This window comes from Candidatus Buchananbacteria bacterium (genome assembly GCA_013359225.1).
Classification (GTDB): domain Bacteria; phylum Patescibacteriota; class Patescibacteriia; order Buchananbacterales; family UBA6539; genus JABWCG01.
Map to the genome: position 1 here is coordinate 1 of JABWCG010000003.1, position 56,363 is coordinate 56,363.

62 protein-coding genes and 6 tRNA genes (1 of these 68 running past the window's edge) are annotated in these 56,363 nt (G+C 44.4%); 50 read left to right on the plus strand and 18 right to left on the minus strand.

Going from position 1 to position 56,363, the window contains the following annotated elements; translation table 11 throughout:
- The 7 genes from HUU49_04020 to HUU49_04050 all read right to left on the minus strand — a co-directional run.
- On the minus strand, positions 1-965 hold a 965-nt coding region (locus HUU49_04020), incomplete at its 3' end, for a M23 family metallopeptidase (GenBank protein ID NUM25757.1).
- A 353-nt stretch (positions 966-1,318) separates the two neighbouring features.
- On the minus strand, positions 1,319-1,903 hold the full coding sequence (locus HUU49_04025; GenBank protein NUM25758.1) for a hypothetical protein: 585 nt from the start codon (positions 1,901-1,903) through the stop codon (positions 1,319-1,321).
- 80 nt (positions 1,904-1,983) lie between these two features.
- The gene (locus tag HUU49_04030; GenBank protein ID NUM25759.1) at positions 1,984-2,223 is read right to left on the minus strand and encodes a GreA/GreB family elongation factor; all 240 of its coding nucleotides are present in this window, start codon (positions 2,221-2,223) and stop codon (positions 1,984-1,986) included.
- Positions 2,224-2,241: 18 nt separating this feature from the next.
- Positions 2,242-2,496: a GIY-YIG nuclease family protein gene (locus HUU49_04035; protein ID NUM25760.1), complete on the minus strand. Its 255-nt coding sequence runs from the start codon at positions 2,494-2,496 to the stop codon at positions 2,242-2,244.
- Between the two features lie 293 nt (positions 2,497-2,789).
- A complete protein-coding gene (locus HUU49_04040) occupies positions 2,790-3,395 on the minus strand; it encodes a hypothetical protein (protein ID NUM25761.1) in 606 nt (201 codons plus the stop codon).
- Positions 3,395-4,318, minus strand: a complete 924-nt coding sequence (locus HUU49_04045; protein ID NUM25762.1) for an asparaginase — start codon at positions 4,316-4,318, stop codon at positions 3,395-3,397. Before HUU49_04045 ends, HUU49_04040 begins: the two co-directional genes overlap by 1 nt.
- A 97-nt stretch (positions 4,319-4,415) precedes the next feature.
- Positions 4,416-4,898 (minus strand): hypothetical protein, encoded by a 483-nt coding sequence (locus HUU49_04050; protein NUM25763.1) that lies wholly within the window; start codon positions 4,896-4,898, stop codon positions 4,416-4,418.
- A gap of 240 nt (positions 4,899-5,138) precedes the next feature.
- On the opposite strand from HUU49_04050, the gene argS reads away from it, so the two are divergent.
- The 3 genes from argS (at position 5,139) to HUU49_04065 (ending at position 9,002) form a co-directional block, all read left to right on the plus strand.
- The gene (argS, locus tag HUU49_04055) at positions 5,139-7,055 is read left to right on the plus strand and encodes an arginine--tRNA ligase (GenBank protein ID NUM25764.1); all 1,917 of its coding nucleotides are present in this window, start codon (positions 5,139-5,141) and stop codon (positions 7,053-7,055) included.
- Positions 7,033-7,770, plus strand: coding sequence for a hypothetical protein (locus tag HUU49_04060; protein NUM25765.1), 738 nt, complete (start codon positions 7,033-7,035; stop codon positions 7,768-7,770). The genes argS and HUU49_04060 overlap by 23 nt, the downstream gene beginning before the upstream one ends.
- Positions 7,771-7,862: 92 nt before the next feature.
- A complete protein-coding gene (locus HUU49_04065) occupies positions 7,863-9,002 on the plus strand; it encodes a pyridoxal-phosphate dependent enzyme (protein NUM25766.1) in 1,140 nt (379 codons plus the stop codon).
- A 30-nt stretch (positions 9,003-9,032) separates the two neighbouring features.
- Here HUU49_04065 and argA read toward each other — a convergent pair whose 3' ends face one another.
- Both argA and argE read right to left on the minus strand, forming a co-directional pair.
- Positions 9,033-10,343, minus strand: a complete 1,311-nt coding sequence (gene argA / locus HUU49_04070; GenBank protein NUM25767.1) for an amino-acid N-acetyltransferase — start codon at positions 10,341-10,343, stop codon at positions 9,033-9,035.
- A gap of 4 nt (positions 10,344-10,347) precedes the next feature.
- Entirely contained in the window at positions 10,348-11,505 is a 1,158-nt protein-coding gene (gene argE, locus HUU49_04075) for an acetylornithine deacetylase (protein ID NUM25768.1), read from the minus strand.
- A gap of 193 nt (positions 11,506-11,698) precedes the next feature.
- Between argE and HUU49_04080 the strand changes: the two genes are divergently transcribed.
- A tRNA-Arg gene (locus tag HUU49_04080) sits at positions 11,699-11,775 on the plus strand.
- A gap of 19 nt (positions 11,776-11,794) precedes the next feature.
- Positions 11,795-11,871 (plus strand) — tRNA-Arg (locus HUU49_04085).
- A gap of 497 nt (positions 11,872-12,368) precedes the next feature.
- Here HUU49_04085 and HUU49_04090 read toward each other — a convergent pair.
- Positions 12,369-14,099, minus strand: coding sequence for a long-chain fatty acid--CoA ligase (locus tag HUU49_04090; protein NUM25769.1), 1,731 nt, complete (start codon positions 14,097-14,099; stop codon positions 12,369-12,371).
- Between the two features lie 254 nt (positions 14,100-14,353).
- On the opposite strand from HUU49_04090, the gene HUU49_04095 reads away from it, so the two are divergent.
- The 3 genes from HUU49_04095 to HUU49_04105 all read left to right on the plus strand — a co-directional run bounded on the left by HUU49_04095 (position 14,354) and on the right by HUU49_04105 (position 15,352).
- Positions 14,354-14,427: transfer RNA gene (locus tag HUU49_04095), tRNA-Arg, on the plus strand.
- Positions 14,428-14,589: 162 nt separating this feature from the next.
- Positions 14,590-14,660 (plus strand) — tRNA-Ala (locus HUU49_04100).
- 616 nt (positions 14,661-15,276) lie between these two features.
- Positions 15,277-15,352: transfer RNA gene (locus HUU49_04105), tRNA-Ala, on the plus strand.
- Between the two features lie 119 nt (positions 15,353-15,471).
- Here HUU49_04105 and HUU49_04110 read toward each other — a convergent pair.
- Positions 15,472-16,638 (minus strand): ParB/RepB/Spo0J family partition protein, encoded by a 1,167-nt coding sequence (locus HUU49_04110; protein ID NUM25770.1) that lies wholly within the window; start codon positions 16,636-16,638, stop codon positions 15,472-15,474.
- 208 nt (positions 16,639-16,846) lie between these two features.
- Between HUU49_04110 and HUU49_04115 the strand changes: the two genes are divergently transcribed.
- The 4 genes from HUU49_04115 (at position 16,847) to HUU49_04130 (ending at position 18,659) form a co-directional block, all read left to right on the plus strand.
- Positions 16,847-17,494 carry a TetR/AcrR family transcriptional regulator gene (locus HUU49_04115; GenBank protein ID NUM25771.1) on the plus strand — a complete coding sequence of 216 codons (648 nt, stop codon included), beginning with the start codon at positions 16,847-16,849 and terminating at the stop codon, positions 17,492-17,494.
- A 104-nt stretch (positions 17,495-17,598) separates the two neighbouring features.
- On the plus strand, positions 17,599-17,844 hold the full coding sequence (locus tag HUU49_04120) for a hypothetical protein (GenBank protein ID NUM25772.1): 246 nt from the start codon (positions 17,599-17,601) through the stop codon (positions 17,842-17,844).
- A gap of 15 nt (positions 17,845-17,859) precedes the next feature.
- Positions 17,860-18,171, plus strand: coding sequence for a hypothetical protein (locus HUU49_04125; protein ID NUM25773.1), 312 nt, complete (start codon positions 17,860-17,862; stop codon positions 18,169-18,171).
- Positions 18,168-18,659, plus strand: coding sequence for a shikimate kinase (locus HUU49_04130; GenBank protein ID NUM25774.1), 492 nt, complete (start codon positions 18,168-18,170; stop codon positions 18,657-18,659). The genes HUU49_04125 and HUU49_04130 overlap by 4 nt, the downstream gene beginning before the upstream one ends.
- Positions 18,660-18,879: 220 nt before the next feature.
- Here the strand turns inward: HUU49_04130 and HUU49_04135 are convergent, their stop codons facing one another.
- Positions 18,880-19,803 carry an L-lactate dehydrogenase gene (locus tag HUU49_04135; GenBank protein ID NUM25775.1) on the minus strand — a complete coding sequence of 308 codons (924 nt, stop codon included), beginning with the start codon at positions 19,801-19,803 and terminating at the stop codon, positions 18,880-18,882.
- Positions 19,804-19,946: 143 nt separating this feature from the next.
- Between HUU49_04135 and trxA the strand changes: the two genes are divergently transcribed.
- The 4 genes from trxA to ppcA all read left to right on the plus strand — a co-directional run bounded on the left by trxA (position 19,947) and on the right by ppcA (position 23,980).
- Positions 19,947-20,273 carry a thioredoxin gene (trxA, locus tag HUU49_04140; protein ID NUM25776.1) on the plus strand — a complete coding sequence of 109 codons (327 nt, stop codon included), beginning with the start codon at positions 19,947-19,949 and terminating at the stop codon, positions 20,271-20,273.
- A gap of 11 nt (positions 20,274-20,284) precedes the next feature.
- Positions 20,285-21,214 carry a thioredoxin-disulfide reductase gene (trxB, locus tag HUU49_04145; GenBank protein NUM25777.1) on the plus strand — a complete coding sequence of 310 codons (930 nt, stop codon included), beginning with the start codon at positions 20,285-20,287 and terminating at the stop codon, positions 21,212-21,214.
- A 70-nt stretch (positions 21,215-21,284) separates the two neighbouring features.
- On the plus strand, positions 21,285-22,481 hold the full coding sequence (locus tag HUU49_04150) for a pyridoxal phosphate-dependent aminotransferase (protein ID NUM25778.1): 1,197 nt from the start codon (positions 21,285-21,287) through the stop codon (positions 22,479-22,481).
- On the plus strand, positions 22,478-23,980 hold the full coding sequence (gene ppcA / locus HUU49_04155) for a phosphoenolpyruvate carboxylase (protein ID NUM25779.1): 1,503 nt from the start codon (positions 22,478-22,480) through the stop codon (positions 23,978-23,980). Before HUU49_04150 ends, ppcA begins: the two co-directional genes overlap by 4 nt.
- 103 nt (positions 23,981-24,083) lie before the next feature.
- On the opposite strand, the gene HUU49_04160 is transcribed toward ppcA, so the two are convergent.
- Positions 24,084-24,272 carry a hypothetical protein gene (locus HUU49_04160; protein ID NUM25780.1) on the minus strand — a complete coding sequence of 63 codons (189 nt, stop codon included), beginning with the start codon at positions 24,270-24,272 and terminating at the stop codon, positions 24,084-24,086.
- 211 nt (positions 24,273-24,483) lie between these two features.
- Between HUU49_04160 and HUU49_04165 the strand changes: the two genes are divergently transcribed.
- The 13 genes from HUU49_04165 to HUU49_04225 all read left to right on the plus strand — a co-directional run bounded on the left by HUU49_04165 (position 24,484) and on the right by HUU49_04225 (position 34,431).
- Complete coding sequence (locus HUU49_04165) at positions 24,484-25,095, plus strand: ribonuclease HII (GenBank protein ID NUM25781.1); 612 nt, start codon at positions 24,484-24,486, stop codon at positions 25,093-25,095.
- 43 nt (positions 25,096-25,138) lie between these two features.
- Entirely contained in the window at positions 25,139-25,690 is a 552-nt protein-coding gene (locus HUU49_04170; GenBank protein NUM25782.1) for a methyltransferase domain-containing protein, read from the plus strand.
- Positions 25,687-26,091, plus strand: coding sequence for a hypothetical protein (locus HUU49_04175; GenBank protein ID NUM25783.1), 405 nt, complete (start codon positions 25,687-25,689; stop codon positions 26,089-26,091). Before HUU49_04170 ends, HUU49_04175 begins: the two co-directional genes overlap by 4 nt.
- Before the next feature lie 44 nt (positions 26,092-26,135).
- Positions 26,136-26,501, plus strand: a complete 366-nt coding sequence (locus tag HUU49_04180) for a YraN family protein (protein NUM25784.1) — start codon at positions 26,136-26,138, stop codon at positions 26,499-26,501.
- 116 nt (positions 26,502-26,617) lie between these two features.
- Entirely contained in the window at positions 26,618-27,892 is a 1,275-nt protein-coding gene (nusA, locus tag HUU49_04185; protein ID NUM25785.1) for a transcription termination/antitermination protein NusA, read from the plus strand.
- A gap of 21 nt (positions 27,893-27,913) precedes the next feature.
- Entirely contained in the window at positions 27,914-29,905 is a 1,992-nt protein-coding gene (locus HUU49_04190) for a sodium-translocating pyrophosphatase (protein ID NUM25786.1), read from the plus strand.
- Positions 29,906-29,995: 90 nt separating this feature from the next.
- Positions 29,996-30,349, plus strand: a complete 354-nt coding sequence (locus tag HUU49_04195) for a hypothetical protein (protein ID NUM25787.1) — start codon at positions 29,996-29,998, stop codon at positions 30,347-30,349.
- 128 nt (positions 30,350-30,477) lie between these two features.
- Positions 30,478-31,761: a trigger factor gene (tig, locus tag HUU49_04200; protein NUM25788.1), complete on the plus strand. Its 1,284-nt coding sequence runs from the start codon at positions 30,478-30,480 to the stop codon at positions 31,759-31,761.
- A gap of 25 nt (positions 31,762-31,786) precedes the next feature.
- A complete protein-coding gene (locus tag HUU49_04205; GenBank protein NUM25789.1) occupies positions 31,787-32,632 on the plus strand; it encodes a deoxyribonuclease IV in 846 nt (281 codons plus the stop codon).
- Positions 32,622-33,296, plus strand: a complete 675-nt coding sequence (locus tag HUU49_04210) for a queuosine precursor transporter (GenBank protein NUM25790.1) — start codon at positions 32,622-32,624, stop codon at positions 33,294-33,296. The genes HUU49_04205 and HUU49_04210 overlap by 11 nt, the downstream gene beginning before the upstream one ends.
- Positions 33,287-33,787 (plus strand): metallophosphoesterase family protein, encoded by a 501-nt coding sequence (locus HUU49_04215; GenBank protein ID NUM25791.1) that lies wholly within the window; start codon positions 33,287-33,289, stop codon positions 33,785-33,787. Before HUU49_04210 ends, HUU49_04215 begins: the two co-directional genes overlap by 10 nt.
- A gap of 2 nt (positions 33,788-33,789) precedes the next feature.
- Entirely contained in the window at positions 33,790-34,200 is a 411-nt protein-coding gene (locus HUU49_04220) for an NUDIX domain-containing protein (protein ID NUM25792.1), read from the plus strand.
- A gap of 3 nt (positions 34,201-34,203) precedes the next feature.
- The gene (locus HUU49_04225; GenBank protein ID NUM25793.1) at positions 34,204-34,431 is read left to right on the plus strand and encodes a DUF167 domain-containing protein; all 228 of its coding nucleotides are present in this window, start codon (positions 34,204-34,206) and stop codon (positions 34,429-34,431) included.
- A 453-nt stretch (positions 34,432-34,884) separates the two neighbouring features.
- Here HUU49_04225 and HUU49_04230 read toward each other — a convergent pair whose 3' ends face one another.
- Genes HUU49_04230 through HUU49_04240 form a run of 3 tightly spaced genes read right to left on the minus strand, consistent with a single transcriptional unit; the run spans position 34,885 to position 37,422 of the window.
- Positions 34,885-36,756 (minus strand): VanW family protein, encoded by a 1,872-nt coding sequence (locus tag HUU49_04230; protein ID NUM25794.1) that lies wholly within the window; start codon positions 36,754-36,756, stop codon positions 34,885-34,887.
- Positions 36,753-37,007, minus strand: a complete 255-nt coding sequence (locus tag HUU49_04235) for a hypothetical protein (protein ID NUM25795.1) — start codon at positions 37,005-37,007, stop codon at positions 36,753-36,755. The genes HUU49_04230 and HUU49_04235 overlap by 4 nt, the downstream gene beginning before the upstream one ends.
- Positions 37,008-37,014: 7 nt before the next feature.
- Positions 37,015-37,422 carry an Hsp20/alpha crystallin family protein gene (locus HUU49_04240; GenBank protein ID NUM25796.1) on the minus strand — a complete coding sequence of 136 codons (408 nt, stop codon included), beginning with the start codon at positions 37,420-37,422 and terminating at the stop codon, positions 37,015-37,017.
- Between the two features lie 171 nt (positions 37,423-37,593).
- On the opposite strand from HUU49_04240, the gene HUU49_04245 reads away from it, so the two are divergent.
- The 3 genes from HUU49_04245 (at position 37,594) to HUU49_04255 (ending at position 42,192) form a co-directional block, all read left to right on the plus strand.
- The gene (locus HUU49_04245; GenBank protein NUM25797.1) at positions 37,594-39,663 is read left to right on the plus strand and encodes a radical SAM protein; all 2,070 of its coding nucleotides are present in this window, start codon (positions 37,594-37,596) and stop codon (positions 39,661-39,663) included.
- Between the two features lie 131 nt (positions 39,664-39,794).
- Complete coding sequence (locus HUU49_04250) at positions 39,795-42,020, plus strand: hypothetical protein (GenBank protein ID NUM25798.1); 2,226 nt, start codon at positions 39,795-39,797, stop codon at positions 42,018-42,020.
- A gap of 97 nt (positions 42,021-42,117) precedes the next feature.
- Positions 42,118-42,192: transfer RNA gene (locus tag HUU49_04255), tRNA-Glu, on the plus strand.
- Between the two features lie 43 nt (positions 42,193-42,235).
- On the opposite strand, the gene HUU49_04260 is transcribed toward HUU49_04255, so the two are convergent.
- Positions 42,236-43,186: a ring-cleaving dioxygenase gene (locus tag HUU49_04260; protein ID NUM25799.1), complete on the minus strand. Its 951-nt coding sequence runs from the start codon at positions 43,184-43,186 to the stop codon at positions 42,236-42,238.
- A gap of 66 nt (positions 43,187-43,252) precedes the next feature.
- On the opposite strand from HUU49_04260, the gene HUU49_04265 reads away from it, so the two are divergent.
- The 14 genes from HUU49_04265 (at position 43,253) to HUU49_04330 (ending at position 53,532) form a co-directional block, all read left to right on the plus strand.
- Positions 43,253-43,891 carry an alpha/beta hydrolase gene (locus tag HUU49_04265; GenBank protein NUM25800.1) on the plus strand — a complete coding sequence of 213 codons (639 nt, stop codon included), beginning with the start codon at positions 43,253-43,255 and terminating at the stop codon, positions 43,889-43,891.
- Positions 43,888-45,129 carry an NAD(P)/FAD-dependent oxidoreductase gene (locus tag HUU49_04270; GenBank protein NUM25801.1) on the plus strand — a complete coding sequence of 414 codons (1,242 nt, stop codon included), beginning with the start codon at positions 43,888-43,890 and terminating at the stop codon, positions 45,127-45,129. Before HUU49_04265 ends, HUU49_04270 begins: the two co-directional genes overlap by 4 nt.
- A 70-nt stretch (positions 45,130-45,199) precedes the next feature.
- Entirely contained in the window at positions 45,200-45,646 is a 447-nt protein-coding gene (locus HUU49_04275) for a hypothetical protein (protein NUM25802.1), read from the plus strand.
- Positions 45,647-45,925: 279 nt separating this feature from the next.
- On the plus strand, positions 45,926-46,351 hold the full coding sequence (locus HUU49_04280; protein NUM25803.1) for a hypothetical protein: 426 nt from the start codon (positions 45,926-45,928) through the stop codon (positions 46,349-46,351).
- Between the two features lie 135 nt (positions 46,352-46,486).
- Complete coding sequence (locus HUU49_04285; GenBank protein ID NUM25804.1) at positions 46,487-46,786, plus strand: AtpZ/AtpI family protein; 300 nt, start codon at positions 46,487-46,489, stop codon at positions 46,784-46,786.
- On the plus strand, positions 46,764-47,672 hold the full coding sequence (locus tag HUU49_04290; GenBank protein NUM25805.1) for a F0F1 ATP synthase subunit A: 909 nt from the start codon (positions 46,764-46,766) through the stop codon (positions 47,670-47,672). The genes HUU49_04285 and HUU49_04290 overlap by 23 nt, the downstream gene beginning before the upstream one ends.
- Positions 47,673-47,741: 69 nt before the next feature.
- Positions 47,742-47,957, plus strand: coding sequence for an ATP synthase F0 subunit C (locus HUU49_04295; protein NUM25806.1), 216 nt, complete (start codon positions 47,742-47,744; stop codon positions 47,955-47,957).
- Positions 47,958-47,966: 9 nt separating this feature from the next.
- Positions 47,967-48,470 carry a F0F1 ATP synthase subunit B gene (gene atpF / locus HUU49_04300; protein NUM25807.1) on the plus strand — a complete coding sequence of 168 codons (504 nt, stop codon included), beginning with the start codon at positions 47,967-47,969 and terminating at the stop codon, positions 48,468-48,470.
- Positions 48,467-48,880: an ATP synthase F1 subunit delta gene (gene atpH, locus HUU49_04305; protein NUM25808.1), complete on the plus strand. Its 414-nt coding sequence runs from the start codon at positions 48,467-48,469 to the stop codon at positions 48,878-48,880. Before atpF ends, atpH begins: the two co-directional genes overlap by 4 nt.
- Positions 48,867-50,378, plus strand: coding sequence for a F0F1 ATP synthase subunit alpha (locus tag HUU49_04310; GenBank protein NUM25809.1), 1,512 nt, complete (start codon positions 48,867-48,869; stop codon positions 50,376-50,378). Before atpH ends, HUU49_04310 begins: the two co-directional genes overlap by 14 nt.
- Positions 50,379-50,381: 3 nt before the next feature.
- On the plus strand, positions 50,382-51,299 hold the full coding sequence (atpG, locus tag HUU49_04315) for an ATP synthase F1 subunit gamma (GenBank protein ID NUM25810.1): 918 nt from the start codon (positions 50,382-50,384) through the stop codon (positions 51,297-51,299).
- A gap of 6 nt (positions 51,300-51,305) precedes the next feature.
- A complete protein-coding gene (gene atpD, locus HUU49_04320; GenBank protein NUM25811.1) occupies positions 51,306-52,673 on the plus strand; it encodes a F0F1 ATP synthase subunit beta in 1,368 nt (455 codons plus the stop codon).
- Between the two features lie 3 nt (positions 52,674-52,676).
- Positions 52,677-53,108 (plus strand): ATP synthase F1 subunit epsilon, encoded by a 432-nt coding sequence (atpC, locus tag HUU49_04325; protein NUM25812.1) that lies wholly within the window; start codon positions 52,677-52,679, stop codon positions 53,106-53,108.
- A 4-nt stretch (positions 53,109-53,112) separates the two neighbouring features.
- A complete protein-coding gene (locus HUU49_04330; GenBank protein ID NUM25813.1) occupies positions 53,113-53,532 on the plus strand; it encodes a hypothetical protein in 420 nt (139 codons plus the stop codon).
- 100 nt (positions 53,533-53,632) lie between these two features.
- On the opposite strand, the gene HUU49_04335 is transcribed toward HUU49_04330, so the two are convergent.
- Positions 53,633-53,929 carry a hypothetical protein gene (locus HUU49_04335; GenBank protein NUM25814.1) on the minus strand — a complete coding sequence of 99 codons (297 nt, stop codon included), beginning with the start codon at positions 53,927-53,929 and terminating at the stop codon, positions 53,633-53,635.
- Between the two features lie 361 nt (positions 53,930-54,290).
- On the opposite strand from HUU49_04335, the gene HUU49_04340 reads away from it, so the two are divergent.
- The 4 genes from HUU49_04340 to HUU49_04355 form a co-directional block, all read left to right on the plus strand.
- Positions 54,291-54,803, plus strand: coding sequence for a peptidylprolyl isomerase (locus HUU49_04340; GenBank protein ID NUM25815.1), 513 nt, complete (start codon positions 54,291-54,293; stop codon positions 54,801-54,803).
- Positions 54,804-54,970: 167 nt separating this feature from the next.
- On the plus strand, positions 54,971-55,165 hold the full coding sequence (locus HUU49_04345) for a cold shock domain-containing protein (protein ID NUM25816.1): 195 nt from the start codon (positions 54,971-54,973) through the stop codon (positions 55,163-55,165).
- A 62-nt stretch (positions 55,166-55,227) separates the two neighbouring features.
- A complete protein-coding gene (locus HUU49_04350) occupies positions 55,228-55,992 on the plus strand; it encodes an inositol monophosphatase (protein NUM25817.1) in 765 nt (254 codons plus the stop codon).
- A gap of 3 nt (positions 55,993-55,995) precedes the next feature.
- Positions 55,996-56,363 carry the 5' portion of a TIGR01906 family membrane protein gene (locus HUU49_04355; GenBank protein NUM25818.1) on the plus strand. The gene runs 265 nt beyond the window's last position, so only the first 368 of its 633 coding nucleotides appear in the window; it begins with the start codon at positions 55,996-55,998; its stop codon lies off the right edge, out of view.

The following is a 56,363-nucleotide window of genomic DNA, read 5'->3' on the forward strand; positions in this document are numbered from 1 at the left end:
TATTCCGTCGCACCAATGATTTCGTTGTTAGTCAGGCTAACTTCAGTTGGCGACAAAGCCTGCGCCCAAAGAGTGAGGGTTTGTCCGTCACCGGGGATAAACGCTGGCAAAATAGCGATGTCAAAACCACCGCCAGTGCCATCAACCGCAATGACTTTACTGGTACCAAACTGCCAAAGCAGATACGCACCGCTGACAAACTCCTGGCGCTTGTACATCACCTTAGGTTTGCTTGTATCAAAACTACCGTTAACCCAGGGATAGTGCTGCCAAGCCAACTCATTGGTGGTTGGCGCACCAAAGTAAGCCGGACCATCCACCTGACTGGTGTAGTACCAACGAAAACCGCCCTGCAATAAAAACGCCTGGCCAACATCAGGGTTGTCGATGATGGCAAAGTATTCATTATTGCTATTGCGGAAATCCTGGATGGTCACATAGAACCGGCCATCTTGACTGTACCAGTCATGGACATAGGCTCCTCCTCCGTTATCGAACGGATTGCCGACGACGGAAGAAAATTGGTTGTAACACGAAACAATCCGCTGATTGACCGTGCCATCGGAGAGTTGTCCGGGTAAAACCGTGGTGGCCAGATGATCGGCAATGAACAGAGAAGGTTCGAGGTAATTCTCTGGCCATACTGACTGAGAAGCATACCCTTTTGCCCACGCCGGATATTGACCAACTGACACTCCATAGGAACCATTGTAGACTCCAAAGTGTAAGTGGTCAGACCAGCAAGAAGCGCTGATTACTTCTCCGATCTTTTGGCCAACATTAACCCATTGACCCTCAGTAATACCAACAGGCTTGGTATGGCCGTACAAGGTGCACACCTTTTTGCCATCAGGCAACATATGCTCAATGATGATGAGATAGACCCAGTTATCCACACAAGTACCTCTTGCTTGAGCAAACATTACCTTACCATCGGCCGCGGATTTGACACTTGTACCTGCCACAACACAAACATCTTCTGCTACATGTTTGCCGGGTTTACCACCGACAGGGAAAGCGGCATTCAAACCACCCCACCCCAGACAACCCACTTGGTAATCTTCAAGAGGATACTGGAAACTGAATGCAGTTTGAGCCAGTGAACTTTGTGTAACCACGAATATCATAGTCACTGTCACCAAAATGATGCTTCGATACTTCATGATTCAATCCTCCTACTAGTTGTAATGAACATCACTTCCTCTCCTTCAAAGAGGTAGACTTTCCACCATGGAAAGCTTTTCTAAAGAAAAAACATAGCATTACATCCTTAGAAAAAATTTCCAGGGTTTAAGTCGCTATGTTGATCTAAATTTTTTTAAATTGTTGTAATTAACCTTTCAATGATATTAATATTTTCATCAATCTTATTAAACGCCGTGATTTCAATAACGAGGTCCTTAATTCTAAATACATATATATCAGTTTCAATAATACCTGGGAAATCTATGAATTTACTTACTTTCAATTTTCCCAGCATAACTGTTTCTGGAGTCCGCTCATTAAATAAATTTATAGTCTGGGAGTTATAATAATTCTCCAAATCTAATAAATTTTCGTTTTTATAGATAGTTATAAAAATATCTCCAAAATATTTAAAACCAAATTTATCAGGTATACCCACTTCTTTATTATTAGGGGCTAAGCTGATTCTGTTGTCATCTAATAAAAAAATTTTCCAATTCTCCGGATACTTAAACTCAAACCCATACTCTTCATTCCGATACGTTTTCCAATCTGAAGTGTCAATCTCTTCAGTAGTGGTGGCAGTATTAACATTTTCATTCTCAACTTCTGATTCTTCTGGAACAACGCTGGTGTTTTGATTTGTCTGAGGTTTACTAAGACAACCAGTTAAAACCAGGGTAGTTAGGATTAAAATTGTGAGTAAATATTTTTTCATCTTATTAAGCTAATAGCTTCTTACCAGAGTCATAGGCTCAACATAGCGCGAAAAGCTCATACGACCCTGGTAGCAAACTACTAGTAAGTCACTGCCTCGAGTAACTCACACTCCAAAGTATTACCATTGGGTAGTTTTACTGTCACCCGATCGGGATAACTATGCCCTAAAATTGCCTTGGCAATCGGCGACAAATAGGAAATTACGCCTTTTTTCGGATCACCTTGCGGCAGCTCAACAATTTCAAGGCGCTTCACTTCACCATTTAATACCACTAGCACCGTATCGCCCACTTTAATTTTATCACCTTTCTTGATCATAGTCTCCCGCCTAAATTTTTAGATTAATAAACTTTTTTTAAGATTTCGTTTAATATAATTTCTGCCCCAACCTGTTTTAAAAAACTTTTCCCTATTTTTTGCATCAATTTCAGCTAAATATGCCTCATAATAAACCAACGTTAGAGGTATACGATTTTTAGTTGCAAGAGATTTACCATTATTATGTTCATTAAAACGTCTTTGTAAATTTTTTGTATACCCGATATATAATTGGCAATCTTTCAAACTTTTTAGAATATAGACATAAAACATATCTAAAAATTTGGGCGGGTAAAATTCTCTTACCAGAGTCATAGGCTCAACATAGCGCGAAAAGCTCATACGACCCTGGTAGCAAAATTCTACCTTCAGACTTATCAACAGATTTTTGCGACGGCTCTTTAAAGTGACGGCGCAACTTTTTATTTTTAAAAAAATATCTACCAATCGGCATTTCCGAGGTAGATAGTTGTAAGGTTCTTATTTAATTTTTAATTTTTGCGACGGCGCATATATGTGCGACGGCTTTATTTCTGTTATTCAGTATAGCATGTCAAACAATGTTGTCAAGACTTTTTAACAAACTTTTGATACTCTTCATCTTCGTCAATCATCTTTTCAATCATCTCACGCAAAAAGTCAGCCTTTGATATTTTAGTATTATGGGTTCGCCAATGCAAATACCGTTCAATCCGAGAAGTAATACGTAAAGTAAATTTAATATTAGGAACTTCACGGCCTTCGCCGCGTTCAACCTGTGCCAAGAACTCAGTGATTATTTTTGATAAGTTACCTTCAGTATAATATTCAAGATTCAATAATTTTGAAGCGTCCTTGTTTTTTTTCAGATGCAGTAAATTTTTATTGATCGGCCGCGTCTTGTCCGACAAATATAACACCGGCTTCTTATGCGCCAAAGCAATGGCGATCAAATAGCCACTTTCCGGCAAGTAACTAGTACCTTCAATAATCAAACCGTCCATTCGCTCAAGCATTCCTTCGCCGGCCTGATCCATGCGGTCCAAGTCGGCGCCGGAAAAACCTTTCAAGTGCGAACTGATCAAATTACTCATCACCAAAACTCCGGTTTCCGAAAGCAAATCCATAATCCGCGAAAAGCGTTTTTGTAATTTATCTTCGGCCTGATTGTCGGCAGTAAAATAAATTCTCATTACAGCGTTTCTCCCGCCAAATCTTTAAACATTAGTTCTTTGATTTTCTTTGGCTTATCGGCCTGGGTTAACGACCACATTAACTTTAATACGGTTGATTCCCAGCCCATATTATTAACTAAAATCAGATTGTTTGAAATAATCATCGGCTGATTTGATTGTTTGGTCCAAATCACTACCGGCTTGTCAGAAATGACTTTATCAAGAAGGAAAATTAAATTGCGGGGCAAGCTTTGATTGTTGCCCGCGTTAATGACAACGCCATCCCGATCGGCTAGGCGCTTATTCAAACTTTTTAAATCTAAAACCGGATTAATGTTGATAATCTCAATATTGCTATTTAAATTTTTAGATACTTGCAATTTGGTTTTAGCGGTTAAAATATTTTTTTCAAAAATTCTAATGCTAAAATCAATGCGCCCCAAAATTCCGCTTGGAGGTGCATTAAAAACATTTAGTGACTCTTCTGTCGTTAAAAATGACTGATTTGCTCGCAGTAACCGGTTACCAAACATCAGCGCCACTTCACCAAAACTATAATTGGCGGCCTGGCAGGCGTTAATGATATTAGCTCTGATTTCCGGGTTTTTACCATCTAATCTTTTCTGATAGGGTCCCGTGATAATAATCGGCTTAGTGAGATTTTGCAGCAAGAAAGATAAAGCTGACGCCGTATACAAAATGTTATCAATATCATGTAAAATCACAAAACCATCGGCCTGGCTGAACCGTTGAGCAATTTCGTCGGACAGCTTTAACCAAATTGAAGGTGTAATATCCGAAGAAGGTTCGTTAAAAACAACCACTGGTTCAACATCGGCAATAATGCCAAGCTCAGGCATTGACGTAAGCCAGTCACGCTTTTGCAAAATTGGCAGATCGCTTGCCACTAATAAATAAATTTTTTTACGAGTTTTTATCATACTTTTAAAGCGCCGTCGCATATTGAAAGCCGTCACCATTATTGTACCACTTTTAACCTTTAAAAAACAAACCCCAAAGCTTTGATAAAGCTTGGGGTTAAGCGGTGTTGTCGGCCTCGGACTCATGCGTCAACAGACGCGGCGGCCGAAGAACAATCTTGCGGTTAAGGCCAAACGACCGGCGCTCATAAAAAATGTGCCCCTCAAAGGTCTTTTCCAGTTTGACTATCGCCAAAACTTTGGTTTGTTCCCGCATCCGGAAACGAAAACTCCAGTCAGGACAATGACCCAAAGTATTTGCCCGCTCGGTCACCAAGCGCACCAAGCGCACCATCGTGGCGACAAAGGCCGTATCAAGCACTTGGCGGTCAAGCGGCCGCACCCGGCGACAATCAACCCGTAGCGATGTCCAACTCTGCTTTAGTAGCTTGGCAATCGCCTGTTCCATAACCAGCGGCGCCTGATCCATGTCCCAAGCGCCATACAAAGCAAGGTGGCAAGTTGAACCGACCACCTCAAGGCGGTAACGGAAGCGCAGGTGCTTTCGGCGAAGCAGCAATAACCAGTTAGTCAAAGACATGTTTTTGCCTCCTTTCTCATGCCAAAACCGAACTACCAAAAATCAAAGAACGTATCTTTATTATAACATTGACAGCAGGACCGGTCATTGTTAAGATAAAATATCAAGAAAACTCTTGATTTTAAAGGGTTTTTTTGTGATTATAGATCTTTGATCCTTTACAAGTTGAGTTTAAAGTAACAACCGCAAGCAACCACGCCCAAGAGCCTCAGCCAAGAGGTCTACTAGGGATATGGAGGTATGAAAGCCATGAGTTGGAGTATGATCGAGGTACTCGAAACCCGTGACGATCTCATCAAGCTGATCGTCGAAGTGATTGGTAAGCTGTTTGGCCAGGAAATCAAGCCCGACAGCCTGGAATTCTCCGAGCCGCCAAACCCGGAGTTAGGCGACCTGACCCTGCCCTGCTTTTTTCTGGCGAAAATCGCCAAAACCAGCCCGGCAAAAATCGCCGTGTCGTTAGCTGAAGCGCTTCGGCCTCAACTGCCCGCGGATTTCACCGAGGTGAAAAACACTGGGCCCTACCTGAATTTTACTGTGCGACGAGGTCGCAGCATCCAACGAGTCTGCGATCTTGTGCTCCAGGAAGTTGACCGATTTGGCACCGTCACTGACGGCGTTGGCCAAACAATGATGATTGAATACAGCGGCCCGAATTCCAACAAGGCCCTGCATCTTGGTCATCTGCGCAACAACCAGCTTGGCATCAGCCTGCTTAACATCATGGCTGCTGCCGGTTACCGGGTAATTCCGGTGAACATCATCAACGACCGTGGAATTGCTATCTGCAAATCCATGGTCGCCTACCAGCTATGGTACCAGCCGCAGACGCCGCAAAGCGTCGGCAAAAAAGGCGATCACTTTGTCGGCGAATGTTACGCTAGGTTCCAGGAAGAGCTCGACAACGAGTACGCTGCCTGGCTTGCCGAGTGTAAAGCGCTGACCCTGCAAGAGGTCGAAGCCCTGGCCGAAACTGATCAAGACACCTTGCGCGCCGAATTTGACCAGCAGTCGAAGTTGCTCAAGCAGGCAAACCAGATGCTGATTGAATGGGAAGCCGGCAATCATCAGGTACGCCAACTCTGGACAACGATGAACAGTTGGGTCTATGACGGATTCAGCCAAACCTACCTCCGCCAAGGCGTGCACTTCGACAAGGTCTATCTGGAAAGCGACACCTACGACCAAGGTCGCGCCATTGCCCTGCAGCACGAAGCTGCCGGCACCTTGGCCCAAGCTGGCCTGATGTTTCGCGATGAGCGCAACAATCTGGTCTTTGACCTTGAACGTTTCGGCCTGACGCAACCAGGCAAACCCAAAGTGCTGATCCGCGGCGACGGGACAACCATTTACATCACCCAAGACATCGGCACCGCCGTTCAACGCTTTGAGGAGTTCGCGCCGCTAAACCAGCTAGTCTACGTCGTCGCCCGGGAACAGGAACTGCACTTCAAGCAACTGTTCAAGATGCTTGAGCTGTTTGGTTACCCGTGGGCCGCACAGCTGTTTCATCGCAGCTACGGCATGGTTCGACTGACCGACGGCAAAATGAGCTCCCGGCGTTTGAAGGAAGGCGGCGTTTTTCTCGCCGACGACCTGATGGATCATCTTCACGATTTGGCCCGCCAGGAAATCCTGAAACGTTATGGTGACACTGGCGACGAATATGACGCCGACGATCTCGAGCGCCGCGCCGAACAAATCGGTTTAGCCGCGCTCAAGTATTTTCTTCTGCGCACCAGTGCAGAAAAAGACATGATCTTCGAGCCGGCCGAATCGCTCGCGTTTGAAGGCAATACCGGGCCGTACCTGTTGTACGCCTATGCCCGAATCAAAAGCATTCTGCGCCGCGCCGAAGTTATCAGCGAAACCGCTGACCTGACTGTCTTGAACGAGACGGTTGAAATCATGTTGGCCAAAAAGCTAGCGCAACTGCCCTCGGTAGTCAGCCAAGCCGCGCGGGAATTCAATCCCACGCCGGTAGCAAGCTGGTGCTACGAAGTTGCCAAGGCTTTCAGCCAATTCTATAACCACTGCCAAATCATCGGCAGCGGTGACACCCTCGAACCGGCTCGTCTTCGCCTGGCTTTCGCCACGGCCGTTGCCTTGGGCAATGGCCTGAAGCTGCTTGGCATTGAACCGCTGGAGCGAATGTAGCAACCAACCAACCGGAGGTAATATGAACCCTCAGCAAGAACACGAGTTCGGAAAGTTGGTGCGCTACCTGCAGCACCGACGAATTGAGGCCGTTGCCATTGAGGCCGGCCACATCTATGTTGACGAAATGCCCGGCGACAAACATCTTAGGTCGTTTGTAGTCGGCGCTGAAGTGTTAAGCGCCTTAGTCGCGCACGGCATCAGACCGATGCCGATTGTCTTTATCGACAATTACAATCCGCCGACAAACGGGTTGTGCCTGAGAAGCTATCTTAGCCTGGCGCGAGGATCCGGATTCTTCCAGCCCCACTGCGAGCCCGAAGGCCTGATCTTCTGGGAAGCCGACATGGTTAGCGGTGCCGAAGAAATTCTGGCAAACTTGCGCGGGCAACACTTGGTCCAGGAAGGGCCCAACGGCGAACTGCTTACCGCCGGCCACGGCAACATCATGTTGCGCAAAGCCGACGGCAAGTTAAGCTGTGCGCTCTTGGATGCGGCCTTTTGTCTGCATCGCTTTAATCAGTTTCCCTATCACCTGACCGTTCTGCCCAAAAAAGACGAACACTACGACTACAAACACCAACAGCGTAACGTCCGCAAGCTGTTGCGTCTGCTGGGCTGGGACGACATTCCGGTGGCAAACGTCTTCTTCCAGTCCGAGACTGACTGGATTGTTGTTCGCAGCGAACCGACTCTGCGGCCCCAGAATCTTTAACTCAACCCCATCACCGGCCAGACGTTTTCACGTTTGGCCGCTTTTTATTGACTTTAAGCAATATTTCTTCTATAATGAAACGGTATTAAAGTATGAAATGTTACTGGCGTTGCGTTACTTGTGGCGCAACCACCGACAACCTGGATAACCGACCGTGTCCTCATAATTCCTATTACGATTATTTTGAGGCCGTTTTTGATTACAACACCATCACCGAATTTCCGGTTAAAAATCAAATCGGGCTCGCGAAATATCTGCCGCTGTTGCCGATTGATGAAATAAAAATTTCACTCGGCGAAGGCAGTGCACCACTGATCCGGCTGCATAATTACTCAAATCAGCTCGGCCTGACTGACCGGGAAATCTACGTTAAAAATGAAGCTCAAAATCCAACCGGCTGTTTTAAAGATTTGGAGAGCATGGTGGTTATTAATAAAGCGCTGGAAGACGGCCACCAAAAATTGTTAATTGTTTCTTCCGGCAACGCCGCCTCTTCAGCCGCCGCTTACGCCAATAAAGCCGGACTGTCATGTGTCTGCGTCATTTTAAAAAAAACCCATCAAATTAAAAAAGAAGCACTCAGCACTTTTGGCGGTGAGTTGCAGGAATTTTCCGGCACCTACGAAGAGGCTTACCGACATTTTTCTGACCAGCCCTTGCCAGATCATTGGAATATTACCTCCGGCAAAAATCCGCTGCGGGTAGAGGGTGATAAAATTATCGCTTTTGAAATCTGGGAACAACTGGGTGTTCCTGATCAAATTATTGCTCCAGTCGGTAATGGCAGTTTGATAGCCGGCATTTGGAAAGGCTTTGTTGAGTTACAAACAATCGGCAAAATCAAAACCCTGCCGCGCTTAATCGGCGTTCAGGTAAAAGATGCCGCGCCCCTGAAGTCAGCCCTGGCTACCAATCAGGATTTTGTTATCTTGCCTGATGTTCATGATTCAATTGCTGAAGGCATTGTCGCCACCGAATCATACTGTTCACCTAAAGCAGTGCGGGCAATTAAAGAGAGCGGCGGCGAAGTAATTGAAGTCACCGATCCCGAAATCAAACAAGCACTAAGCGACATCATGAAAACTGAAAGCCTAGAACCAGAGCCAACCTCGGCGGCGGTTTACGCGGCGCTATCAAAAGTAAAAACTGAAGCAGGGCAAAAAGTTGTCTGCATTCAAACCGGCAACGGCCAGCGCAACATTGCTTATCTCGCCAAATTACTTAAACGTTAAATAACAATAAATAAAAATGGCGCTTCCGTATTACCCGGAAAACGCCACTTGCTCCAAATGCTTAACCAGCACTTTGGAGTTTCTTGTTTTATCGTAGGTTTGCCGCTTAGCCGGCGGCAACAAGTCGGGATTGCCCAACTGGTAACCTCGATTAATGAACCAACTTTCCGATCTTGTAGTTAGCGCAAACACCATTCCGATCCGACCGGACTTAACCGCCTCACGCTCCAGATACTCCACCAACAAAATGGCAATGTGGTGATGACGATATTGCGGATCAACCACCAAGTGAGCAATTTCCGCCGAACGATGTTCCGGCCAAGGTACCAGCTGACAGCAGCCGATGACCTGGCCGTCTTTTTCGTACACGTAAAATTGTTCAATCACCGCCTGCACCTGTTCAACGGTTCGGTGGATCAGGCGACCCTGACTCACTGGCTCGGCTGCCATCTCCATAATCCGTTGGATGTCGCTGAGTGTCGCCTGACGGATGTCGGCATAAACGTCGTTATAGACCATCGTGCCGGATCCGTCGCGCGAAAACATCTCGACTAACAACGAACCGTCACGGTGACCGTTAATAAGGTGAACGCGCGGCACACCCTGTTCGCAGGCTCTGATCGCTTGCTTGAGCTTGATCAGAGTAGTGCCTCGAACCAACCCAGTATTCACCAATTCACCGGCCTCGTGCGGTGTTAACTGCCGGATAAGTTCCTGGCGGGCGAAAATGCCGTTACCTTCCATCAGGTAAACCAGTTTCTTTGCGCCAAGGCGAATCGCCACTTCAGCAGCCAATTCATCGGGAAACACATACAACATTTCGCCGGACTTACTGGTTGCTAACGAAGAGATAATCGGCATGACTCCCGACTGAATCAGGTCGGTTAAACCGGCGACGTCAAGTGTTTCAAGTTCGCCGATCAACTGAAAGTCAAAACCGTCAATCACACCTTTGCGGCGCGCCGTGATAAAATTGCCGCTCAACACCCGCAAAGGTGCGCGACTCTGACTGACACGCGTCAGACTTTCGGTGACTTCCAGCGTTGTCAGAGCGCACGCCTGTCGCACTGCTGAAGCGTGCGCCGGCTCAATCACCATATACCCCTGATGAAGCTTGATCTTGCCGCCGGTTGCCGCAACCGCCGACTCAATCTGGCTGTTTGCTCCGTAAACCAGCACCGGTCTGATGCCCAACGCCGCCAGCAAAGCAGCGTCAACAATGATGTTAGCAAAGGCTTGCGTGTCGGCGATCAGCCGGCCGCTTACCTTAACGACAAAGACAGTCCCCCGATACATCGGAATGTACCGTAAGACCTCGCGCAAGACCAGCGGATTCTCCATAAGGCTAATCGCCTCCTTTCACGCACAGTTCCTCGATGATCGTCGAGAGAACCGTAACCGTTCGGTCCAAATACTCAGCGGCGATAAACTCGTTAGGTTGATGAGCCTGAGCAATATCGCCGGGACCAAGTACTATTGTCTCTAGTCCAGCAGCATTGTAGATGGCCGCTTCCGTCGCAAACGGCACGCCAATCGCCGACTGACCGGTAACGGCCTGAGCGACGTGAACAATGCGGGACTGCTCAGAAGTTTCCATCGGTTGTGTGGGCGCTGACGTAACCCGTAAGCTAGCCAAGCAATGACTATTGCCATTGGTCATGTTGTCGGCAATCCTTTGCAAATCGCCGATTAAATCCTGGACGTCTTGTCCGGGAATCGGCCTGATTTCCAGTTCCAGTTTGCACGACGCCGGAATTCGGTTAACGCCTTCGCCGCCCTTGATCAGGCCGACGTTCAACGTCGGGTATTCCGGTCGCAACAGCGGTTGCCGAAAGTCAGTCAGCTCATCGCGATAGCGATACAGCTGACTAAGTAGTTCGCTCGCCAGCTCAATGGCGCTAGTGCCGCAACCCGGATCACTGGCGTGACCGGCTTTGCCATGAAGCGTGAATTCCGCTCCCAGCCAACCTTTATGCATCCGCACCGGAACTAGTTTGGTCGGTTCGCCAACTACTGCGTAGTGAACTGACTTAAACACGTCATCTCGTCGCAAGCGTTTGGCGCCCGCCATGCTCGTTTCTTCGTCGTGCGTAAACGCCAGCACTAGCGGCCGGCGCAAAGTTGAAGACGAAAAATTTCTGGCGGCCGCGATTGCTGCTGCCAGAAAAAACTTCATGTCACAGGTTCCAAGACCATAGTACTTGTCGTGTTTCAATGTCAGCTCAAAGGGGTTAGAGTCCCATCGCGCCAACGGTTCGGCCGACACCGTGTCGATATGACCGGCAAGCATCAAGCCGCCGTCACCCGCACCAATTGTCGCAACGACGTTACACTTCTCCTGGCCTTCGGTTGAGTCCTGGCTTGTCACGTAAATCGCCGACTCCGAGAGTTTAAGCGATTCCCGTAAAACCTCACACAGAAAATCCGCTGCTGCTCGGTTGCTATTGGCGCTGACGGTATTAAAACCGACAAGCCGCCGAAATATTTCCATCATCAGCTCCATGGCTAAATACCTCCAGTACCCGCGATCGGGCAGTATGGTTGTGTGGTGATATAGGTGGTAAAAAGAACCAACTGAAAACACAATTTCAGCCTTTCAACTTACCAATAAACACCCGCACTGTCAACTTACTATGTTGTCCCCACGGCTTGACATAATTTCCCCAAAGACTTAAGATAAAAAACCAATTACGGCCGTGTCTATAGCTCAATTGGATAGAGCACTGGCCTCCGGAGCCAGGGGTTGTGGGTTCGAATCCCGCTAGACACACCATTTTGCACCCTGTTTCGGTGTCCCTGTAGCTCAACTGGATAGAGCGTTTGGCTACGGACCAAAAGGTTGGGGGTTCGAATCCTCTCAGGGACGCCATTATTTCATAGATCTTTAGCTATCATCTTTGGGATCGAAAACTTTCTTCGATCCCTTTTTCATTTTATAAAAAACCGGCAAGAATCAAGTCGTACATATGTACGAGCGAAAAATTCATGCCGGCGGGGCCGCAGAATATACCATGAAGTCGAGGGGTGTTTGCTTGTAGCTAGCCCAAATATTCGACAACACAGTAATAATCATAACTTGAACGGTTTCTCCCAAATGGGAGCGGACCGCATTGCTGACCTAAAGAACAAAGACAAAGAACAAATAAAAAAGTCCCGAAGAAATTTCCGGGGCCCTAGCCTATATTAAAGCACGCTCATAGAGTTAAGCGGAATGTCATCTTTGATGAAAGCGTTGTGTTTGGATAGAGTCTGAGCAATCATTGCCGTCTTGTCTTGATTCGCGGTTCGCGAATCGTGACCGTACATTAATTAGCTCCAACTATTGTAACACACAAGCGCGATGACGCAATAGCACATATCCACAAATTACTGATACATCCGCTCAATTAAATTGTGATATTTTGAAACAATCACCTGACGCCGCAATTTTAGCGTTGGCGTCAACTCGTCTTTATCCTGAGAAAATTCAGCCGGCAGAAGTTGAAACTTACGAATTTTCTCCCAATCGGCAAACTGCTCGTTGATATTTTCAAGCCGATCGGCAAAAATTTTAATCAGCTTTTCTTCTTTCACCAAACTGTCAGGCTCCTTACTTGCCAGGCCGATCGCTTCAAGGTTACGGTTGACTTCTTGCCAATCAGGAACAATCAAAGCTGTTAAATAGCTGCGGCCGTTGCCATAGACAAACGACTGGGCAATGAACCGATCAGCGTCAAGCATTAGTTCAATTTGTTCCGGCCAAGCAATTTTACCATTTGACATTGAAATCATTTCTTTCTTGCGACCGATGATCACCAAAAATCCTTCACTGCTCATAAAGCCTAAGTCTCCTGTATGAAACCAGCCGTTTTCATCAATCACTTCTCTGGTTAATGCTTCATTATTATAATAACCCTTCATCAATCCGGCACCGCGAACCAAAATTTCTTTGTCCGGCGCAATCATCACCTCAACGCCGGGCAGCTGAGTTCCCACCGTGCCAAACTTCACATTATCAGGCCGATTGACGGTAATCACCGGCGAGGTTTCGGTCAGACCGTACCCTTCCAAAATTTTTATGCCAAGCCGGGCAAAAAATCTAGCTAGTTTATGGTTGAGCGTGGCGCCGCCGGAAATCACTAGGCGTAATCGTCCGCCAAATCTCGCTCTAATTTTGCGAAATACCAATAAATCAGCAATTCGATATTTCACCGTCCCTGGCTCTTGTTTTAACGCCCAAATAAACATGTTGTAAGTTAGTCCCCCGCTATGTTTAACTTTATCCCAAAGACCGCTATGAATTTTTTCAAACACCCGCGGCACCGAAACTATGATCGTGGGTTTTACTTCTTTAAAATTTGTAGTCAATGTTTTAATGCTTTCAGCATACGCAATGCAGGAACCGTGACAAACCAACGGCGCGTAATATCCGGCTGTTCGTTCCAAAACATGAGACAGCGGTAAAAATGAAAGTAAGACATCATGATGATCAATCGGCACGGCAGTCGTAGCCGCTACGGCATTACTCATCAAATTTTCATGGGAAAGCATCACGCCCTTGGGCAACGCCGTAGTTCCCGAAGTATAAATAATGCTTGCTACGTCATCGGGGTGAATGGCAATATTTAATTTCTGAGTTGATTGTTCTCCCAAGCTCATCACCTCATCAAGGCTCAAAAGTTTTTTGGAAAAATCTTTTGGTCTGTCATCAAGCGTAAAAAAAATAACCGTTGAAAGTTTCGGCAGGTCATTGATTACCAACTGCAGCTTATTGAACTGCTGTTGATTGCTGACAAAAATCACTTCGGTTTGTGAATCACTCAAAATATGTTTGATGATATTTGCCGACATCGTCGTATGAATCGGCACTGTCACAGCGCCGATCATCAAGCTTGCCAGGTCTGCTCTCACCCACTCCGTTCTATTCTCCGACAAGATGGCGACTTTTTCATTTTTTGTAATACCTAATTCCAGCAATGCTTTAGCTAACGTTTCAACTCGGTGTAACAGCTCACCAAATGGAATAGAAATATAGGCTCCATGATATTTAAATTTCAAAGCGGGCCGACGACTAAATCGGGTTGCAGTTTCTCTAAACCTTTGGGGGATAGTTTGCATACGCTTTCACTATTATATAACAAATCCGCGACTTAGGCCTACCTATCGTCTCGAGGGCGATAGGCAAGAATAAATCGCGGATTAAATCATGGTTATTAAAAAATAGCTTAATTTAGAGCACCAGTAAAGAGGAGAAATTGTAGACAAGTTGTTTACAAAGCTAGTATTTGCCAGTATTATTACTTTATTATTTAGGAAAAGCATCTGCGCGGTCTAATATATAGAACAAATAAAAGACTTTTACTCCGTCATATGCTCCTGTAGCTCAACTGGATAGAGCAGGTCCGTCCTAAGGACAAGGTTGTAGGTTCAACTCCTACCAGGAGCATATGATGGGGCCTAAGCCTTAAACACAGATCAAATCTTTTTAGATCTCTACCAAAGACTTTAAAAGTATATGCTATATTACTATTAAGATAGCATCATGATCTTTAGACTCATAGTTGATTGCCGTCCCTCAATTTTAGAGACATTACCCGCCATGACCCATGGGCCTATGGTCCAGTGGTACGACGCCACATTCGCATTGTGGAGACGGGAGTTCGATTCTCCCTAGGTCCAAGGGCTATGGCAGGTTAAGAAGCTTTTTCTTCTATGAGTCTAGTGATTTTGATGCTATTTTTATTATTTTATATAAATTTTTTATATTGTGCGACACTATTTTTATTCTAATTTAAGCTAAAAATATTAAATTACAAAAATATACAAACGGAAAATGTTTGTATTTTTTGTTATTTTTTCTCAAAAATTAGCTAAAAATATTAAATAAAATAATAAATCTATTTTTTATCTAATTTTAAATAAATATAAGTGTCGTAAAATATTATCAATATTTTTTTATGCAACTAATCTTGACAAAATTTAAAACTAGCAGTATAGTAATCAAGCTTTACAGCATTTTGCACCTAAATTACCCATGTCTCGCCCCCAGTGGCGAATTTGGTTGCCGGTACCCCTACCTGTCCTGCCGGGGGTGCCTGGCAAAGCGTTTCTCAAACCAAGCGGTACTTGGTGCGAGAACGCTCCTTCCTTGGGGCCGACAAAAAACACTAGATTCCACACTGCAATGGCGCAAGAGGGTCACGGTGCTTGTCGGCCCTACTTTAATTTAAGCTAAAAATGGAACGATTTTGACTTTTTCATAAATTTCTTTTATACTCATTCATATTGAAAATTTGGGCCCGTAGCTTAGTTGGTAGAGCGCTTCCATGGCATGGAAGAGGTCAGGAGTTCGAGTCTCCTCGGGTCCACCAGACTGATAAATTACTAAATGTTTCACGTGGAACATTTTTTTGTTTGTTTAAAATTAAAATGTTTCACGTGGAACATTTTTTATAAAAAGAAAAAGAACCGCTCCACTCACGAAATCGGCTCATGACGCTTTTACAGCATCAGGCATTTTAATGCCATTGATTAATTTTTCAACCAGACGCAGGTTATTGATCGCCCTGGTGACCCGCTGCTTAGTTAGTTCCAGATCGGCAGGGGACATAAAGGCAAACATACGATCAAAAACCTCTTGGCCAAAGTCCGAAAATGCGACGGCATCATCAGCAGTTCGGGCAAGAAATGCGTCTAATACCCGACGATCATCGGAGGGTTTACGGTTACGATTCTTGTCCAATGGATCACGATCTTTTCCCAGCTTGGCACGAATTGCCCGCCGCGCATGAGTGATCTTCATTCCCTTAGTCTCTTGGGCCAAACCAAATTGCATATGCCTTGGCGCCGAAGAAATCTCATAGCCAACCGCTGGGCCTAAACGTTCATTTTCGGGAACACTCAGGCTCATCATTGCCAACACCGCCGGATCAAGCTTCAAGAGCGCTAGACGTTGGTAGATCCACGGCTCAGATCTGTTGTAGGTCTCGCAGATCTTTTCCATGGAACATCCAAGGTCTAACAAATCCTGAATGTTCTGCGCGTCATCTGGCGGAGAAAGGTCTTCCCGATTTCCGTTGGAAAGAGTTTGTTCAAGCCGTTTGCGAAGCTCGCTTCTTGGCTCAGGCTTTACTAAAACCAAAAACGGCAATTTCTTCAGCTTGCAGGCACGCCAGCGGCGCTCGCCGTTCTTCAAAATCCAGTCAGTGTTTGGCACACCAATCGCTTGATACACTTGCGCCGGCTCTTCCTGACCGTCGTCATAGATTGATTGCGCCAACTGGGCAATCGTTGCCGGGTCAAAGCTCTTGCGAGGTTGTTTGGGATCTTTTTGAACCCGCTGAGGATCCACATAAACGACTTGACCAACTTCTGCCGTTTTAGGGTTGGCCAAAACAACGCGCTCCATCCAGTGAGGCTCACTGGAAACAGAAACAACCGGCACAGGCTCTGTTTTTGAAACAGTTGCTGCTGCCAGAACAGGGGATTGGACAGCCTTAGGTGCCGGAACTGACGGCGCCACCGTCCCAGCGTTACCGTTGCTGGGTTCATCTGGCTGGCGAGCTTCATTACGCGCACGACGAGCTTCACGTAACTGAGCTTGTTTTCTTCGTTTCCCTTCCTTTTTTTCCAGCTTCTGCTGTCGTCTGCTAAGCATACACGTCCCTCCTTAGTTGACACTGCGTCAATCGATGAAATGAACACCCCCTCTCTATTCAGATACACAAAAACTAAAAGCAGTGTACATCGCTACCTTTTATTTTTCAAGCGAATAAAAAATCTTAATTGTTTCACAGGAAACATTTTGAATCTTTACATAATTTATAGTTTACTATAAAATTATACTAAACTATAAATTTATTACTATGACAATCAAAAATACCCCGTCTTTACGAGAAAAAAAACACGCCTGGACTAGAAAAAATATTCTTGACGCTTTTTTAGAAAAACTTAAAACTAAAAATATTCAAGACATTTCTATTCGTGAACTCTGCGAAACAGCTCAAATCTCACCAGGAACTTTTTTTAACTATTTTTCTCACAAACAAGAACTGTTGGCCTATTTCATCTGGCTTTGGAGGGTTAAAGCTACCCAACAAATTGAACAGGAAAAAACTCCGACCAAAGCTATAGAAATAATTTTTACCGCCGCTGCCGAAGACCTGTTTTGCTATCACCACAATATCAATGAAATTATCGCCTGCCTGGCACCGGGTGCTACGGCGACTGAGCCGCAAAAAATTTCTCATGCTAAAACCACACAAACTTTTTTTGACCAAAATAAAACTAATCACTCTGCGTCACAAAATCTTGATGCCACGCTTTTAACTTTAATTAAAAAAATAATCAAAAATAATAAATCTCGAAAAAATGTATCTGAAGAAACATTGCTGCTAATGGTGCAAACGATTTTTTTCGGCGTGCCACTTATGATCAAAAAAAATTCCGATAAAATAAAAAAGTCATACCAACAACTCCTTGCCAAAACTTGGCACTGCCTTGAACTGCAGTAATAATTTTTTAGCTATCCAACATTGACAAATATTTCAAAAAATTGTAGTTTAAAACGTTACTAAATGATCCTTAACTAACAACCTAGAGAAGGGGAGATGAAGCCATGAAACGTTTCACTCTTGTTCTGATCAATAGCGCCGAAGACCCTGAGGTAGCGAGGCGCAAAAGTACCAGACGCCGCCGGCGCCTGGAAAATGGCTGGCCGATTGATTCGTCCCAGTCATCGCCACAGACTCAGCGTTGGTGGCAACGTCAAGGTCGCTACGACCACGAAGTTGAAGTGGTATACGGTCCCGACGGACAATACCAAACTCAGTACTATACCGGCTGCAGCCGTGCTGCCGGGTAACAAAAGGAAAGTTCAATGGATGGAAAACTGACCCTGGGCAACGGTGCGGTTGTTGATAGCGTTCGCGCTATTGCGACCACCATTTCGCTCGCCAACCTTTTGAAAGAAGGTTCGGCGGCAATACTGCTTTCTTTTGGTCAATTCTGCCGGGAAAACATCTCGGCGCTTGATCCAAACTTAATTGATGTCGAACTTTTATGCAGACTCAAACTCTGCGATGAGCACGGCGAAATTGATGAGGACGTCAGGAATGTCACAATCTGTACGGTTCGGGGCTATACGGTCGCAAACCTCAAGCTGGTTTCACCAACCGAAAAGATTACATGAGTAACCTGATCCTGATCGGCATGCCCGGCGTTGGCAAAACCACGGTTGGCAAACGCGTTGCCTGCGAGCTCGGCTGGCGGCTACTGGATGTTGATGCCGTCATTGAAGGCCGAACCGATAAACCGTTATCGCAGGTTGTCGCCGAACTGGGAACTGAAAAGTTCTGCGACCTTGAGGCGCTCACCGTTCAAAGCCTCTGGTGTGATCAACTGGTGATTGCTCCCGGCGGCAGCGTCGTTTACCGCGAAGCGGCAATGGTACACCTCAAACGCCTCGGATCGGTGATCTATCTAGAAGCCAACTTGGAAGAACTGGCCAGGCGCATTGCTGCCAAGCCCGACCGAGGCATTGTCTGGTTTGGACAACCGAACCTCAAAACGTTGTGGCAAGAACGCCACCCTCTCTATCAAAAATATGCCGACTTGGTCATCCACCAAGACGGCATGTCTTTAACCGACTGCAGTCAAGCAATCTGCGCGGCGCTATGACACGATCATATCAGTGTCTTAGCTCCTCGCCTCGACTGACTTCAGCCGGTTTTTATTTTGATTTTTTTACAGCGCTAGATAGCGAAGCCATCATGATGCAAACACTATGTATGCACTTAAGCTTTTGCTAACGACAATATGTAATAATTTCTATTTCGTGCGGATTAATCGCGCACAGCATTATCTCCGGAGCCAATTAACGCGCAGTCAATTTTATTAATTATAATCCCTTAGTCACCGTCTTTAGCTGAGCCGCGGACTTTTGAAGCTGTTTTTTCTCTTGAGCCGAAATTTCTGGGTTTACTTTTTTAATAACTCCTGCGGCACCGACAATCGCCGGCATACTAAGACAGATGTTACGAATACCGTATTCGCCTTCAAGCAAATGAGAAATTGGCAAAACAGTTTTTTGATCAAATAAAATAGCGCGAACGATTGAAGTGATGCCCGAAGCAATCGCATAGTAGGTGGCTTGCTTGCCGGCAATAATGGCATAGGCCGCATTTTTGGCGGCGTCAAAAATTTGTTTCTTTTCGCGGTCGGATAATTTATGAAACTTATCAAGGAAGGTGTTGCCAATCATCGCCGTTGACCAAAGCGGCAGCTCGCTGTCGCCGTGTTCGCCGACAATATAGGCATGAACGCTGCGCGGATTAACATCAAGCTTCTGACCAATCAAAAAACGAAAGCGCGCTGAATCAAGCACTGTACCCGAACCAATGATCTGATTTTTTTTAGCCGGAAACATTTTAATGATTTGATAGGTCAACACATCAACCGGATTGCTGACTACCACCACAATCGCTTTGGGATTTTGTTTGAAGATATGGGGTGCAATCTCGCCGATAATCGCTGAATTTTTTTTGACTAAGTCCAGCCTGGTTTCGCCTGGCTTTTGAGCGGCCCCGGCGGTTATCACTACTACCTTACTGTCTTTAATATCGCTATACGAACCAACCTTCACTTTCGTGAAACTGCCAAACGGCACTGAGTGTTGCAAATCCATAACCTGTGAGGCAACTAGCTTGCGGTTAACATCAACCATCGCGATTTCCTGAGTTGAATCGTCACCAATCAGCGAATAAGCGGCCGTGGACCCGACCATGCCGGCGCCGATAATCGTAACTTTGTTTTTAGTAGACATAATAAAAAGCTATGATTTAAACCACTTAAAGTATACCAAAAATCCTAAAAAATTATTAGCTTGCCAGACCAAGTCCTTGGAGTTATAATGGGTAATATCACTTAAGCCATCGGGCTATTTTTTAACTCTTTAAGCGAACTATTATGGCCGAACTTACTTTTACTGACGAAAACTTCTCTCAAGAAGTTCTTAATTCACCCGTACCGGTGTTGGTTGATTTTTGGGCACCTTGGTGCGGTCCGTGCAAGATGCAGGGTCCGATTATTGAAGAGCTAGCGCGCGAATACGAAGGTAAAAACATCAAAATTGGCAAATTGAATGTTGACGAAGCGCCAAACGCTGCCAGCCGATTTCAAGTAATGAGCATTCCAACCCTCATGATTTTTCGAAACGGCCAGCCGATTGGTCAAATGATCGGCGTTCAGGACAAAAACACTCTTGCCAGCAAGCTCCAAGAACTCACTCAATAATGTCAGAAACTATTTATCAATTAATCGTTATCGGCGGCGGTATTTCAGCTCATACCGCTGCTTTGTATACTGCTCGTGATGGCATTAAAACACTGGTACTGACCGGATTGGAGCCTGATCAGTTAAGCATGACAACACTAGTAGAAAATTTTCCCGGTTTTCCCGACGGCATCATGGGTCCGGACTTGATTAGCAACGCCAAAAAACAGGCGGAAAAGTTTGGCGCTGAATATAAAAGCGAAAAAGTGCAAAAACTTGTCCCTGACCAAGGTGAATTTGAAGTCGTAACCGATCGCGGCACTTACCGCGGAAAAACTGTTATCATTTCAACCGGTGCGTCGGCCAACTGGCTTGGCGTCAAAGGTGAAAAAGAGTACATCGGCAGGGGAGTATCGGCTTGTGCCACCTGCGACGCCGCTTTCTTTCGTGATAAAAACGTTGTTGTCGTCGGCGGTGGCGATACCGCTATGGAAGAGTCGCTTGTTTTGACGCGGTTTGCGAAACATGTCACCATCATTCATCGCCGGGATTCCTTTAAAGCCAGCAAGATTATGCAAGACCGGGTGTTTGCTAAATCAGATCAGATTGCTATCGTTTGGAACACTGAAGTGGTAGAGGTAGTCGGCGACGGCAAATTTATTACCGGCCTAGTAATCAAAAACAATCAGACCGGCAATGTATCAGAAATAAAAACTGACGGCGTTTTTGTAGCGATTGGACACAAAACCAACGTTGAAGTGTTTAAAGATATCATTACCCTTGACGAACGCGGCTACATCGCAACTGATAAACTTGGCCAAACCAACATTCCGGGCGTATTTGCCGCCGGTGATGTTCAAGATCCCCACTTCAAGCAAGCCATCACGGCTGCTGGTTCCGGCTGTGCCGCCGCCTTGAGCGTTGAACGATATTTGGAAGATCTCAAAGAAAAAACCAAATAAACCACCCAGCACCCTCACCAAAATGAGGGTGCTTTTTTTTATCGGTCAAATAAACTATAATTGACTTATTATGCAACCAATTTTATCAAAAAGATCCAGTCGCGTATTAGCATCACCAATCAGAAAATTTCTACCGCTGGTGCGACAAGCCGAACACCAAGGTGTTGAAGTGATCAAACTCAACGTTGGCGATCCTGACATCCTGCCCCCGGCTGCATTTTTACAAACGGTTAAACAGTACCGTTCAAAAAATCTTGGATATGCTCCGTCGCCGGGCATCATTGAACATAACCAAGCCTGGGTCAAATATTATAAAAATTTTAACCTCCACTTAAAACCGGAAAATATTATTCCGACCGTCGGCTGTGCTGAAGCAATGTTGCTGGCGATGATTGCCGCCGCCGACCCCGGAGAAGAAATTTTAGTTTTTGAACCGCTCTACACCAGCTATAAAGGATTAGCCGCCAGCCTGAATATAAAACTTGTTCCCGTCACTCTCACCTTAGATAATAATTTTACCTTACCCAGGCGTTCTGAAATCATCAAAAAAATTTCCAAAAAAACCAAAGCAATCCTAATCGTCAATCCTGCAAATCCCAGTGGTAAAGTGCTCACCATACCCGAACTAAAAATGATTGGTGAGATTGCCACCAAATATAACCTGCTGGTCTTAGGTGACGAAACCTACCGCGAAATTGTTTTTGATACTAAGCCGTCCAGCTTGCTAACCATGACTAAAATTAGAAACCGCCTAATTGTTTTAGACAGCGCCTCAAAAAGATTTTCATTGCCCGGCGCGCGCATCGGCTGCTTGGTAAGTTATAATCAAGAAATCATGGCCACCCTGCTTCGCTTGGCGATGATTCGACTTTCCGCACCAACCCTTGAACAACTTGGCTTAATTCCGTTGCTCAACAACGCCAAAGGCTACACTAGAAAAATCACTAGTGAGTACCGCACTCGCCGCAACGTGCTCACCAAATCTCTGTTGCAAATCCCCGGCGTCGCTTGTCACAAACCTCAAGGCGCCTTCTACTTAATTGCCCGATTGCCAGTCAAAAACAGCGAAGACTTTATTAAATTTTTAATCACTGATTTTCGTCACCATAATCAAACAGTGATGTTAACGCCGGCCAAGGAATTTTATCTCACGCCCGGACACGGTACCAATGAGGTACGAATTGCCTATGTCCTTAACAGCACCAAACTGAAACGGGCGGCAACAATTATCGGCGAAGCATTAAAGAAATATCAAACCAAGCCATGAGACTGATCCCGGCCACCATGGCCACTCAACACCCCGACAATGCCTGTGCGCCGTATTGGGAAAAAGACGGCGACGGATTTGTTTCTACACGAGAGGAAACTTTAGAATGCTATTCAGCATTCAAGGATTTGGGTTGCCAAGAATTTATGTGGGACTGGGAAGGCAAATATGTTGATGAAGCTGTTGCCGACCGTCTGTTTTATAAATACCATCATTATTTTAAAGCCCAGCAGTTGGGGCGGGATAAGTTTTTGACTTTTCGCATCCCAAACATTCGCCACGAAAAAGGCTACGGCTTAGCCCGGGCGATGATGGGAATTTTAACGGCCGAAAACTTTGCCCGCGATCTCGGACTCCACACACCGCCAATCTTTGAGGTGATCTTGCCCATGACCGATCAGGCCAGCGACATTATACATATTCAAAAAACTTTCAGGCGTCTGGCGGAATTTAAAGCTAAGCTGTTTGGCGATGTCTGCAATTTCAACCAGCTTCACATCCTTCCTTTAATTGAAGACATCCCCGGACTGATCAATTGCCGCCAACTACTTGCCGAGTATCTTAAACTGTACCAAAAAGAATTTAAGCACCGTCCGCCGTACCTGCGGTTGCATATTGCCCGAAGCGACCCAGCCCTAAACAGTGGTCTAGTTCCCGCGGTTGTGGCTGGAAAAATTGCGCTTTCTGAATACCACCGATTTGGCCGGGAACATAAAATTAAAATCTTTCCGGCAATTGGTGTTGGCACTCTGCCATTTCGTGGCAGCTTGTCACCTAAACGCATTGATGACTTTCTCAAAGAATATCCGGGCATGAGAACCGTATATATCCAGTCGGCCTTTCGCTATGACTTCAAATTAAAAGAAGTAACGTCAGCAATTAAAAAGCTAAACACTAAGCTACCGCAGACTCCAATTAAAATCTACAGCCGCGCCGAACTCGTAGAAGCTAAAACCGTTTGTGAATTGTTTATGCCGCCCTACAAACAAACCGTTGAGGGTCTGGCTAACACCATCAACCGTCTCTCAAAACAGGTGCCAAGTAGGCGGGAGCGAAAATTACATATTGGGCTGTTTGGATATTCCCGGGGCATCGGCAAAAAACGTCTACCTCGAGCAATTCCGTTTACTGCCGTTTGCTATTCACTAGGATTGCCGCCGGAGCTGATTGGTACCGGGAGGGGATTAAGCCTGCTAAGCAAAACTAATATTGATATTGAAAAATACTACCGCAACTTTAAAAAAGATATTGTCTTAGCCGGTCGATTTTTAAATAAAAACAACCTGGCAATATTAAGTAAAAAAAATCGCCACTTTAAGGCCATTCAAAAGGATATATTTTTAATTGAGAAACATCTTGGCATCACCCTGGGACCCAAAACCAAGGCTGAGTGGCAACACCAAAAAATTTCTGCCGCCGTTCTAGCGCGCTGGCAGCAAAAAAAATCAATCAGTAAAAAAATTATTGCTTCCGGCAAATTGCGTCAGAGCTTAGGTTAACTGACTTGGGAATACACAAAAAGGCCTTCAGACTGGCCTTAAAAAAAATAAAGATGTGTTCCTTAGATTGTAAGGGTATCAACGTTGATTATCTCAACAATAGCTATGCAGTTAAATTCTTGTTCAGCGATCGTAGCAATACCTCATTCATCTCTTCCATCAGCAACAAATCGTGCAGAATCGCTCTCACCTTCGGATTGGTCGCCTGATTTTTCATCCGACGGTAACAATCCTGCAGCTCAAGTTCAGCGCTGATTGCTTGGCGCGCCGACTCAATAATTTTTCGAGACATACACCCTCCTCGAAAAAATTAATATTAAGGTTGTCTCTTAAATCTAGCCCCGGAAAATACTAAAGTCAACGGCTAAAAAATAGCTAGTTAAAGCTAAAAAATAATGACTGCCATAAAATCAAGACGCCATAGACACCAAACAACCTGTTATGATTAGCTTAATCACCATTCATCCATATTTTTTCCACATCTTATCAACTGCTAACAAATTATGAGGTACCCAAACAAACGGCAAGAAAAAAAATTACACCGCCACGGCTATAAGCTAATTGTCGGCATTGACGAAGCCGGCAAAGGCTCATGGGCTGGACCCATTGTTGCCGGAGCAGTTATCCTTAACCCGGATATTAAAATTAAAGGAATTAAAGATTCTAAACTACTACGCCGGCCTGACCGGGAGCGACTCTTTAAAGAAATAACTGCAAGCGCTATCGGTTGGTCTGTTGGAGTCGTCAGCAATCAATCGATCGATCGCCTGGGAATCACCGAGGCAAACAAGCTGGCGATGACCCGAGCTTTAAAAAAACTCGTCCCTCAACCGGATTGTCTTTTGATTGATGCCGTAGTTTTAGAATACAACAACATTAAAACCATTCCGATTATCGACGGCGACCATAAAGTTACCTCTATTGCCGCCGCCTCCATCATCGCCAAAGTCAGCCGCGACGCCTTAATGGACGAATTCGACGAGTCGTTTCCACAGTGGGGTTTCAAACAGCATAAAGGATATGGTACCGCTCACCATTTTCACATGATCAATGAACACGGCATCTGCGACCTTCACCGAAAAAGTTTTCGCCCAATTAAAGATTTCCTTAATTGAAAAACTGTTATATAATTAATGCTAGATAAAACCAACTGACCTTATGGTTTACATCTCCGGAGGCAATGAATTATTAGACCCAACCGAGATTCTAGCGCGGCTCGGGGTTAAACGCGGCTCACGCCTGGCCGATTTAGGCTGCGGGGGAGCTGGTCATTTTATTATTCCCGCCGCCCAAATAGTTGGCAGTAATACCACAGTCTATGCCGTTGACATCATGAAATCAGTTTTACGTTCAGTCACCAGCAAAGCAGCAATTGAGGGCGTAAACAATATCAAACCGATCTGGTCGAACCTGGAAGTTTTTAACGCCACCAAAATTCCCGACCAAAGCCTTGACTTCAGCCTGCTGATTAATATACTATTTCAATCAAAGGACGACGAAAGCATTATCCGCGAAGCGGTTCGCCTTCTGAAACCGGGGGGCAAATTGCTCGTCATTGACTGGAACAATGTACCATCTACTATTGGTCCGGCCGTCGATGACCGCATCAGCCCGGATGAAGTAAAAAAGATCTGTGCCAGACTAAAGTTAACACTGACTGATGAGTTTGATGCCGGCAATTACCACTTTGGATTAATTTTTACAAAATGATTGACTATCTAAAATACTTTTTTGATCCCGCCCACTTTTTAACGGTCCGGCCGCCGGCCATGAGTTTTCGCGCCATTGCCGTTTTGGCCATATTTTTTGCGGCCATCATACTCGTTGGCGTGGCCGGAAAACTGATTGAACGTAAAACCAAAGACGGTTTAAAAGTTAAGGCATACCGCCGAATTTTCAACTTCGGGCTGACGATGGGTATCTTGGGATACCTTTATTTATTCTTCGCCTGGCAAGGGGTAGTGCTATTATCCGCTCGATTCTTGCTGGCCATTTGGTTGCTGACGCTCTTACTCTGGCTTGGATTCATTATCAAATATTTAGTGCTTGACGTGCCAAAGCTTAGAAAAAATATTGACGAAAAACGGGCATTCAATAAATACATTCCGTAACTCCTGTCTTCAACATAGCGCACTCACCAAAGTAAGTGCGTTTTATGTTTTCCAAAAAAACTGTTGGCCGGCTAGGAGAAGATTTAGCTGCCAATTTTCTTAGAGATCAAGGTTACACAATTTTAGCCCGCAACTACGTTACTCGGCGCGGCGAAATTGACATTGTCTGCAAAAAAAATAAAACGATTATTTTTGTTGAAGTCAAAACTAGATCAAATAACACCTGCGGATATCCCGAAGAGGCGATCACCAAAACCAAGGCCGCTCATTTAATTAACAGCGCCTTTGAATATATGAAATACACTAAGCAGTCCTGGCAGATTGACCTGATAACCGTAGAATTATTTCGTCATCAGCCGCCAGTAATTACCCACTGGCCACAAATCATTGATGAAACCGCCCACTCTTGACAGGATCAGGCTAGGATTGCTATACTAAAAACACCTTAATTACTGAAACGGTTAGTATCATGGTAGCTCACGGCTGCCACTTTTTTTTAAAAAACAATTAATAAAAATAATTTATGATGAACCAATCTTCTATTGCCGAAGCGGTTAAGCAGATTTGCGATGAAAAAGGCATCACTGTTGAATCAGTGGTCCAAACCATTGAAGCTGCTTTAGCTGCAGCCTACCGTAAGGATTTCGGCGAAAAAAATCAAAACATTAAAGTTGAATTTGATCTGGAAACCGGCAAAGCCAAAGTGTTTGACGTTAAAACCGTGGTTGAAGATCAGCCCGAAGAAGACCTCACAGAAGAAGGCGAAGGTGAAACACCAGAAAAAAAGGCTGAAAACGAAGTTGACGAAAATGGCGAAGAGGTAAAACGATTCAATCCAAAAACTGATATTCAGATTACCGACGCCAAAGTAATCAACAAAAAATATGAACTGGGTGACGAAATTAAAACACCTCTAGAAATTCCTGGCGATTTTGGTCGGATGGCAGCCCAAACCGCCAAACAAGTTATTGTTCAGAAGCTGCGCGAAACCGAACGAGAAACCATCTACGAAGAATTCAAAAAGTTAGAAGGCGAAATTATGGTCGGCACTGTCCAGCGACGAGAAGGCCATTTAGTTTTAATGGATTTAGGCCGAACCACCGCCCTATTACCGCCTGAAGAACAAATTCGAAGCGAAAATTATGTTCCGGGAGCTCACTTTAAAGTGTTTATCTTAAGTGTTAACCAAACTACTAAGGGTCCGGAAATTATCGTTTCCCGCTCGCATCCGGAAATTGTCAAAAAATTGTTCTCGCTGGAAATTCCAGAAATCGCTAGCGGTGCAGTGCAAATCAAAGCTGTTTCTCGCGAAGCCGGCTCACGTTCCAAAATTGCTGTTCACACCGACCAGGAAAATATTGATCCAATTGGTTCATGTATTGGTCAGCGCGGCGCTAGAATTCAAACCATTATCTCAGAGCTCAAGGGAGAAAAAGTTGATATCATTAAATACAGCGAAGACCCGCAGGAATATATTGCTAACGCCTTAAGCCCCGCAAAAATCTTAGACATCAAAACCGATGACAGCGAAAAAATCGCCACCGCCAAAGTCGCTGAAGATCAATTGTCGCTCGCCATTGGTAAATCCGGCCAAAACGTCCGGCTCGCCGCCAAACTTACTGGCTGGAAAATTGACATCATTTCTGAAGCCGGAAAAAAAGTTGAGGAAGAAGCTGATGATGAGATAAACGACGAAGACGAGGCAACAGGTGAAGAATCGGCTGAAACTAAAGAGGAAAAAACGGGCGATATTAAGGCCCCTAAAGAGAAAAAAACCAAAAAATCTAAAAAAGATTCTTAATTCATAATGTTTGATTTTGCCATGTCTCAATTTATTTTATGGTCGGCCGCGATCGCGGTTATTGGACTGATCGTCGCCATTTGGCTAGCCACACGCATTAAAGCCATTGAGGTGACTAATGAACGTGCGAAAGAAATTTCGTCATACATTCGCGAGGGAGCAATGACATATCTTAATAAACAATATCGCGTACTCGGCGCGTTCATCACTGTTGTTGCGTTGCTAATTTTCTTTATCCCGGGATTCAGCTGGCAAACCGCTGTTCAATTTGTATTCGGAGCGGTCATTTCAATCGTTGCCGGTAATATCGGCATGCGAATTGCCACCAACTCAAACGCCAAGACTGCCGAAGCGGTCAAAGACGACATTGCCAAAGGTCTGCAAGTTGCGTTTTTTGGTGGTAGCGTTGCCGGTCTTTCAATTGTTGCGCTGGGACTATTGGGTGTGATTACTTGCTTTATTTTATTTTTTGACGCCGCTAATCCAGAAAGTATGTTTGGATTTGCCTTTGGTGCTTCTTCAGTCGCGCTCTTTGCCCGTGTTGGTGGAGGTATCTACACTAAAGCCGCTGACGTTGGTGCAGACTTGGTTGGAAAAGTTGAGGCCGGTATCCCGGAAGACGACCCAAGAAATCCAGCTGTAATCGCCGACAATGTTGGTGATAATGTTGGTGATGTAGCTGGCATGGGCGCTGACTTATATGAAACATACGTTGTGGCCATCATCTCGGCTACCGCGTTGGGCGCTTTGAGCGCTGCCACCTTTGGCGAACAAGCAATTTTTGTTCCAATGCTATTGGCCGCAATGGGAATCTTAGGAACTTTAGCTGGTAATTTAGTAGTAAAATTTTACAAAAATCCAAAACCGCATATCGTTATGAACACCGCCATTATGGTGGCCAATGTTACTACGATTATACTTGCCATCCCGATTATTCAAAACTTATTACCGGGAAACTTTAATGCGTTCTGGGCATTGGTTGCCGGACTAGTTGCCGGCGTGGTTATCTCGGCTGGTACTGAATATTTCACCTCTGACCGTTACCGCCCAACCCAAAAAATTGCTGAAGCCGGTGAAACTGGTGCGGCAACTGTTATCATTTCAGGGCTCGCCAGTGGCATGTTATCAACCATTGTTCCGATTGCCTGTGTTTCCGCCGCCACTTTGATCTCATACGAATTGGCCGGACTCTACGGCATTTCAATCGCTGCCATTGGTATGTTGGCATCGCTTGGTATTACTTTAGCAACTGATGTCTATGGTCCGATTACCGACAACGCTGCCGGTATTGCCGAAATGGCTGATATGGGGGCTGAAACCAGACAAAAAGCTGAAGTGCTTGATGCAGTCGGCAATTCAACCGCCGCCATTGGTAAAGGTTTTTCCGTTTCAGCGGCCGCTCTCATTGGCTTGGTATTATTAATCAGCTACTCCGAATTAGTTCACCTGGAAGTTATTAACTTGCTTAATGCTAAAGTGTTGGTTGGTTTATTTATTGGCGGCTTGTTGCCATTTGTGTTCGCCGCCCTCACCATGCAATCAGTTGGCAAGGCCGCTTATGCCATGGTTAAAGAAGTACGCCGACAGTTCAAAGAAATTCCCGGACTAATGGAAGGAACCGGCAAGCCAGATTACAAAAATTGTGTTGCTATTTCTACAAACGCCGCCATCAAAGAAATGATGCTGCCTGGCATTTTAGCCATCGTCACCCCGATCTGTGTCGGTTTTGGGCTCGGTCCAAGCGCTCTTGGTGGTTTCCTGGCCGCCTCCATGACCGTTGGCTTCTTAATGGCAATTTATATGGCTAACGCCGGGGGCTCCTGGGACAATGCCAAAAAATATGTTGAGGCCAATCATCTTGGCGGCAAAGGTTCGGCTGTCCATAAGGCCACCGTTATTGGCGACACGGTTGGTGATCCGTTCAAAGACACTTCCGGTCCGGCTGTAAATATTATGATTAAGGTTGTTGCGACCACTTCCGTTGTTATCGCTCCGCTACTGCTGTTATTCTAACAATAATTTTCAAAACGAGGCCGAAAAAAGATCTAGGCCTCGTTTTTTTTATCTGCTATAATGAAAATCTAACTTCTAAATTAAGATCTAATGAAAGACTTACATTCCGTTTTTAGCCAAACTCAAAAATTAAAAAAAGAACAAAAAGAGATTCGCGGTGCCTACAAAGATGCCCTAAAAAGTTCTGACTCCTACCAAAAAATCCTAGACGAAATTGCTGATTTAAAAACCCGTAAAAAAGAAATTGAAGATGGCATCAAGCTTGAAATGAAGTCCTCCTTTGAAAAGTTAGAAAATTTAAAATATGACATTGAAACCAATAATGAACTAATGAGCGACATCGCCTTAAACCAATTCGTGAAAGGCGAACCAATTCAGCTCAAGGACGAATACGATAACGAGTATGAACCGATTTTTTCTGTCCGGTTTAGAAAACTAAGCTAATCTGATAAAAAATAAGATTATTTTAAATAATCTTATTTTTTATCACAAATCATTGACTTACCAGGCCTTTTTTGTTAGGCTAAGGAGGCGTATAAAACGCTTTTTATTTTTAAAATCTGTTAACTATCATGAAAGTTGAAGTTAAAAAACTCGAACGGGGCACTGCGGAACTAACTATTGAACTGACCGTCGAAGAATACCAGCCGTTTTTGGAACAGGCCGCCAAAGAAATTTCCAAACACACCAAAATTCCTGGATTTCGTCCGGGCAAAGCTGATTTAGAAACCGTTAAAAAGAAGGTTGGCGAAGCTGAAATCTGGAACCAGGCATTGGAACCGGCCATTCATAAAACGTTTGTTCAGGCGCTTGATGAACAACAGCTAATTACCGTTGGAAATCCGCAGGTTGATATTGTAAAACTCGCACCCGGTAATCCGGTAGTGTATAAAGCAATTGTCAGCTTGTTGCCAAAAGCGGAAATCGCCGATTATAAAACCATTACTGTTGCCAAAAAATCGATTACCGTCAGCGATGAGCAAATCAACAAAATTATTGATGACATCCGCAAGGGTCGTAGCGCCGAAGCAGTGGTTAATCGTGAAGCCAGAATGAATGACAAGGTTGAAATCGACTTTGAAACTTTTATGGATAAAGTACCGATTGAACACGGCGAACAAAAAAAATTCCCGCTCGTGATTGGTGAAAAAACTTTTATTCCTGGTTTTGAAGAACAACTGGTCGGCATGAAAAAAGGTGAAACCAAAAAATTTCAATTAGAATTTCCAAAAAACTACCACCAAAAAAATCTGGCTGGACGTCTGGCAGATTTTTCAGTTGTGTTGCACGAAGTCTATGAACTAAGCTTGCCGGAAATTAACGACGAATTTGCCGCTACCCTTGGCAACTTTAAAACAGTTGCCGATCTAAAAGATCAGATTAAAAATAACCTCACGCTTGAAGAAGAACACAAAGAATCGCGCCGGCTGGAAGAAGAAATTTTGGATAAAATTATTGAGCAGTCAAAATTTGAGGACATTCCCGATGTACTCATCGATTCGGAAACCAAAAAAATGGTTGATGAGCTTGAACATAACTTAAGCCATCAGGGAATTAAATTTGACGAGTACCTCACTCACCTCAACAAAACCAAGGCTGACCTCTTGCTTGATTTTGTCCCTCAGGCTATTAAACGAGTGAAAAGCGCTTTAATCATCCGCAGTGTCGCTGACAAAGAACACGTCAAAGCAACTGATGAAGATATTCAAAATGAAATCATGAAAACGCTTGAGGCCTATGGTGGTAATCCGGACGTTGAAAAACAACTCAGCTCTCAGGCATACCGCGATTACCTCAAAAATATTATTGCCTCACAGAAAGTAGTTGAACACCTCAAGTCAGTGATGGTAAAATAGAATTGTTATTCTTCAAACTAACATTATGGAGTTTGGACATCACGTCTCAATTGCCGGCGGCGTTTTTAATGCCCCGGCCAATGCCGCAACTGTGGGTGGTGAAATCTTTCAAATGTTCACCCGGTCACCGCGCGGCGGCAATGCCCCAAAACTGACCGATGACATCGTTGATTTGTTCAAAACCAACTGCCAAAAATTTGGTTTTAAACATTACTATGTTCATACTCCGTACTACATTAATTTTGCTTCAACAAATCAAAAAATTTACCAGGCATCGATCAGGATTATTCGCGAAGAACTTGAACGAAGTTCGCTCCTAGGAGTCAAGGCCGTCATGACTCACCTCGGCAGTTCAAAAGATACAACTCGCGCCAAAGCGATTGATTTGGTTGCCGCCGGATTAATCAAAGCTTTAACCGGCTACCAAGGCACTGCGCAATTCTTGATTGAAATTGCCGCCGGCTCAGGTAATGTTATTGGCGACACTTTTGATGAAATAGCAACTATTATCAAAAAAGTTCAACCAAAAGTAAAAACTACGCTTGGTGTTTGTTTTGACACCGCTCACGCCTTTGCTTCCGGCTATGATTTACGAACCAAGCAAGCGGTCAATAAAACTTTTGATCAGTTTGATCAGCTAGTCGGCCTGGAAAAACTTATTTTGATTCACGGTAACGACAGCTTGGTTGATTTTGGCGCTCGCGTTGATCGACACTGGCACATTGGCCAAGGTAAAATCGGTCTGGAAGGTTTTCGTAGCATCATCAATCACCCCAAACTAAAAAAAGTTGATATGATTCTTGAAACCCCTGATTACACCTGGGATAAAAAAAACTTAATGACTGTAAAAAAAATCCGCGATGCTCGATAACAGCGTTCTTTTTATTTTAGAGGCACTGGTAACACTACTATTTGTTCTCATCGCTTTTAGGCTCGGCAAAACCTGGCTCATAGCTTTAATAGCCGTCTCTGTTGTTTTAATGAATATTTTTGTTATTAAAGGGATGTATTTATTTGGCTTGGCAGTTACCGGTGGCAATGTACTCTACGGTTCAACTTCACTGGCAATTGACGTGATTAATGAGCATTATGGCAGAAAAGAAGCAACTAAGGCCGTAATGACCGGATTTTTTGTCACTGTTTTTTTTCTTATCAGCAGTCAATTTATTTTACATTTTCAACCAGCCGATTATGATATTGCCCAAAGCTCATTGGCAACTTTATTCACTCTGACACCAAGAATTGTCATTGGTTCAATGATTGCCTATTTGGTAGCTGAAAATTTAGATGTTTGGTTGTTTACTAAAATTAAAAAACTGACCGGCGAAAAATATTTATGGTTACGCGCCACTGGCTCAACTTGGATTTCACAACTAGTTGACTCAATTACTTTTACCGTCATTGCTTTCGCTGGTGTTTATCCGCTATTTGATTTAATTTTATTTACTTACCTCATTAAAATTATTGTTTCGATATTAGACACTCCTTTTATTTACCTTACTCGTCATTTTAAACCAAAAGAATTATGCAACTAGCCATCTGGTCGGACTCCCACGACAACATCCCCAACATCCAAAAAGCTTTAGCCTATCTTAAACAAAGAAATATTACTTTTATGATCCACTGCGGCGATTTAGCCGCGCCGGCCGTAATCAAAAAAGAGCTTGGCCCAAACTTTAATGGTGAAGTTCATTTTATTCACGGCAACGTCGCCGATCGCGAACTAAACCAAAAAGTTGCCGCTGAATTTAAAAATATTACCTGCCATGGGGACCAAGGTGAATTAGCAATTGACGGCAAAAAAATTGCTTTCAATCACTACCCCGAAGAAGCCAAAAAATTAGCCGAAACTGGTAAATATGATGTTGTCTTTTATGGCCATAATCACATTCCCTGGGAAGAAACTATTGGTCAAACTAAACTATTAAATCCGGGAACGCTGGCCGGAATGTTTGCCAAAGCAACTTTTGCTGTTTATGACACCAAAACCAATACTGCGGAATTAATCTTATTAGAAAAAATATAATTATGACTCCCAAAATTTTTGTTGCCACTAAAGCATTTATTGTTCACCAAGGAAAAGTTTTAATTGTTCGTGAATCTACGAATTATGGTGAGGGGACGAATGCCGGAAAATACGACGTCGTTGGCGGTCGCGTTAAACCAGGCGAAAATTGGAGTGACAGTTTAAAACGTGAAGTCAAAGAAGAAACCGGACTCGATATCCAAATCGGTAAACCGTTTTATGTCGGTGAATGGCGACCAGTTGTTAATAATGAACCGTGGCAGGTGGTTGGAATATTTTTTGAGTGTCACGCTACCACCGACCAAGTTCAACTCAGTCAGGATCATGACGATCACCAATGGATTGAACCGGCCAATTTCAAAGAGTATGATTTAATTCCCAATCTCAATGAGGCATTTGAAGCCTATCTATAGAATATGCCTAAAACTATTACCGTCAAAGTCACTCCGCGTTCAAGTAAAACTGAAATCATTGAGGAGTCGGATACCTTTCTAAAAATTAAACTCAAATCTTCGCCGCTCAAAGGGGAGGCAAATACTGAATTAATAAAATTTCTATCCAAACACTACAAAATTGGCAAATCTCAAATTGAAATAGTTAAAGGCTTGACCTCTCGGGAAAAATTGATTAGAATCTTACAATAAAGTTTTAAAGTCAAAAACAAAAACCGCCCAAAAGCGGACAAATTATAAAAAAATCGCCTAATTAAGCGGTTTTTTCGTTTTCCTAAGGAAAAACTATTGACAAAGTCTGGCCTTTGTGCTATTATGACCAGTTACCTTGAAAACTAAAAATCTGTCTAGAAGTCTGCAGACTGCCCAAACAGGGTCATCCTCCGGAGTGCTTCTTGTGCGCTACACAAGGAGGGGCTTCATTGTGTCTGTGGAATTTTGGGTAGCAGGTATGAAACCTTGTACCTTTTCAACAACAAACCTCCTTTCATCTGCTATCCAATGTTCTGCAGGCACGACAAGCACGAAGTTTCTTTTCTGGAAAATCTGGCTCAGGCTCGATTTTTCCAAAAAATAACCTTCTTGTCTGCAGACTTCTGAACAGATTTCTGTTCTTACTACGGAAGTCGCCTACTGGCGGCTTTTTTAGTTATTAACGTCCGCTGCGGCACCCGGATCAACAACCGCCTCGGTTGTTGTTGCGGCTACCGGGTCAACACCAACCATCCAAACTTCTGGCCATGCCACATAATGACTCTTAAATTCCTGCTCTTTAACTTCGCCGTTTGGATAGATAATGGTGTATTTAAAATAGGTGTCGGCTCCCGGATGGGCTGATTCAACTTTTTTCTTTTCGCCAGGCGCCAACTCCGTTGTTTCAATGTAGCGCGGCGCACCAGGACTGGTAACGTTATAAATTGTTGGCGGATCAGGATCAATAATTGCCTGGCGGCCGTCTTTGGTGCCGTAGAATTCGAAAACCAAAGTATCGCCTTCCATTTTAGCAATAAACAAAATATGGTACCCGGTGTCATTTAAAAATTTCAAATCCGGCGCGGGGTCATAAATGGTGGCATCCATGCCCGCCGGTTCATAATAGACAACTCGATATGAATGATTGCGGCGCTGCACAATCGGCAAACCAGAGTATAGCGCTGCCCGAAATGTTGTGGTACCAATTTGGCATAAGCCGCCGCCGTATTCCGGAACGGTTCGATTACCTTTAATCACTAACTCCTGCAAATACCCATTTTCACCGTCGATTTCTCCCAACGCATCGAGCAACGAAAATTCTTCGCCGGGGGCAATCAAAATACCGTCCAGACTCTTTGCACCGGTAGCGATATTATGCCGGCGATTTTTCGGACTGCCGGCAAAATTTGATGTGCCGCGCCCGATCAATTCCTTGATGCCTAAATTATTTAATTCTGAAGTTGCGACTTTAGCCGGATCAACTTCCACCACCAATTCAATCGGCAGGGCGCTGCCAATAATAATTTGTTGATTAATCTTCTCATAGCTCGCATCAACGCTCAGCTTTTTACCATCTTGGCTGCTTTGAAATTCCGTAACACGATCACCTTCAAGCGTAAACTTAGCATCACTGGCCGGCACGTCAATATCTTTTGCCAAAGGTGTTAAAAACTCAACAACTTTATCTTTATTAAAACCGACAACAATTTCGCCTTCTAATTCCTGGAACTCAAGCCAATTAACAAACTCCGCTTTTGGCACTGTCCAGCTTTGATCTTCATAAGCCAAAGTCAATTCATCAATCACTAAAATCTTTTCGATACTGTTGACAGCTGACGCGGTTTGATTTTTTTTGATTGCCGGCTCCTGGAACACTAAGTCCATTTGGATTGGTTCAAAATTCAAGGCTGTAATCTGATTAACCAGTTTATCAACTGCCAAATCATAATCAAACAAATATCCGGATTCTTCGCCAGTCACTGCAACGCTATCGCCGTCAATTTTTAAACCGGCATTTACTGGTGGCTTTTCCATTTCCGATAAACTGGAGCGCAGCGCATTCAACAGCTCGGCTCGATCAAGATTGTAACTAATTTGCACGCTAGTACCCGACACTAAAGCCTTAGCCTGAGCGGCAAGGTCGCCAAACCAGCTGCTGCGCCGACCGACTTGCCAGGCCTCGTCTGCCGTTTTATTCCAGTCAAAAGTCAAAATCGGCTTGGCTAAATCGGGATCAGCCGCTGTGATAGTAATGGGGTTAATCACCACTTCTTTTTCTAAAGTTTTAAAAACTAAACCTTTAGTTTGAATATTTTTTTCAATGCTATCCAAATAGCCCAAGACCTGCTGTCGCGATTGTCCGCCAACATCCAGATAGCCAATTTTTACCCCCCGATAAAACTTCTTAGCATAAGACTGTTCATACACTACTACTCCCGTAATCAACACTGTCACGAGAACCAAAAAAAAGACGGCGAAAATCAACCATCTTTTTTTACTTACAACCATCTTTTTGTTTTCCTCGCTATGCTTGCTTGGCGTCATTTTGTTTTTCCGTCTTTTAAAATCTCATTAAGGATTGCTTTGGCAATCTGTGTCTGCTCTTCCTGATCGGTCACGGCGGTTGAAAGAGTTATCCTGACATTGCTACCGACTTCACAATCAGCCGGCAAATCTTTAATTGGCCAGGTCAGGCGCTGACCGTCATCGGTAATAATCACTGCATCTTTATTTTCAAACTTTTCCAGACGAGCCGATAAAAACCGACGACTACGATTATGCTCTAGGTGTTTCATGGTAATGTTAGTCTTGCGAAACCTCAATCGGAATAGTAGTCCGTCGCTGGGTTTTTGGCAAGGTAATTGTTAAAACCCCATTTTTCAAAGTTGCCGATATCTTATCAGTTTTTACTTCAACTGGCAAAATAATCGACCGCGAAAAGCTCCCCCAGTAACACTCTTGATAAAAATAATCAACCGCTTCGTCATTAACCACCTCCGAACGACGCTCGCCCCGGATGGTAAGCATGTCATTATTCAAAGATATTCTCAGGTCTTCTGCCTTTACCCCAGCAATCGCTGACTTGATATAAATATTCTTCTGATCCTGATAAACATCAAGCAACAACTGGCCCTCCGTTTCGTCTTCAAACCAGTCGGATGAATTATCAAAATTAACTACCTCCAATTTTTGTTTTCCCCCGTTTGTCATTTTTGATTTTAACGCGTAAGTTACCCTTATTATAAAAAAAATAAAAAGAAAAATCAAGGTGAGTACGGTAGAAAAAATCGTCATTTTATGCTATACATAACCTACGAACGTTGACAAAAGTACTGTTGGAATATAAAGGACACAACCATTACCAGAAAGGAGGCTGTTGCCTTGGACAAAACCGAAACTGCCATCAGGCGTCGGGTGGTGGTGTTGCTAGTGCAACCAACCACCTATGACGACCGCGGCTATCCGCTCTCGTTTTGGCGGGGCGTCTTACCGTCAAATACCTTGAGAGTTATGGAAAGCCTTACGCACCAAGCGTTTAGCGAATCGAATGTTCCGGTCACCGACTGGGAAGTGCACAGTTTTAATGAAACGGTCTCGGCCGAGAGAATTAAGCGGCCGCGCCGACTAGTCCAGCGCTATCGTCAAAGCGGCGCGCAAGTCATTGTCGGACTCGTTGGTGTTCAGACCAACCAGTTTGTTCGGGCCCGCGATTTAGCCCGCGACTTTCTTGCAGCCGGCGTGCAGGTGGTCATCGGAGGATTCCACGTCAGCGGCTCAATCAGCTCAATGACCTGGGGCATTTCAACCGACGACACCAAACGCCAGGGCATTCCGTGCCCCGGTATTGTGCCGCCAGAAATTCTGGGCCTAATCAGTGAAGGCGTTATCGTCTTTCACGGTGAAGCCGAAACTGTCTGGCGCCAGACCCTGATTGATTTAGTGTCAGACAATATGCCCGCCAAACCAACGCTGGCCGAGATCGAACGCTTGATCAAAAGTCGGCAGACCATCCCCGGCGTGTTTTATATCGGCGGACGACCGGCACTAACTGACGCGCCACTGGCAGCCTACCCGGTTGATCGCGGACGATACGCTGCCACCATGGGCACCATCGACACTGGCCGCGGCTGCCCGTTTGCTTGCAGTTTTTGTACCATTATTAATGTTCAGGGACGCGACCCCCGTTGGCGGGATCCGCAACTGATCATCCAAATGGTCAAAGACATTTGCCGGCAACATGGTAGCTTCTGGGCATTTTTCACCGACGACAACCTCGCGCGCAACCCACACATGCGCGAACTGCTTGAAGGCCTTGCTAGCCTGCGCCGCCAAGGCTATCAAGTCTCTTTCATGGCCCAGGCCGATCTGGCAAGCTTTCACAATATTCCCGGTTTCGGCGAAGCGCTTGCCCAAGCCGGCTGCCGCCAAGTGTTTTTAGGGATGGAAACGGTTAACCCTGAAAGTCTCAAACAAGCACGCAAGCGGCAAAACCGTCCCGAAGATTATGCCTGGCTGTGTGAACATCTGCACCAGCTAGACATTATGGTTCATGTCGGCTACATCGTTGGTTTCCCCAACGACACGCCGCAAAGCGTCATTGAAGACGTCAAAACAATTCGCTCGCTAGGAGTTGATATGGCGTCGTTTTACATCCTGACGCCGCTACCAGGTTCGGAAGACCACGTTCGCCTGGTCAACGCCGGTGTCGCGATGGATGACGACTTCGATCGGTACGATTCGTTTCATGCGGTGACCGATCATCCGCTGATGACTCGCAAACAACTGGAAGCAACCCATCGCCAGGCGTTCAAAGAGTTTTATCGGTCACACCATATGATCAACTCGCTACGACTGGCAAGCCAGCAGCGTTTCCGGGGTTTGTTTGGCGGTTACTTATGGTACCGTAACAGCATTTTGGGTGAACGCATTCACCCGATGATGTGCGGCTTTTGGTCAGTGCGCCGGCGTCGTGAACGTCGAGTCGACTGGCCGAAAGAAAGCTTCGTGACATTTTGGTCGCAGGAGTTGTGGCACCGCCTGCGCTACTTCGGCCAAACCATCGCCAACTTCTTTATTTTCCAGCATGTCTACTTTGAATCTCGACTGTCGGAAGAAATCGCTCGCTTTGCCGCAGACAATCGTTCGGCGCTTGGTCGCTGGCTAAAACGAAAAACCAAGCTGCCAATCGAAAAACTCCGGCTGGAAAAAGAGCCTGTTCTCAAAATGATGTCGCGTGAACTCACCGGCATTTCTGACTGGGTAGTCCGTACCTTTAGCCTCCCGCCGAGTCGAGCCTGGCTGAATGCCTTTTGGGTCAAGTATGGCCGCCAAAAGTGGGGACTTCTCTGGAAGCCTCATTGGCACCTCAAAATGGTGCCCTATGCAGTCACCGAAGTGATCTTTGCCTTACGGTTTGGGCTAACCTTGGCCCACCACTTTAGTTGCCGCTAATAAGGTAACTTCTCCTTACCGTCGCACGTTACATAACGTATCCGACGGTTTTTTATTTAACCAAATGCCTAAACTATTGACAAAATTCTAACTATATGATATAATCATTTATTAGAAAAATAAGCCAAACTATGAATTTAAAAAATCATAACAATTTGCTAATTTTAGCCAAAAAGTTAGTTATTATTCAACTACTTATTGCTGTATTTGCCTCAATTTTATTGCCGTCTGGACCAGTTTTAGCGCAAGAACCGCTGACTATTTCTAATATTGAGGTGGTACAAAACGATAAAACTGCCACCATTTCCTGGCGCACTAACCGCGCTGCGTATGGCAAAATTCAGTGGGGTATTACCACCAATAACTATAAGTGGAGCCTCCAAAGTGGTAAAAAAGACGTTGTCCAGTCTATGACTATCACCGGACTTTTTTCTGAGACTAACTATTACTTCCGTATTACCGCTTGGGATGATACCACCGAAGTCACCTCTTTTGAACAGACTTTCCAAACTAAAAAATTAAGTGATAACAAGGCACCGACAATTTCCAATGTGACGGTTGCTTACTTAACCGGTAGAACCGCAACAATCCAGTGGGAGACCGATGAGCCGGCAACGACCGAAGTTGAATATGGCTTGACTTCCGGACCGTATAACCAAAACAAGGGGGACGGCGCTCTTAAAAGAATTCATGATATCACTTTAACCGGTCTGCTTGATGGGTCACACTATCACTTCCGGGTCAAATCAAAAGATAAAGATAATAATGTCACCACTTGGTATGACATGACATTCCAAACTAAGCTGACCGAAAAAACTGACAAAGACGCTTTAATTATCTACGACATTAAACCAGCTGCCGAAAATGACGTAAGCATTACCCAAACTACTGCTGTTATTTCCTGGCGCACTAATAAATTAGCAGAAGGCTGGGTTCGTTACGGTACAACCAGCAATTTAGGAACAACGGTTTCAACCAACCCGCCACGCGATTTCACCCACACTATCACCTTAGCCGGATTAACGGCGGGGCGTACCTATTATTTTGAAATCCAGGTTCGTGATGTCTTGGGCAAAGAAATTAAAACCGAAAAATATACCTTCACAACCAAATCAACTCCGCAGTACCAAACAACCAATCAGCCCGGAACCATCGGTTCGGGTTCTGTACTTGGTGCTACCGCTTGTAATATTGATTTCAAAACTGATCTTGGTTTCTTCGGCGCTTACTACAACCTGCCGGAAGGTCACCCTGACGTTGGTCTGCCACTTGGTGGCTGGTCAAAAGTTGGCCGCGAAAATGATTGGTATAGTTCACAATATTTTTCCATGAACCGTGTTGACGGTAATCTGGTTTTTGGTACCAACTTCTTCCCGTTAAACGAGGGCAAGCCAGGAGACCCAAACTACTTTGCTGTTAACTGGCGTGCCATTATTTCCGTGCCACAGGACGGTTACTACAACTACGAAATTAGTTCAGACGACGACTCTTGGTTATTCATTGACGACGAATTAACTTCAAACTTAAACGGTATTCACCCGGCCAAGCCGGAAACCAGACAAGTATACTTAACAGCTGGTTACCACAAACTTGAAATCTTTTATGCCGACCGCGCTAAGCGTAATGCTTGGTTTGAGTTCAAGCCGGATAACCGCCTGAAATTTCATCCGTTACCAACCAGTTGTGAAATTGAAGACGTCTTAGACTACAATAATTCGGGAGTCGGCGGAGGCGCTACCACTTCAACTGGTTCAACCGGCCAAGTCCTAGGTGTTAAAACCACATCAGGAGCAACTACAACTTCAGTTAGTCCGTATGTCTGTAATCCAAACTTAGGCTACACTAAATTCAAGGCTTTATACAAAACCGCCGACAGTCCGGACATCTGGGCAATTCTTGAAACCGGCCAAAAACACTATATCACCAGCCCGGAAGCATTCAACAAATACCAGTGCGATTGGTCAAAAGTCAAAACTGTTTCAAAATCTTACCTAAACAGTTTTCCGAATGCTAACCTGGTTCGCACGCCACAGGACCCAACTGTTTATCATTTATTCCAACGCGCTGATGTGAAGTGGTTAAAAATCAACATTCCGTCACCAACTGTCTTTGTTAGCTATCCGAATAACTACTGGGGCAACGTTGCTCGTATTGATATTCTCGACATTCAATCATATCCGGATGTTAAGCTCATCAGTGTTAAAAATGACCCTAAAGTATACTTGATTGAAAACGGTAAGCGCCGCTGGATTCCAACCGCCGCCGTGTTTGAGAAATATAACTATGAATGGGCTGAAGTGGTTGAATTAAATCAAATTCACTTAGATTACTACGAAGAAGGCGCAACCTTAAACTAACTGACATAAAATCTTGACTAAACCCCAAGACTAAGATATAGTAGTTTACGTACAATTTAACTTAAATCCCGCCAAGCGTGCGGGATTTAAGTTTCTCGCCGCCATCGTCTAGTGGTTAGGACATCAGGTTTTCATCCTGGTAACCGGAGTTCGATTCTCCGTGGCGGTACCAGAAAAAATCTCCGACTTGTCGGAGGTTTTTTCTTTAATTTTTTTTATAATGGCTTCAGTCCCGCTTCAATCTGATTCCGCCGCGGTTCCAAAAATGGCGGCAAGGCCAAAGTCTCTCCTAATTTTTCGACTGACTCGTCAGCACTAAATCCTGGCTCGTCAGTAGCCAGTTCAAATAAAATACCGTAGGAAATACGAAAGTATACTGATTTAAAATAAAACCGATCAACCACTCCAGAGTTAGACCAACGAAATTCAGATAAACGCTGCAGCCATTGCTTTTGATTTTGCTCATCACCAATACGAAACGCCACGTGATGAACACCACCGGCGCCAACCAGACCAAAATTTCCCCGACGCTCAACCACGTGAACTTCCTTGCCTGGGCCGCCACCATCAAGAGAAAACACGACAACACTTTCTTCAGCGCGATCAAGACTAGGATAGCTGTCTTCCTTTTTAAAATTTAATAACTGAGTTAAAACCGGCTCCAAATCAGTCAAGGATGGCGTCGCCAATTGTACGGCGTAAAATCCCCGCAGGGCATGTTCGGCCGGCACGTCCGTTTTAGTCCACGGCGTCCCAGCAAACGGCAAGCCGTTGTCATTAACCAGCGCTAATTTTTGTCCTTCTGGATCAAGAAAAAATAAAGCCTCACGACTACCAAGTTGGTGGATACCAAAATGCTCAACGCTATATTTTTCCAAACGCTCAATCCAAAAATTAAGCGCTTCTTTGCTAGCCACTCGAAACATTGTCCTAATAATGCCATCATTAGTTTCGCTATTTGGTCCAGCCTGCGGCCAATCAAAAAAAGTCATGTCCGTGCCAGGCGTTCCTTTGGCATCGGCGTAAAAAAGGTGGTACGCCGTCACATCGTCTTGATTAACGGTTTTTTTAACCAACCGTAAACCCAACACTTCTGTATAGAATGAAAGGTTCTTTTTAATTTGGCCAGTGACAGCAGTAACATGATGAAGTCCTAATAATTGCATAAAAATAGATAATTATATACGATTGATACAGTTCAGCCATTATAACTTGATTATCAATTTTCATCAATGAGCACCTCGGCCACTTTACTAGAAAATTATTTCCATCTTTTTATACCAGGTTCGTCCAATGCCGCCGAGACTCTATTTTTATTACACGGCACTGGTGGCGACGAATATTCATTGCTTGATATTGCTAAAATGCTCATGCCACAAGCCAACATCTTAAGTGTCCGTGGCAACGTTCTTGAAGGTACCTATAACCGTTTTTTTCAACGATACGCCGACGGTACTTTTAACCAAGCTGATTTAAAACGACAAACCCAAGCACTCAAAAATTTTATTATCACCGCCGCCAAACACTATCAACTTAATCAAACTAAAATTTGCGCCATTGGTTATTCTAATGGTGCTAACATCACCGCCAACCTACTATTAACGTCACCCCAGACTATCACAACTGCTATTTTGTTTCGACCAACTTTGCCGGCTAAACCAGCCATCAGTCCAAACCTTCAAACAACCAAGGTTTTGATTGTTAGTGGCACTAACGACCAGCTAGTTCAGCCGGAATTAGCAACCGAATTATCAACTCTTCTTAAAAATGCCGAAGCTAATGTTAAGCTTGTTTGGCGCGAGGCTGGTCACCAGCTCGATTACCAAGATATTGATATCGCTCACCAATGGCTAACCGAAACCGTCTTATGAAAAATAATATTTACGATGTAATCGTCATCGGTGGAGGAGCCTCCGGCATGATGGCCGCTGGACGAGCGGCTGAACGCGGCAAACGCGTTTTGCTTTTGGAAAAAAATAAAACCCTTGGTGAAAAGCTAAAGATCACTGGTGGTGGCCGATGTAACATCGCCAACGCCGAAGAATCGGTCCAACTGCTTTTAGGTCATTATGGCGCCGCCAAGCAATTTCTCTTTTCCTCATTTTCTCAGTTCGGCGTGTCAGATACGTTCACGTTTTTTGAATCAAAGGGCTTACCCTTAGTAATTCAGGAGCGCCAGCGCGTATTTCCCAAAACCGAAAAAGCGGCTGATGTTTTAAAAGTATTAGAGCAATATCTCAAACAACACAACGTTGAAATAAAAACTAATGTCCGGGTCAATGAGATTGTTGGCGTCAACGGAAAAATTAAAAACATTATCGCCGACAAAAAAATTCTTCAAGCCAATTCCTACATCGTCGCCACCGGCGGCAAATCGCATCCCGAAACCGGTTCTACCGGCGACGGTTTCAAATGGCTGGCCAGCCTTGGCCACACGGTCACGCAACCAACACCAAGCATCGTACCATTGGCAGTTGATGACAGCTGGGTTAAAAAACTCGCCGGCGTGACATTGCCTGAAATGAAAATCACTTTTTTTCTTAATGACAAAAAAAGTTTTAGTCTCAAGGGACCGCTACTTTTTACCCATTTTGGTTTATCAGGTCCGCTTATTTTAAACGCCGCTAAAAAAGTCGCTGATTTGCTGCATGCCGGACAAGTTACTGCCACAATCGATATTCATCCGACAAGCGACTTGGGCAGTTTTGATAAACAGATAATAAAAATTTTTGATGATAATAAAAATAAAACGTTAAAAAATGTTTTTAAAGAAATCACTCCTGCTGGCACCGCTGGCGTTATTTTATCACTAATAAAAAATGTTGATTCAGAAACAAAAGTACACAGCATTACTAAAGATCAGCGCAGACAAATTGTTTATTTATTAAAAAATTTACCAGTCACCATTAAGGGTTTAATGGGAGATGACCGGGCCGTCATTAGCGACGGCGGTGTTTCGCTCAAAGAAATTGATGCTAAAACCATGCAATCAAAACTCTATTCCAATCTCTTTGTCACTGGTGATTTACTCCACATCAGCCGGCCGTCAGGCGGCTACTCATTGCAACTTTGTTGGACTACTGGCCACATTGCCGGATCATATTGTTAAACCGGTTTGACAGCCGGCGCTCGCTTGGTTAGGATAACCATACTTTTGGACAACCACGGGAGGTACCTTTATGCCAAAAGCCCTGACCAGCACCTTGAAATTTCTTTTTGCCCGAGGCACCGAAGCCGATGCCGTTACCAAGGCAAACGAATACTGTAAAATGACGCCCTGTCATCGCGTCAAATACCACAAAATGCCAAAAACTGGCGGCGAAGAATCAATCACCCGGCTTTCGCGGGAACTGGCCGCCGGTGGCAGGGGAGCAGTCCCTAATGCCGGGGACATTTGGCTCGCTGTTGTCGAGCAAAAAATACCCTCAACGGCCGAAGTTAATGTCGGTCAAGAAACCATTCAAACCCATGAAGTCAAAGTGACTGACGGCAACTTCGACAACCTGGAACGCCTGGTCAACGAATTTGCCCGCGATCACATTGTCATCAAACACGACCTATTGTGGGACCGCGAAAATCCCAAAACCTGGATTGTCATGATCACCTATGCTGTAAAGTATCAATGACGAATGCTCATTGCCGTTTTGTTGAAACCTAGCACCAACTGGGTTTTATTTTTTTAGCGCAATCTTCGTTTTTTTGGGCTTTTTTTGATATTTATCAATAAAATGGCGTTTGGACCATTGACAAAATGAAAAATGGGCATATAATGCATTAATTGTCAATGAGCAAACCCTGCTCCTTGATAGTAAAGGCTTTCAGGCTTTTTTAGTTTTCGTTCATTAGTCACAATACCGCAACCGCAGAAGGAAGGAACCATTATGCCAGATAGCACCACTGCTAGTTTGGTAATCCGATGCATGGATCGCCGCATCGGAAGCCGCAAGTTTGCTGATCTGTTGGATCGGTTCGAAATTTGCCAAGAAGGCGAATATGACCTCGTGTCAGTGGCCGGTGCGGCCAAAGACATCCTGTCAGATCAGGAGGGAGAACAGGAATACCTGTTCAAACAGATCGCTCGTTCCGTAAAGTTGCACGGTACCACTCGGATATTCTTGTTCTTTCACCAGGAATGCGGTGCCTACGGCATCACTGATCATAGCCTGGAGGAAATGAAACAAGAACAAGACATCGCCGAAATCATCGGCAAAATCAAGAGCAGATTCCCGGACCTTACAGTCTACGGGTATATCATGACCGGCTTAAACGACCCGGAGCTCGACCTTAAGCCGACCACCCCCCTCAACATAGGCAAAAAAAGCCTAATTTAAGCCAATATTTGGCAACACGGCCCTATCCTCAATATGGGGCTTTTTCTTTATTTTTTATTTTTTTTGACCCTTGACAAAGAGCTAAAAATTTGTATACTTTAGATAATTTTTTAAAAATAGCGAATTTTAACCCATATGCCTGAACCAAGGCAGGAAAAATGGTGGCAAGAGGGCCTGGGGCTCGCTATGGAACTAACTGGCTGGCTGATTATACCAGTTCTAGGGGCGCTCATTTTGGGCAAATGGCTGGATCAGCGCTATGACAGCGCACCATGGCTGTTCCTGCTTTGCACCGCTATAGCGTTTATTATCACCTGTTGTGGTATCATTTATAAAGCAGCTACCTGGATGCGAGAAATCAGCACCGATCAAAATAAACAAAATAATAATTTAGAGGCAAAGAGCAAGATTAATGACTCAGACAAACGAAGCTAAAACTGAAGTGGCTAAAGACATTCTTGGCCAGACCGAAGGGCAGGAGACAACCTCCCAAAGCTCCGAAGTCAAACATGAATCCACCCTGTTCGCCGAACCGGTTTTTCATTTTGGGCAGTTTGCGATTACTAACGCCCTGTTGACTTCCTGGCTGGCGGTACTTATCATTATTGTTCTTTCAGTCATGGTCCGAAAAAAAATTGCATCCGTACCGCGTGGCATTCAAAACTATGCCGAATCAGTCCTTGAGGGTGCCATTAATTTAGCCAACTCTGTTACTGGGTCGTCAGAAAAATCTTTAAAATTTCTACCAATTGTTTTCCCGCTCTTCATATTTATCCTTATTAATAACTGGCTAGGCCTGCTACCCGGTGTTGGGTCAATTGGTTTTATTGAAAGCCACGGGGGCGAATCAATATTTGTGCCACTTCTGCGCGGCGGTACTGCTGATTTAAATTTAACTTTGGCGCTTGCCCTAATGGCTGTTATTGCCACTCACATTTTTGGGGTCATCACGGCTAACGCCTGGGGTCATCTTAATCGATTCATCAATATCAAGGTACTACTAGAAATTCCTAAAAAAATTTTTGTTGAAAAAGAATACACAGCCATTTTGGTCAACCCGATAAAATTTTTTGTCGGTTTGATTGAGGCGGTTGGGGAATTAGCAAAAGTCGCTTCGTTGTCATTTCGATTGTTCGGCAACATTTTTGCCGGCGAGGTCTTACTGGCAGCGATGAGTGCAATTTTTGCTTTCATCTTGCCGTTGCCCTTTATGTTCTTGGAAATCATTGTCGGCATTATCCAAGCGTTAATATTCGCTATTCTGACGCTGGTATTTTTGACCGTCATGACCAGCGACCACGAACACGAAGAGGCGCATTAATTTAACTAACTAATTAATAATTAATAACGCGAAAAAAACACGTTTCTTTCGCACAATAAGGAAAAAATTATGGATTTAACATTTTTAGCCAAAGCCCTTGCTATCGGACTCGGATCATTCGGTCCAGCTTTCGCTATTGGTATTATTGGCGCCAAAGCCATGGAAGCAATTGGTCGCAACCCAGAATCAGCCCAAAAAATCTTGGTGCCGATGTTGTTGGCCGCTGCTTTTGCTGAAGCTATCGCCATCTACGCTTTAATCATCGCTTTCTCAATCAGCGCTTAATAAAAAAATATGGCCGAAATAATCAGCACGTTTCACATCGATTGGAAAATTATTATTGCCCAACTTGTTAATTTCGCCTTGGTTGTTGGCGTGCTGTGGTTTTTCGCTTTCAAACCTCTGGCAAAAACGATGAATGAACGCACCGCCAAAATTGAGCAGGGTTTGCGTAATGCCCAGGCCGTTGAACAACAGCTTAAAGAAGCCGAACGTGAGTATCAGGTTGTAGTAACGCGCGCCAAGAAAGAAGCGGAAGGTATCATTATAAGCGCCCGTGAAATGGCTGAAACTCAACGAAACGAAACATTGACTAAAACCAAAACTGAGGCGGCAAAAATAATTGAAACCGCCAAAGGTCAACTCGCAGCGCAAAAACAACAGATGGTCAATGACGCTCGAACTGAATTGGCGGAAATCGTCGCCCTGGCTTCTGAAAAAATCATTGCGCAAAAACTAACTGATAAAAGCAACTTGGAACTCATTGAAAAAACAATTAAAGGAGTAAAGGTATCATGAGAATCTCCGACAAAAAATACGCTCGCGCCTTGTATGAAGCAACGGAAAAAATCTCTGGCGTCAAACGCGATGCGGTGGTGAAAAAATTTGTTGCTGTGTTGGCCAGACACCACGCTTTGTCGCGAATCGAAAACATCATCAATGAATATCAGCGGTATGCGATCGAGCAGCAGGGGCAGCTAAGCGTCACAGCCACATTTGCCAAAAAAATATCAAAGGCGGAAAACGAAAAATTAATTACCAAATTAAATAAAATGCTGCAGCGCAAGGTTATCCTAGAAACCGCCATCGACAGCACACTTATCGGCGGCAGCATAATCAAATATGGTGATACAGTAGTTGACGGCAGCGTCAAACGAGCAATCGCCGATTTAAAACAATCAATGGTACAAATCTATGCAAAAAAATAACAGCGATTACATAATTGACAGTTTGCGCCGACAACTGACGGATTTCCAACCTGAGGTCAAAACCGAACGAGTCGGTACCGTGGTCGAAATCGGTGACGGCGTAGCAAAGATGACCGGGCTTTCACAAGTAATGGCCATGGAGATGCTTGAATTCCCTCACGGGATTATGGGCGTCACCCTCAACCTAGAAGAGGATTTGGTTGGTGCCGTGATATTTGGTGAATTTAATGAAATTAAAGAAGGGGATACTGTCAAAGGCACCGGTACCGTTTTGTCAGTCCCAGTTGGCGAACAGTTAATCGGCCGAGTTGTTGATTCGCTTGGCGTACCTCGCGACGGCAAAGGACCGATTAACACCACAAAGCGCTACCCTATTGAAAAAATTGCGCCACGCGTTATTGAACGACAGCCGGTAAACACTCCGCTGCAAACCGGCATTAAAGCCATCGACTCAATGATCCCAATTGGCCGCGGCCAACGTGAATTGATTATTGGTGACCGCCAAACCGGTAAAACGGCTGTTGCCATTGATACTATCATCAACCAAAAAGGTAAAGACGTAATTTGTATCTACGTCGCTATTTCTCAAAAACAATCAAATGTCGCCCGCGTTATCGCGAAACTTGAAGAACACGGCGCTATGGACTACACCACCATCGTTGTAGCCTCTGCTTCTGATCCGGCTTCAATGGCGTTTATCGCACCATACAGCGGCTGCGCGATCGGCGAATACTTCACCGATAACGGCAAAGATGTTTTGGTAATCTATGACGACTTAACCAAACAAGCTGCAGCCTATCGACAGGTATCACTCCTACTTCGCCGCCCACCCGGACGCGAGGCTTTTCCAGGAGACATTTTCTATCTACATTCCCGACTACTTGAACGCGCCTGCCGACTCAGCGATGAAAAAGGCGGCGGTTCTCTAACCGCTTTGCCAATCATTGAAACGCAAGCCGGAGATATTTCAGCCTACATCCCAACCAACGTCATTTCTATTACTGACGGCCAAATCTTTTTAGAGTCTGATCTGTTCTATCAAGGTATCAGACCGGCTGTCAACGTTGGCTTATCCGTCTCACGTGTCGGTTCGGCCGCGCAAACCAAGGCAATGAAAAAAGTTGCCGGCAAGTTGCGCTTAAGCCTCGCTCAGTATCGTGACTTGGCCGCTTTCGCGCAATTTGGTTCCGATCTTGATAAAGCCACCCAAGAACAAATCAACCGAGGAGCACGCATCACTGAAATCTTGAAACAGTACCAGTACGAGCCAATGTCTAACGAACACCAGGTTGCTATTTTGTATGCTGCAATCAACGGCTACGTTGACGACATTACTGTTGAAAAGATGCGGGAATTTGAGGCTCATTTGCATCGCTACCTCGACATTCATGGCAAAGATGTTTTAAGCGCCGTTGCCAAAACGGGCGAACTCAATGAAGCAAACGAAGCCAAATTGAAATCATTAATTCAAGAGAGTAAAAAAGTATTTACTGTTTAACCAATGGCACTGCTAACCAGAAAAATTAAACGTCAGATTCAATCCGTTAAAAACACTCAAAAGATTACCAAGGCAATGGAGTTGGTATCGGGTGCGAAGATGCGCAAAGCTGTTAATGCGGTATTAACCTCCCGGCCATATTCCAACTTAGCCTGGCAAACTGTTGCCACGCTTTCCAACACCGTTGATCGTGAACTGCATGCTTTGTTGTTTGATCGGCAGACTGCAAAAAAAATTGGCGTGGTTTTAATCAGCGCTAACCGCGGTCTCTGTGGCGTTTTTAACCAGCAAATTGCCCGTGAAGCACTTCGGTTTGTTCAACAGGAGCAGCAGACACCCGACGTTGAAAAAATTGAATTTATCACACTCGGTCATAAAGGCGCCCAAATCATTGCCAAATCAGGCAACGTCATTGCATCAGATTTCACTAAGCCCGACGTGGTCACCGATATTAGTGAGATTTCTTCCGTTGCCAAAATGATCGTCCAACAGTACATCGACGGTGACTACGACAAAGTTGTACTAGTCTATACCGATTTTATTAATTCCCTCAAACAACGCCCGGAAATAAAACAATTATTACCAATTAAACAAAACGACAATTCTGGTCTAGGTAAAGTTGGTCAAGACGAGGAGCCGGCGTCCGCCAAAAAAGATGTCACTGAATATTTGTTTGAACCGTCAGCCGATTTTGTCTTGTCTCATTTTCTGCCACGATTGATTGAGGTTCAAATCTACCAAGCAATTTTAGAATCAAACGCGTCAGAGCATAGTGCTCGAATGGTTGCTATGAAAAATGCTTCGGACGCGGCCAGCGATTTAATTAACGAATTAACATTAAGTTTTAACAAAGCTCGCCAAGCGGGAATCACTCAGGAAATCAGTGAAATCTCGGTTAGTAAGGCGGCATTAGAAGGATAAACGAATATGTCTCAAGGAACAATCAAACAAGTAATCGGACCGGTGGTTGACGTGGCGTTTGACGACACCTTGCCGCAGATCTATCACGCCCTGGAAGTTAGCACCGGCAGTGACACTTTGGTGTTAGAGGTTCAGCAACACTTGACCGGCAACGTTGCGCGCACTGTGGCCCTAGGTACTACCGATGGTCTGCGTCGCGGTATGGCCGTAGTTAATACCGGCGCACCGATCATGATCCCGGTCGGCGACAATACTCTAGGCCGCATGTTCGACGTCTTAGGCAAGCCACTTGATGGTAAAGCAGCCACAACTGGCAAACAGTACCCGATTCACCGACCAGCCCCAGCCCTGACCGATCAATCAAACTCCGTTGAAATTTTTGAAACTGGTATTAAAGTTATCGATTTAATTTGTCCATTTGCCAAAGGTGGTAAAGTCGGACTTTTCGGCGGTGCCGGCGTCGGTAAAACCGTTGTTATTCAAGAATTGATCCATAACATCGCCACCAAACACGGCGGCTACTCAGTTTTTGGCGGCGTCGGTGAACGAACCCGCGAAGGTAACGACTTATACTTAGACATGAAAAATAGCGGCGTGCTTGAAAATACCGCTCTCGTTTTTGGTCAGATGAACGAACCACCAGGATCTCGCTTGCGCGTTGGTTTAACTGCTTTAACGATGGCGGAATATTTCCGCGACGAAAAAGGTAAAGATGTATTGTTATTTATCGACAATATTTTCCGATTTGCCCAAGCCGGTTCTGAAGTGTCGGCCCTGCTTGGACGCATCCCTTCGGCCGTCGGCTACCAGCCAACCCTAGCAAGCGAAATGGGAGAATTGCAAGAACGAATTACTTCAACCAAAAAAGGTTCTGTCACCTCCGTTCAGGCAGTCTATGTCCCGGCCGACGACTTAACCGACCCGGCGCCAGCGACCACCTTTACCCACCTAGACTCAACTGTCGTGTTATCCCGCGGTTTATCGGAATTGGGAATCTACCCCGCCGTTGATCCGCTCGATTCAACTTCCACCATCCTAGATCCGCTCATTGTCGGCCAAGAACACTATGATACCGCCCGTCAGGTACAAAAAGTACTCCAGCGCTATAAAGAATTGCAGGATATTATTGCCATTTTAGGAATGGAAGAATTATCCGACGCAGACAAACAAACCGTTAACCGCGCGCGACGCATTCAGCGCTTCTTATCACAGCCATTCTCAGTCGCCGAAGGTTTTACCGGCAGCCCTGGAAAATATGTACCATTAGCCGACACCATCCGAAGCTTCAAAGCAATATTAAACGGCGACTACGACAACGTCCCAGAACAAAACTTCTACATGAAAGGTAGCATTGACGACGTCGAACGCTCATAACTTATGGCTAAACTGCAAATCGAAATCATTACTCCCGAAAAAATAATTTATTCGGGGTCTGCCGATCAAATCACTCTGCCAACTGCTGCCGGACAGATTACGGTTTTGCCGTTGCATCAGCCTTTAATTAGCGCATTGACCGCCGGAGAAATTATCATTAAAGAAAATAATAATGAAATTTTCATGGCCGTTTCCACCGGCTTAATCCAGGTTCATCCCGATCAGGTGCGCATCTTAACTGACACCGCTGAACGCGTCGAAGATATTGACGAAGCGCGCGCTCAAGAAGCGCACCAACGCGCTCAAGAACTGATGGCCGAGAAAAAAGACACCGTTGATTACACTCAGCTTTCCGCCAAAATCGAAAAAGAACTAGCCCGCCTACGCGTAGCTAAACGCCGACGGCATATTAATCAACCTCATATTGAAAATTAATTTTATGTCTAAACATTCTTGCGCTTCTTTAGTCTTGCGATGTATTGATTTTCGCATTCCACCAAAAAATTTATCTGAATTGCTAAACACAGCCGGTCTCTGTCACGATGGTGATTATGACTTAGTATCTGTTGCCGGGGCCGGCAAAGATTTGCTATCAGCAAATGAAGCTGAAAAAGAATTCATCTTAAAACAAATCAGAATTTCCAAAAAGCTTCATGAAATAAAAAATATTTATATCTTGATGCACGATAACTGCGGCGCCTATGGTATTGCCGATGCTGTTCAAGAAGAAAAAACACAATCTGAACATCTCCAAATCATCCGCGAACAACTAATCAAAGAATTTCCCGACATCAAAATCAAAGGGTTAATTGTTACTGGCGTTCCCTCTGGATCGCTTGGTCTTAAAACTATTCTCTAGTCCAAAATCTTATTCAAAAATCCCGCTAGTTAGCGGGGTTTTGGTATTAAAAAATAAGCAGTTTTACGAGATGCTTAAGCTCGGTAACGCAGAAGGCGCGCTATTCAATGCGTCCTTCGTCGGCGCGGCTGGTGTGCTTGGGGTTGAGGCACGATTCTTCGTGCACCACGCCACACACGGCGCGACGTTCTTCAGGAGTTGCGCGCACCCACCAGTTGCCACCACGCCACAAGGCGTAGGTGAAAAGTCCGAGGGGGATGGTGAGCATCCCCGGTATGTGTTCGTTAGGGTTAACCCCTTGAATGAATATGACGTACAGGTCGTACGCCAGAAACATCACGAACAGAAGGCCTAGAATCACCACCTCAACGAAAAAATGCGGTTTTTCGATCTTCACGACAACACTCCTTAACTTTTAGTGTGCTTTGATTTATTTCTTGAGCAGGCATACATATCCTACTAAGAAATTATATAATACCATATATTTAATAAATAGTCAATAGTTACAAGAAAAAATAGCTATAATTAGTAATAAAATTAAGTGATGTCGCCGAAAAAATATTTTTTTGCTATAATCATAACCATCACTAAAAAATAACCAAAATCAATACTTTATGAAAAAATATTTGCTGCTGTTAGCCCTTCTAGCCTTATCAGCCGGTTGCCAAAAAACTAATACCGCCGCCGATAGCTACAGCCAAACCAACACCAACGCGCCTAAAACTCAAAACATAATTAATAATAATGACACCACTTCAATGACTGATACTACGACCGTCGACTTGGAAAATGTTTCCCAGGCCGTCATTAAAACTAATCTAGGGGATATCACGGTTGAATTCTATAAAACTGATTCGCCCAATACCGTCAAAAACTTCGTTAAATTAGCAACCTCAGGTTATTACGACGGTGTTAAATTCCATCGCGTAATTAAGGACTTTATGATCCAAGCCGGTGATCCACTAAGCAAAGACGACTCTATGAAATTACGCTGGGGGACTGGCGGTCCAGGTTACTATTTTGATGATGAAATTAACACCCATAAGCTGGTTAAAGGTTCACTGGCCATGGCTAACGCCGGACCAAATACCAACGGTAGTCAGTTTTTTATTGTCACCGCTGACGCCACTCCATGGCTCGATGGTAAACATACTAACTTTGGCCGAGTTACTAGTGGGCTCGACGTTGTGGAAAAAATTGGTAATGTCGAAACTGGTGCTGCTGATCGCCCGGTTGAAGCCGTTATTATTGAATCAATTGAAATTAAATAAACTCCCGCCAGGCCTTGACTTTAATGACAATAGGTAGTAGAGTGTAAAAAGTTGTTAATGGTATTAAATAACATTAAAATCGTTAACAAATGGCATAGTTTAAGAGTAGAAATAAAGTCGAATTTCTGCCACAAGCTATAGCACTAATCAACTTTATTTCTACAATCATGCAAGGAACAATCAAAAAATTGACTGACAAGCATTTTGGTTTTATCAGTCAAGACGGCGGAAAAGATTTATTCTTCCACGCCAATGAGCTTGATGGCGTTAGTTTCAGTGATCTACGAGAAGGCGACACCGTTACTTTCGAAGTAACTGAAGGTCCAAAAGGTCCAGCCGCTACTCAAGTCAAAAGAGCCTAACCATTCAATTCAACTTGAAACAAAAAATCGCCCGAAAGGCGATTTTTTGATATAGTAAATTTATGAGCTTAAAAACGACTGCCATTATTGCTGCTAAAAAAGCTGGCAAGGAATTGCTAAAACTTTCTGATGAAAAAATAAAATACCGGCTGAAAAAGAAACATGATATTTTAGCCGAAGCTGATTTAAAATCAGAAAAAATTATTATTAATGAAATCCGAAAGCATTACCCGGCCCACAGCATTCTTTCCGAAGAGATGGGTCAAGATTTGAATACTTCAAACTACCTCTGGGTGATTGACCCAGTTGATGGAACGATTAATTTTTCCCGGCAGCTTAATGACTACTGCATTTCCATTGCCGTTGCTAAAAAAAATGAGCTGATCCTAGGGTTAATTTATAACCCAGTGACACAAGAAATGTTTATCGCTGAAAAAAATAAAGGCGCTTTCTTAAATGGCAAAAAATTAAAAGTCTCAAACGAAAACAAAACAATCAACATGCTATTGGCAACTGACAATTCTTCCAACCCGCAAATTAGAAAAAATAATTATCGCATCCTGCAAAAAGTCTGTACTGATTTTCGACATATCAGAATTTTTGGTAGTGGCGCGCTCCATCTAGCCAAAGTCGCCTCTGGCAAAATTGACGCTTACTATAAAACAAAATTTAATTATTGGGATTATGCAGCCGGAGTTTTACTGGTTCAAGAAGCAGGTGGCAAAGCAACCGATTTAAATGGTAATAATATTACTACCAAATCAAAAAGCATTATCGCCTCCAACGGCAAAATCCATCAACAAATTATTAGGATATTAAAAAAATAATTCATGCTAATAGTCAAAATTTTAGTAATCACCACTTTTATCACCTTTATTTTATTAGCCAGCATTGATGCCTCAATATTTGATAGCCGTTGGTACGAAAAACAGTTCACTAAAAATAATATTTACCAAACCTTAGACGCCAAGCGGGTTACTGACCAAACCGAGAATTTGTTTAGTTATCTTAAAAATGAAAATTCACTTGATTCACAGTATTACACCAATCGCGAAGTTACTCATCTGACCGATATTAAAAACATCATTAACATTCTACAAATTACAACCTTTATCAGTTTAGCCGGACTGGTCAGCGGCCTTTTACTAATTTACCAACGCGAAAAAAAAGCTGCTTTAATTAAAATCTTATCCATCGC

Coding starts and splice junctions, on each gene's coding strand:
- HUU49_04240 (NUM25796.1), bottom strand. CDS start 37,422: ATGACAAACGGGGGAAAACAAAAATTGGAGGTAGTTAATTTTGATAAT.
- HUU49_04120 (NUM25772.1), top strand. CDS start 17,599: ATGAAACGTTTCACTCTTGTTCTGATCAATAGCGCCGAAGACCCTGAG.
- nusA (NUM25785.1), top strand. CDS start 26,618: ATGAACCAATCTTCTATTGCCGAAGCGGTTAAGCAGATTTGCGATGAA.
- argS (NUM25764.1), top strand. CDS start 5,139: ATGAAAGCCATGAGTTGGAGTATGATCGAGGTACTCGAAACCCGTGAC.
- HUU49_04195 (NUM25787.1), top strand. CDS start 29,996: ATGAAAGACTTACATTCCGTTTTTAGCCAAACTCAAAAATTAAAAAAA.
- HUU49_04345 (NUM25816.1), top strand. CDS start 54,971: ATGCAAGGAACAATCAAAAAATTGACTGACAAGCATTTTGGTTTTATC.
- HUU49_04220 (NUM25792.1), top strand. CDS start 33,790: ATGACTCCCAAAATTTTTGTTGCCACTAAAGCATTTATTGTTCACCAA.
- HUU49_04110 (NUM25770.1), bottom strand. CDS start 16,638: ATGCTTAGCAGACGACAGCAGAAGCTGGAAAAAAAGGAAGGGAAACGA.
- HUU49_04150 (NUM25778.1), top strand. CDS start 21,285: ATGCAACCAATTTTATCAAAAAGATCCAGTCGCGTATTAGCATCACCA.
- atpD (NUM25811.1), top strand. CDS start 51,306: ATGTCTCAAGGAACAATCAAACAAGTAATCGGACCGGTGGTTGACGTG.
- HUU49_04215 (NUM25791.1), top strand. CDS start 33,287: ATGCAACTAGCCATCTGGTCGGACTCCCACGACAACATCCCCAACATC.
- HUU49_04340 (NUM25815.1), top strand. CDS start 54,291: ATGACTGATACTACGACCGTCGACTTGGAAAATGTTTCCCAGGCCGTC.
- trxA (NUM25776.1), top strand. CDS start 19,947: ATGGCCGAACTTACTTTTACTGACGAAAACTTCTCTCAAGAAGTTCTT.
- HUU49_04250 (NUM25798.1), top strand. CDS start 39,795: ATGAATTTAAAAAATCATAACAATTTGCTAATTTTAGCCAAAAAGTTA.
- HUU49_04310 (NUM25809.1), top strand. CDS start 48,867: ATGCAAAAAAATAACAGCGATTACATAATTGACAGTTTGCGCCGACAA.
- HUU49_04030 (NUM25759.1), bottom strand. CDS start 2,223: ATGATCAAGAAAGGTGATAAAATTAAAGTGGGCGATACGGTGCTAGTG.
- HUU49_04225 (NUM25793.1), top strand. CDS start 34,204: ATGCCTAAAACTATTACCGTCAAAGTCACTCCGCGTTCAAGTAAAACT.
- HUU49_04130 (NUM25774.1), top strand. CDS start 18,168: ATGAGTAACCTGATCCTGATCGGCATGCCCGGCGTTGGCAAAACCACG.
- HUU49_04040 (NUM25761.1), bottom strand. CDS start 3,395: ATGAGAATTTATTTTACTGCCGACAATCAGGCCGAAGATAAATTACAA.
- HUU49_04330 (NUM25813.1), top strand. CDS start 53,113: ATGTCTAAACATTCTTGCGCTTCTTTAGTCTTGCGATGTATTGATTTT.
- HUU49_04090 (NUM25769.1), bottom strand. CDS start 14,099: ATGCAAACTATCCCCCAAAGGTTTAGAGAAACTGCAACCCGATTTAGT.
- argA (NUM25767.1), bottom strand. CDS start 10,343: ATGGAGAATCCGCTGGTCTTGCGCGAGGTCTTACGGTACATTCCGATG.
- HUU49_04270 (NUM25801.1), top strand. CDS start 43,888: ATGAAAAATAATATTTACGATGTAATCGTCATCGGTGGAGGAGCCTCC.
- HUU49_04025 (NUM25758.1), bottom strand. CDS start 1,903: ATGAAAAAATATTTACTCACAATTTTAATCCTAACTACCCTGGTTTTA.
- HUU49_04275 (NUM25802.1), top strand. CDS start 45,200: ATGCCAAAAGCCCTGACCAGCACCTTGAAATTTCTTTTTGCCCGAGGC.
- HUU49_04285 (NUM25804.1), top strand. CDS start 46,487: ATGCCTGAACCAAGGCAGGAAAAATGGTGGCAAGAGGGCCTGGGGCTC.
- HUU49_04350 (NUM25817.1), top strand. CDS start 55,228: ATGAGCTTAAAAACGACTGCCATTATTGCTGCTAAAAAAGCTGGCAAG.
- HUU49_04165 (NUM25781.1), top strand. CDS start 24,484: ATGAGGTACCCAAACAAACGGCAAGAAAAAAAATTACACCGCCACGGC.
- HUU49_04115 (NUM25771.1), top strand. CDS start 16,847: ATGACAATCAAAAATACCCCGTCTTTACGAGAAAAAAAACACGCCTGG.
- argE (NUM25768.1), bottom strand. CDS start 11,505: ATGGAGCTGATGATGGAAATATTTCGGCGGCTTGTCGGTTTTAATACC.
- HUU49_04045 (NUM25762.1), bottom strand. CDS start 4,318: ATGATAAAAACTCGTAAAAAAATTTATTTATTAGTGGCAAGCGATCTG.
- HUU49_04050 (NUM25763.1), bottom strand. CDS start 4,898: ATGTCTTTGACTAACTGGTTATTGCTGCTTCGCCGAAAGCACCTGCGC.
- atpC (NUM25812.1), top strand. CDS start 52,677: ATGGCTAAACTGCAAATCGAAATCATTACTCCCGAAAAAATAATTTAT.
- HUU49_04210 (NUM25790.1), top strand. CDS start 32,622: ATGCTCGATAACAGCGTTCTTTTTATTTTAGAGGCACTGGTAACACTA.
- HUU49_04065 (NUM25766.1), top strand. CDS start 7,863: ATGAAATGTTACTGGCGTTGCGTTACTTGTGGCGCAACCACCGACAAC.
- HUU49_04125 (NUM25773.1), top strand. CDS start 17,860: ATGGATGGAAAACTGACCCTGGGCAACGGTGCGGTTGTTGATAGCGTT.
- HUU49_04265 (NUM25800.1), top strand. CDS start 43,253: ATGAGCACCTCGGCCACTTTACTAGAAAATTATTTCCATCTTTTTATA.
- HUU49_04035 (NUM25760.1), bottom strand. CDS start 2,496: ATGTTTTATGTCTATATTCTAAAAAGTTTGAAAGATTGCCAATTATAT.
- HUU49_04180 (NUM25784.1), top strand. CDS start 26,136: ATGTTTTCCAAAAAAACTGTTGGCCGGCTAGGAGAAGATTTAGCTGCC.
- HUU49_04170 (NUM25782.1), top strand. CDS start 25,139: ATGGTTTACATCTCCGGAGGCAATGAATTATTAGACCCAACCGAGATT.
- ppcA (NUM25779.1), top strand. CDS start 22,478: ATGAGACTGATCCCGGCCACCATGGCCACTCAACACCCCGACAATGCC.
- tig (NUM25788.1), top strand. CDS start 30,478: ATGAAAGTTGAAGTTAAAAAACTCGAACGGGGCACTGCGGAACTAACT.
- HUU49_04230 (NUM25794.1), bottom strand. CDS start 36,756: ATGACGCCAAGCAAGCATAGCGAGGAAAACAAAAAGATGGTTGTAAGT.
- HUU49_04205 (NUM25789.1), top strand. CDS start 31,787: ATGGAGTTTGGACATCACGTCTCAATTGCCGGCGGCGTTTTTAATGCC.
- HUU49_04190 (NUM25786.1), top strand. CDS start 27,914: ATGTCTCAATTTATTTTATGGTCGGCCGCGATCGCGGTTATTGGACTG.
- HUU49_04295 (NUM25806.1), top strand. CDS start 47,742: ATGGATTTAACATTTTTAGCCAAAGCCCTTGCTATCGGACTCGGATCA.
- HUU49_04235 (NUM25795.1), bottom strand. CDS start 37,007: ATGAAACACCTAGAGCATAATCGTAGTCGTCGGTTTTTATCGGCTCGT.
- HUU49_04260 (NUM25799.1), bottom strand. CDS start 43,186: ATGCAATTATTAGGACTTCATCATGTTACTGCTGTCACTGGCCAAATT.
- atpG (NUM25810.1), top strand. CDS start 50,382: ATGGCACTGCTAACCAGAAAAATTAAACGTCAGATTCAATCCGTTAAA.
- HUU49_04175 (NUM25783.1), top strand. CDS start 25,687: ATGATTGACTATCTAAAATACTTTTTTGATCCCGCCCACTTTTTAACG.
- atpF (NUM25807.1), top strand. CDS start 47,967: ATGGCCGAAATAATCAGCACGTTTCACATCGATTGGAAAATTATTATT.
- HUU49_04290 (NUM25805.1), top strand. CDS start 46,764: ATGACTCAGACAAACGAAGCTAAAACTGAAGTGGCTAAAGACATTCTT.
- HUU49_04135 (NUM25775.1), bottom strand. CDS start 19,803: ATGTCTACTAAAAACAAAGTTACGATTATCGGCGCCGGCATGGTCGGG.
- HUU49_04160 (NUM25780.1), bottom strand. CDS start 24,272: ATGTCTCGAAAAATTATTGAGTCGGCGCGCCAAGCAATCAGCGCTGAA.
- atpH (NUM25808.1), top strand. CDS start 48,467: ATGAGAATCTCCGACAAAAAATACGCTCGCGCCTTGTATGAAGCAACG.